Origin of the sequence: Rhizobium sp. CFBP 8752 (assembly GCF_014842035.1) — a bacterium.
GTDB classification, from domain to species: Bacteria; Pseudomonadota; Alphaproteobacteria; order Rhizobiales; family Rhizobiaceae; genus Neorhizobium; species Neorhizobium soli.
The window spans coordinates 114,775-171,513 of sequence record NZ_JACYUZ010000006.1; the positions used below are offsets into that span (position 1 = coordinate 114,775).

The 56,739-nt window shown below is 62.0% G+C and carries 53 protein-coding genes, 1 tRNA gene and 2 riboswitches (2 of these 56 cut by a window edge); of the genes, 16 read left to right on the forward strand and 38 right to left on the reverse strand.

All coding sequences use genetic code 11. The features are described 5' to 3' along the window. The 9 genes from rsfS to rplU all read right to left on the reverse strand — a co-directional run. Positions 1 to 292 carry the 5' portion of a ribosome silencing factor gene (gene rsfS, locus IFT59_RS22585; RefSeq protein ID WP_062577032.1) on the reverse strand. Its footprint begins 125 nt before the window's first position, so only the first 292 of its 417 coding nucleotides appear in the window; it begins with the start codon at positions 290 to 292; its stop codon lies beyond the left edge, outside the window. A 121-nt stretch (positions 293 to 413) separates the two neighbouring features. Continuing rightward, positions 414 to 1,010: a nicotinate-nucleotide adenylyltransferase gene (locus tag IFT59_RS22590; protein ID WP_192088390.1), complete on the reverse strand. Its 597-nt coding sequence runs from the start codon at positions 1,008 to 1,010 to the stop codon at positions 414 to 416. A gap of 37 nt (positions 1,011 to 1,047) precedes the next feature. Next, complete coding sequence (locus tag IFT59_RS22595) at positions 1,048 to 2,328, reverse strand: glutamate-5-semialdehyde dehydrogenase (protein WP_192088346.1); 1,281 nt, start codon at positions 2,326 to 2,328, stop codon at positions 1,048 to 1,050. Beyond that, entirely contained in the window at positions 2,318 to 3,535 is a 1,218-nt protein-coding gene (gene proB, locus IFT59_RS22600; RefSeq protein WP_062577026.1) for a glutamate 5-kinase, read from the reverse strand. Before proB ends, IFT59_RS22595 begins: the two co-directional genes overlap by 11 nt. Continuing rightward, on the reverse strand, positions 3,532 to 4,593 hold the full coding sequence (gene obgE / locus IFT59_RS22605; RefSeq protein ID WP_192088347.1) for a GTPase ObgE: 1,062 nt from the start codon (positions 4,591 to 4,593) through the stop codon (positions 3,532 to 3,534). Before obgE ends, proB begins: the two co-directional genes overlap by 4 nt. A 165-nt stretch (positions 4,594 to 4,758) precedes the next feature. Further along, entirely contained in the window at positions 4,759 to 5,364 is a 606-nt protein-coding gene (locus tag IFT59_RS22610) for a GNAT family N-acetyltransferase (protein WP_192088348.1), read from the reverse strand. Then, positions 5,361 to 6,008: a GNAT family N-acetyltransferase gene (locus IFT59_RS22615; protein WP_184655591.1), complete on the reverse strand. Its 648-nt coding sequence runs from the start codon at positions 6,006 to 6,008 to the stop codon at positions 5,361 to 5,363. The genes IFT59_RS22610 and IFT59_RS22615 overlap by 4 nt, the downstream gene beginning before the upstream one ends. A 130-nt stretch (positions 6,009 to 6,138) precedes the next feature. Next, complete coding sequence (gene rpmA / locus IFT59_RS22620) at positions 6,139 to 6,414, reverse strand: 50S ribosomal protein L27 (RefSeq protein ID WP_192088349.1); 276 nt, start codon at positions 6,412 to 6,414, stop codon at positions 6,139 to 6,141. Between the two features lie 32 nt (positions 6,415 to 6,446). Next, entirely contained in the window at positions 6,447 to 6,758 is a 312-nt protein-coding gene (rplU, locus tag IFT59_RS22625; protein ID WP_062462732.1) for a 50S ribosomal protein L21, read from the reverse strand. 304 nt (positions 6,759 to 7,062) lie between these two features. Here rplU and IFT59_RS22630 point away from each other — a divergent pair. After that, a tRNA-Ser gene (locus IFT59_RS22630) sits at positions 7,063 to 7,152 on the forward strand. A 458-nt stretch (positions 7,153 to 7,610) separates the two neighbouring features. Further along, positions 7,611 to 8,801: a formaldehyde dehydrogenase, glutathione-independent gene (gene fdhA / locus IFT59_RS22635; protein WP_192088350.1), complete on the forward strand. Its 1,191-nt coding sequence runs from the start codon at positions 7,611 to 7,613 to the stop codon at positions 8,799 to 8,801. 89 nt (positions 8,802 to 8,890) lie between these two features. Here the strand turns inward: fdhA and IFT59_RS22640 are convergent, their stop codons facing one another. Next, positions 8,891 to 10,294, reverse strand: coding sequence for a DUF6880 family protein (locus IFT59_RS22640; RefSeq protein WP_192088351.1), 1,404 nt, complete (start codon positions 10,292 to 10,294; stop codon positions 8,891 to 8,893). 156 nt (positions 10,295 to 10,450) lie between these two features. Between IFT59_RS22640 and IFT59_RS22645 the strand changes: the two genes are divergently transcribed. The 3 genes from IFT59_RS22645 to IFT59_RS22655 all read left to right on the forward strand — a co-directional run bounded on the left by IFT59_RS22645 (position 10,451) and on the right by IFT59_RS22655 (position 12,755). Continuing rightward, complete coding sequence (locus IFT59_RS22645) at positions 10,451 to 11,119, forward strand: pseudouridine synthase (protein WP_192088352.1); 669 nt, start codon at positions 10,451 to 10,453, stop codon at positions 11,117 to 11,119. 9 nt (positions 11,120 to 11,128) lie between these two features. Continuing rightward, positions 11,129 to 11,752, forward strand: coding sequence for a class I SAM-dependent methyltransferase (locus IFT59_RS22650; protein WP_113165451.1), 624 nt, complete (start codon positions 11,129 to 11,131; stop codon positions 11,750 to 11,752). 79 nt (positions 11,753 to 11,831) lie between these two features. Then, positions 11,832 to 12,755 (forward strand): alpha/beta hydrolase, encoded by a 924-nt coding sequence (locus IFT59_RS22655; RefSeq protein WP_192088353.1) that lies wholly within the window; start codon positions 11,832 to 11,834, stop codon positions 12,753 to 12,755. Between the two features lies 1 nt (position 12,756). Here the strand turns inward: IFT59_RS22655 and msrA are convergent, their stop codons facing one another. From msrA to cobA, 8 genes are all read right to left on the reverse strand, one after another. Next, positions 12,757 to 13,458, reverse strand: coding sequence for a peptide-methionine (S)-S-oxide reductase MsrA (msrA, locus tag IFT59_RS22660; protein ID WP_192088354.1), 702 nt, complete (start codon positions 13,456 to 13,458; stop codon positions 12,757 to 12,759). 92 nt (positions 13,459 to 13,550) lie between these two features. Further along, entirely contained in the window at positions 13,551 to 15,557 is a 2,007-nt protein-coding gene (locus IFT59_RS22665) for a CocE/NonD family hydrolase (protein ID WP_192088355.1), read from the reverse strand. A gap of 20 nt (positions 15,558 to 15,577) precedes the next feature. Beyond that, positions 15,578 to 17,221, reverse strand: coding sequence for an ABC transporter ATP-binding protein (locus IFT59_RS22670; RefSeq protein ID WP_192088356.1), 1,644 nt, complete (start codon positions 17,219 to 17,221; stop codon positions 15,578 to 15,580). Then, complete coding sequence (locus IFT59_RS22675) at positions 17,214 to 18,041, reverse strand: ABC transporter permease (RefSeq protein WP_113165455.1); 828 nt, start codon at positions 18,039 to 18,041, stop codon at positions 17,214 to 17,216. The genes IFT59_RS22670 and IFT59_RS22675 overlap by 8 nt, the downstream gene beginning before the upstream one ends. Beyond that, positions 18,038 to 19,045, reverse strand: a complete 1,008-nt coding sequence (locus IFT59_RS22680) for an ABC transporter permease (RefSeq protein WP_192088357.1) — start codon at positions 19,043 to 19,045, stop codon at positions 18,038 to 18,040. Before IFT59_RS22680 ends, IFT59_RS22675 begins: the two co-directional genes overlap by 4 nt. A gap of 95 nt (positions 19,046 to 19,140) precedes the next feature. Continuing rightward, positions 19,141 to 20,730, reverse strand: coding sequence for an ABC transporter substrate-binding protein (locus IFT59_RS22685; RefSeq protein WP_062463547.1), 1,590 nt, complete (start codon positions 20,728 to 20,730; stop codon positions 19,141 to 19,143). 356 nt (positions 20,731 to 21,086) lie between these two features. Next, positions 21,087 to 22,400, reverse strand: a complete 1,314-nt coding sequence (locus tag IFT59_RS22690) for a cobyrinate a,c-diamide synthase (protein WP_192088358.1) — start codon at positions 22,398 to 22,400, stop codon at positions 21,087 to 21,089. Continuing rightward, entirely contained in the window at positions 22,397 to 23,182 is a 786-nt protein-coding gene (gene cobA / locus IFT59_RS22695; protein ID WP_174197269.1) for a uroporphyrinogen-III C-methyltransferase, read from the reverse strand. Before cobA ends, IFT59_RS22690 begins: the two co-directional genes overlap by 4 nt. A gap of 62 nt (positions 23,183 to 23,244) precedes the next feature. On the opposite strand from cobA, the gene IFT59_RS22700 reads away from it, so the two are divergent. Continuing rightward, entirely contained in the window at positions 23,245 to 24,360 is a 1,116-nt protein-coding gene (locus IFT59_RS22700) for a cobalt-precorrin-5B (C(1))-methyltransferase (protein WP_192088391.1), read from the forward strand. On the opposite strand, the gene cobM is transcribed toward IFT59_RS22700, so the two are convergent. The 3 genes from cobM to cbiE are packed head-to-tail and all read right to left on the reverse strand — an operon-like array spanning position 24,330 to position 26,748. After that, the gene (gene cobM / locus IFT59_RS22705; protein ID WP_192088359.1) at positions 24,330 to 25,118 is read right to left on the reverse strand and encodes a precorrin-4 C(11)-methyltransferase; all 789 of its coding nucleotides are present in this window, start codon (positions 25,116 to 25,118) and stop codon (positions 24,330 to 24,332) included. The genes IFT59_RS22700 and cobM overlap by 31 nt on opposite strands. Continuing rightward, a complete protein-coding gene (locus IFT59_RS22710; protein ID WP_192088360.1) occupies positions 25,115 to 25,501 on the reverse strand; it encodes a cobalamin biosynthesis protein in 387 nt (128 codons plus the stop codon). Before IFT59_RS22710 ends, cobM begins: the two co-directional genes overlap by 4 nt. Beyond that, positions 25,498 to 26,748 (reverse strand): precorrin-6y C5,15-methyltransferase (decarboxylating) subunit CbiE, encoded by a 1,251-nt coding sequence (cbiE, locus tag IFT59_RS22715; RefSeq protein ID WP_192088361.1) that lies wholly within the window; start codon positions 26,746 to 26,748, stop codon positions 25,498 to 25,500. Before cbiE ends, IFT59_RS22710 begins: the two co-directional genes overlap by 4 nt. A gap of 1 nt (position 26,749) precedes the next feature. Between cbiE and IFT59_RS22720 the strand changes: the two genes are divergently transcribed. Next, a complete protein-coding gene (locus IFT59_RS22720; protein WP_249407713.1) occupies positions 26,750 to 27,517 on the forward strand; it encodes a cobalt-precorrin-6A reductase in 768 nt (255 codons plus the stop codon). On the opposite strand, the gene IFT59_RS22725 is transcribed toward IFT59_RS22720, so the two are convergent. Genes IFT59_RS22725 through IFT59_RS22755 form a run of 7 tightly spaced genes read right to left on the reverse strand, consistent with a single transcriptional unit; the run spans position 27,481 to position 35,722 of the window. Next, a complete protein-coding gene (locus tag IFT59_RS22725) occupies positions 27,481 to 28,245 on the reverse strand; it encodes a precorrin-3B C(17)-methyltransferase (RefSeq protein ID WP_192088363.1) in 765 nt (254 codons plus the stop codon). The genes IFT59_RS22720 and IFT59_RS22725 overlap by 37 nt on opposite strands. Next, complete coding sequence (locus IFT59_RS22730; protein WP_192088364.1) at positions 28,242 to 29,006, reverse strand: precorrin-2 C(20)-methyltransferase; 765 nt, start codon at positions 29,004 to 29,006, stop codon at positions 28,242 to 28,244. Before IFT59_RS22730 ends, IFT59_RS22725 begins: the two co-directional genes overlap by 4 nt. Next, positions 29,003 to 29,632, reverse strand: coding sequence for a precorrin-8X methylmutase (locus tag IFT59_RS22735; protein WP_192088392.1), 630 nt, complete (start codon positions 29,630 to 29,632; stop codon positions 29,003 to 29,005). The genes IFT59_RS22730 and IFT59_RS22735 overlap by 4 nt, the downstream gene beginning before the upstream one ends. A gap of 2 nt (positions 29,633 to 29,634) precedes the next feature. Further along, positions 29,635 to 30,942 carry a precorrin-3B synthase gene (cobG, locus tag IFT59_RS22740; protein ID WP_192088365.1) on the reverse strand — a complete coding sequence of 436 codons (1,308 nt, stop codon included), beginning with the start codon at positions 30,940 to 30,942 and terminating at the stop codon, positions 29,635 to 29,637. After that, a complete protein-coding gene (cobN, locus tag IFT59_RS22745) occupies positions 30,939 to 34,241 on the reverse strand; it encodes a cobaltochelatase subunit CobN (protein ID WP_192088366.1) in 3,303 nt (1,100 codons plus the stop codon). The genes cobG and cobN overlap by 4 nt, the downstream gene beginning before the upstream one ends. A gap of 21 nt (positions 34,242 to 34,262) precedes the next feature. Then, the gene (gene cobW, locus IFT59_RS22750; RefSeq protein WP_192088367.1) at positions 34,263 to 35,300 is read right to left on the reverse strand and encodes a cobalamin biosynthesis protein CobW; all 1,038 of its coding nucleotides are present in this window, start codon (positions 35,298 to 35,300) and stop codon (positions 34,263 to 34,265) included. Beyond that, on the reverse strand, positions 35,297 to 35,722 hold the full coding sequence (locus tag IFT59_RS22755; protein ID WP_342366140.1) for a DUF1636 family protein: 426 nt from the start codon (positions 35,720 to 35,722) through the stop codon (positions 35,297 to 35,299). The genes cobW and IFT59_RS22755 overlap by 4 nt, the downstream gene beginning before the upstream one ends. Before the next feature lie 105 nt (positions 35,723 to 35,827). After that, positions 35,828 to 36,054: riboswitch (cobalamin riboswitch) on the reverse strand. 57 nt (positions 36,055 to 36,111) lie between these two features. Further along, positions 36,112 to 36,312: riboswitch (cobalamin riboswitch) on the forward strand. A gap of 37 nt (positions 36,313 to 36,349) precedes the next feature. Here IFT59_RS22755 and IFT59_RS22760 point away from each other — a divergent pair. Genes IFT59_RS22760 through IFT59_RS22775 form a run of 4 tightly spaced genes read left to right on the forward strand, consistent with a single transcriptional unit; the run spans position 36,350 to position 39,356 of the window. Further along, positions 36,350 to 36,526 carry a CbtB domain-containing protein gene (locus IFT59_RS22760; RefSeq protein ID WP_062576923.1) on the forward strand — a complete coding sequence of 59 codons (177 nt, stop codon included), beginning with the start codon at positions 36,350 to 36,352 and terminating at the stop codon, positions 36,524 to 36,526. A 14-nt stretch (positions 36,527 to 36,540) separates the two neighbouring features. Beyond that, positions 36,541 to 37,284, forward strand: a complete 744-nt coding sequence (locus tag IFT59_RS22765; protein WP_192088369.1) for a CbtA family protein — start codon at positions 36,541 to 36,543, stop codon at positions 37,282 to 37,284. Further along, a complete protein-coding gene (gene cobO, locus IFT59_RS22770; RefSeq protein ID WP_113112114.1) occupies positions 37,281 to 37,895 on the forward strand; it encodes a cob(I)yrinic acid a,c-diamide adenosyltransferase in 615 nt (204 codons plus the stop codon). The genes IFT59_RS22765 and cobO overlap by 4 nt, the downstream gene beginning before the upstream one ends. A gap of 3 nt (positions 37,896 to 37,898) precedes the next feature. Next, positions 37,899 to 39,356, forward strand: coding sequence for a cobyric acid synthase (locus tag IFT59_RS22775; protein WP_192088370.1), 1,458 nt, complete (start codon positions 37,899 to 37,901; stop codon positions 39,354 to 39,356). Here IFT59_RS22775 and cbiB read toward each other — a convergent pair. Beyond that, positions 39,340 to 40,305, reverse strand: coding sequence for an adenosylcobinamide-phosphate synthase CbiB (gene cbiB / locus IFT59_RS22780; protein WP_192088371.1), 966 nt, complete (start codon positions 40,303 to 40,305; stop codon positions 39,340 to 39,342). The two genes, IFT59_RS22775 and cbiB, sit on opposite strands and share 17 nt — an antisense overlap. Here cbiB and cobD point away from each other — a divergent pair. Further along, positions 40,304 to 41,320: a threonine-phosphate decarboxylase CobD gene (gene cobD / locus IFT59_RS22785; RefSeq protein WP_192088372.1), complete on the forward strand. Its 1,017-nt coding sequence runs from the start codon at positions 40,304 to 40,306 to the stop codon at positions 41,318 to 41,320. The genes cbiB and cobD overlap by 2 nt on opposite strands. Here the strand turns inward: cobD and IFT59_RS22790 are convergent. From IFT59_RS22790 to IFT59_RS22800, 3 genes are all read right to left on the reverse strand, one after another. Next, positions 41,317 to 42,315 (reverse strand): P1 family peptidase, encoded by a 999-nt coding sequence (locus IFT59_RS22790; protein WP_192088373.1) that lies wholly within the window; start codon positions 42,313 to 42,315, stop codon positions 41,317 to 41,319. The genes cobD and IFT59_RS22790 overlap by 4 nt on opposite strands. Positions 42,316 to 42,322: 7 nt before the next feature. After that, entirely contained in the window at positions 42,323 to 43,864 is a 1,542-nt protein-coding gene (gene amaB / locus IFT59_RS22795; RefSeq protein ID WP_192088374.1) for an L-piperidine-6-carboxylate dehydrogenase, read from the reverse strand. An 83-nt stretch (positions 43,865 to 43,947) separates the two neighbouring features. Then, positions 43,948 to 45,231 (reverse strand): NAD(P)/FAD-dependent oxidoreductase, encoded by a 1,284-nt coding sequence (locus tag IFT59_RS22800; RefSeq protein ID WP_174197254.1) that lies wholly within the window; start codon positions 45,229 to 45,231, stop codon positions 43,948 to 43,950. 92 nt (positions 45,232 to 45,323) lie between these two features. On the opposite strand from IFT59_RS22800, the gene IFT59_RS22805 reads away from it, so the two are divergent. Further along, the gene (locus tag IFT59_RS22805; protein ID WP_192088375.1) at positions 45,324 to 46,262 is read left to right on the forward strand and encodes a LysR family transcriptional regulator; all 939 of its coding nucleotides are present in this window, start codon (positions 45,324 to 45,326) and stop codon (positions 46,260 to 46,262) included. A 46-nt stretch (positions 46,263 to 46,308) separates the two neighbouring features. Then, positions 46,309 to 46,545: an Lrp/AsnC ligand binding domain-containing protein gene (locus IFT59_RS22810; RefSeq protein WP_062463623.1), complete on the forward strand. Its 237-nt coding sequence runs from the start codon at positions 46,309 to 46,311 to the stop codon at positions 46,543 to 46,545. A gap of 66 nt (positions 46,546 to 46,611) precedes the next feature. On the opposite strand, the gene IFT59_RS22815 is transcribed toward IFT59_RS22810, so the two are convergent. Together IFT59_RS22815 and purU are read right to left on the reverse strand one after the other, a co-directional pair. Next, entirely contained in the window at positions 46,612 to 46,809 is a 198-nt protein-coding gene (locus IFT59_RS22815; RefSeq protein ID WP_192088376.1) for a hypothetical protein, read from the reverse strand. 486 nt (positions 46,810 to 47,295) lie between these two features. After that, on the reverse strand, positions 47,296 to 48,180 hold the full coding sequence (gene purU / locus IFT59_RS22820) for a formyltetrahydrofolate deformylase (protein ID WP_092665310.1): 885 nt from the start codon (positions 48,178 to 48,180) through the stop codon (positions 47,296 to 47,298). A gap of 298 nt (positions 48,181 to 48,478) precedes the next feature. On the opposite strand from purU, the gene IFT59_RS22825 reads away from it, so the two are divergent. Continuing rightward, the gene (locus IFT59_RS22825; RefSeq protein WP_342366141.1) at positions 48,479 to 49,558 is read left to right on the forward strand and encodes a glycoside hydrolase family 5 protein; all 1,080 of its coding nucleotides are present in this window, start codon (positions 48,479 to 48,481) and stop codon (positions 49,556 to 49,558) included. Between the two features lie 41 nt (positions 49,559 to 49,599). On the opposite strand, the gene IFT59_RS22830 is transcribed toward IFT59_RS22825, so the two are convergent. Beyond that, the gene (locus IFT59_RS22830; RefSeq protein WP_197978218.1) at positions 49,600 to 50,628 is read right to left on the reverse strand and encodes a lysine-2,3-aminomutase-like protein; all 1,029 of its coding nucleotides are present in this window, start codon (positions 50,626 to 50,628) and stop codon (positions 49,600 to 49,602) included. Between the two features lie 14 nt (positions 50,629 to 50,642). Then, a complete protein-coding gene (epmA, locus tag IFT59_RS22835; protein ID WP_192088379.1) occupies positions 50,643 to 51,713 on the reverse strand; it encodes an EF-P lysine aminoacylase EpmA in 1,071 nt (356 codons plus the stop codon). A 162-nt stretch (positions 51,714 to 51,875) separates the two neighbouring features. Between epmA and efp the strand changes: the two genes are divergently transcribed. Continuing rightward, positions 51,876 to 52,445: an elongation factor P gene (gene efp / locus IFT59_RS22840; protein ID WP_062463637.1), complete on the forward strand. Its 570-nt coding sequence runs from the start codon at positions 51,876 to 51,878 to the stop codon at positions 52,443 to 52,445. Positions 52,446 to 52,575: 130 nt separating this feature from the next. Here efp and IFT59_RS22845 read toward each other — a convergent pair whose 3' ends face one another. Both IFT59_RS22845 and IFT59_RS22850 read right to left on the reverse strand, forming a co-directional pair. Beyond that, positions 52,576 to 54,024: an efflux transporter outer membrane subunit gene (locus IFT59_RS22845; RefSeq protein WP_192088380.1), complete on the reverse strand. Its 1,449-nt coding sequence runs from the start codon at positions 54,022 to 54,024 to the stop codon at positions 52,576 to 52,578. 112 nt (positions 54,025 to 54,136) lie between these two features. Then, a protein-coding gene (locus IFT59_RS22850; RefSeq protein ID WP_192088381.1) for an efflux RND transporter permease subunit crosses the window boundary here: on the reverse strand, positions 54,137 to 56,739 show its 3' portion. 508 nt of this gene lie beyond the right edge of the window; only the last 2,603 of its 3,111 coding nucleotides appear in the window; the start codon falls outside the window, past its right edge; its stop codon occupies positions 54,137 to 54,139.

The window sequence follows — 56,739 nt, forward strand, 5'->3', positions numbered from 1 at the left end:
CACCCGTCTCCATGCCTTCGACACGGGCCCCGCCGAGGCCCTCTGCTTTCAGGTCGGTGATGAGGTGATCGCAGATCGCCATGACATGCCGGCTCGATCGTCCGGAGACGACGACCATGTAATCTCCGAGAGCGGATTTTCCGGCAATATTGATGGTGACGATATCTTCTGCTTTGGAGTCCTCGAGGCTCGTGAGGACCTGATCGAGGGCATGGGCGGCGGCATCATCGCCACGTTCCAGGCTCTGCGGAATGACGGAGGCCGTCCTTCCCTTGGCGTGTACTGTTGTCAGGGTCGTTCCTTTCGTCCGGTAACAGCAACATCCTCTTCGCGCGAATCCCGTCTGATGACCGGCCGCATAAGGAAGGTGGCATTGAATGCTTTATCTTTCAAGTGATCGGAATGTTCCAGTTTTAGGAATCGGAAGTCTTTCCCGATGCCCGGATTGCCGTCGAACTCAGGGCCGATCGCGGACCGTGAATAAAGGTCCAGGCGGGCGGGCGGCGCTTCCACAGCGTGCCGGCATCCGTCTCGTCAACACGGGCATGCTGGAATGTCCGGGCCATCTTTGATGACAGGAAGGAAAGGGTGGCACCCGGCCGGTCTATCACGGCGATCGGGAAGGTAGAGACGATCTCCTGCCACTTCTGCCAATGGTGAAAGGTCCTGAGGCTGTCTGCACCCATGATCCAGATGAAATGGATATGCGGATTGCGCGCCTTGACGAAGGAGAGCGTATCGGCGGTATAGGCGCCGCCGAGCGCTTTTTCGAACGCGGTGACCTTAATGCGCGGATCCTGGATCAGCCGCTCGCTCATGGCGATGCGATCAGGAAGCGACGCGAGCTCTGTCCGGCTTTTCAGCGGATTGCCAGGTGTCACCATCCACCACAGCTGATCGAGCCCAAGGCGCCGAAGCGCAATCTCGGCGACCAGAAGGTGGCCTTCATGCGGTGGGTTGAACGAACCGCCGAAAAGACCGACGGCCATGCCCCGTTCCACATGCGGCATGGCGAGATGGCGTCTTTCGATCCGCTCTATCGTCACGTCAGGGCCGGATCTGGCCGGTGCCGTGCACCCTGTATTTGAACGAGGTCAGCTGTTCGACGCCAACAGGGCCGCGCGCATGCATCTTGCCCGTGGAAATGCCGATCTCGCCGCCCATGCCGAATTCGCCGCCATCGGCAAACTGGGTAGACGCGTTGTGCAGGAGGATCGCCGAATCGATCTCGTTGAAGAAGCGCGCGACCACTGCCGGATCTTCCGCAATCACCGCTTCGGTGTGGCTGGACGAATAGGTGTTGATGTGGCGGATCGCACCGGAAATGCCATCGACGATCGCCACCGAAATCACGGCATCGAGATATTCCGTATGCCAGTCATCCTCGTTCGCCGGCTTGAAGCCCGGGTGAACCTTGAGCACCGCCGCCGAAGCGCGGATTTCGCAGCCGGCTTGCGTCAGCGCTTCCAGCACCGGCATCAGGTGGGTCCCGATCGCGGCGCTGTCGACCAGCAGTGTTTCGGCCGCACCGCAGACGCCGGTGCGGCGCATCTTGGCGTTGACGACGATCGCCTTTGCCATTTCCAGATCCGCGGAGGCGTCGACATAGATGTGGCAAAGGCCTTCCAGATGCGCAAAGACCGGCACGCGGGCTTCGGACTGGACGCGGGCGACCAGGCTTTTTCCGCCGCGGGGAACGATGACGTCGATAGCGCCTGACAGGCCCGACAGCATGGCGCCGACGGCCGCCCGATCGGTCGTCGGCACGAGCTGGATCGCATGTTCGGGTAGACCCGCCTGCTTGAGGCCCGCCACCAGGCAGTGATGGATTGCCTGCGATGAATGGATCGAATCCGAGCCGCCGCGCAGGATCACCGCATTGCCGGCCTTGAGGCAGAGCGCGCCGGCGTCGGCCGTCACGTTCGGGCGGCTCTCGTAGATGACGCCGATCACGCCAAGCGGCGTGCGGACACGTTCGATATGGAGCCCGTTCGGGCGATCCCATTCGGCGATCACTTCACCGACCGGATCCTTGATCGCGGCGATTTCGCGAAGCGCCTCCGCCATGCCGGCGATCGACTTTTCGGTGAGGGTCAGCCGGTCGATGAAGGAGGGGAGGAGCCCCTTGCCCTCGATGTTGCGGAGATCCTCGGCATTGGCGCTCAGGATTGCGACGCTGTTGGCGAGAACCAGATCGGCCATGGCATTGAGCGCATCGTTTTTCTGCTCGGTCGATGCCGTTGCCAATGCACTGGCTGCAGCGTTTGCGTTGACGCCGATCGCATCCATGATTGCGGCAACGTCGGTCATCTGGACCTTATCCAACATGAACGGCATCCTCCTTGCGGGTGGTCGTGCGCCTGATCGCGCCTGTCATAACAAGGTCGTCGCGATGGACCATGGCGGCACGGCCGGCATAGCCCAGAATGGCTTCAATTTCCGCCGATTTGCGGCCGGTGATCTGGCGTGCCTCGTCGGCATCGTAGCTGACAAGACCGCGGGCAATCTCGCGGCCTTCCGCGCCGATGATCGCGACCGTATCACCCCGGTGGAAATTGCCCTCGATGCGGCGCACGCCGGCGGGCAGCAGACTTTTGCCCGAACCCAACGCCTGTTCGGCGCCTTCGTCGACGACGAGTTCGCCAGCCGCCTGCAACTGTCCGGCAATCCAGGTCTTTCTTGCCGTCACCGGTGTGCCAGATGGGGCAAACCAGGAGGATCGCGCGCCGTGTTCGATGGCGCGCAGCGGATGATCCGGCTTGCCCGATGCGATGATCATGGCGCAGCCCGCAGTCGTCGCGATCTTGCCGGCGTCGATCTTGGTGCGCATGCCGCCGCGCGACAGTTCAGATGCCGCACCGCCGGCCATCGCCTCGATCTCGGGTGTGATGACATTGATGATATCCAGAAACTGCGCATCCGGATCGAGATGCGGCGGTGCCGTGTAAAGACCGTCGATATCCGACAGCAGAACCAGAAGGTCGGCGCCAGTCATGGTGGCGACGCGCGCGGCAAGCCGGTCGTTGTCGCCGTAGCGGATTTCGGACGTTGCGACGGTGTCGTTTTCGTTGATGATCGGAACCGCGCCGATCTTCAGAAGCTGGTTGATCGTGGCACGGGCGTTGAGATAGCGGCGACGCTCTTCCGTATCGCCCAGCGTCAGCAGGATCTGTCCCGCGACGATCCCGTCCCGCGACAGGCTTTCCGACCAGGCGCGGGCAAGCGCGATCTGGCCGACGGCTGCCGCTGCCTGGCTTTCCTCCAGTTTGAGGGCGCCGTGGGGAAGGTTCAGCACGGTACGGCCGAGGGCGATCGCGCCGGAGGAGACGACGAGAACATCGATACCCTTCGCCCGAAGCGCGGCGATATCGGCGCAGATCGCGTCGAGCCACGGAGATTTCAGGCCGGTCTTGCGATCGACCAAGAGGGCCGAGCCGATCTTGATGACGATCCGGCGATGGTCGCCGAGCGGCTTGCGACCGCCGGCTTGCCCGGAAGAGACTTGCTTGTGACCGATCTCGTGGCCGGGCGTCATTCGTCGACGTCCTCGTCGAACTCCTGAACAGGAACGGAGCGGTTCGGCAGGGCCGTGTCTTCGCCGACGCTTGCCGCGACGATGACATCGCGGAGCGCGCGCAGAACATCGGTCATGCCCGTGCCGGTGATGGCGGAGATCAGGAAAGGTTTTTGGCCGCAGGCGTTCTCAAGCTCCTTGGCCTTCTTCTTCAGTTCCTTCTCGTCGAGCACATCGATCTGCGACAGCGCAACGATTTCGCGCTTGTCGGTCAGACCGCCACCATAGGCCTGAAGCTCGGTCTTGACCGTCTTGTAGGCCTTGCCGACTTCTTCCTCGATGGAAGACACGAGGTGCAGCAGAACGCGGGTGCGTTCCACATGGCCAAGAAAGCGATCGCCGATGCCGACGCCTTCATGGGCGCCTTCGATCAGGCCCGGAATATCGGCGAGAACGAACTCGCGGCCATCGATCGTGGCGACACCGAGGTTCGGGTGCAGCGTGGTGAAGGGATAGTTGGCGATCTTCGGGCGGGCGCGGGTAACCGAGGCCAGGAAGGTGGATTTTCCGGCATTCGGAAGGCCGACAAGTCCTGCATCGGCAATCAGCTTCAGCCGCAGCCAGATGGTGCTTTCCTCGCCCTCAAGGCCAGGGTTTGCCCAGTTCGGTGCCTGGTTGGTGGCGTTCTTGAAATGCGTGTTGCCGAAGCCGCCATTGCCGCCCTTGGCAAGCCGGAAACGCTGACCCTCCTTGGTCATGTCGATGATCAGCGTTTCGTTGTCTTCCTCGAAGATCTGCGTGCCGACCGGAACCTTGAGCGTGACACTGTCGCCATTGGCGCCGGTGCGGTTGCGGCCCATGCCGTGGATGCCGACCTTTGCCTTGTAATGCTGCTGGAAACGGAAATCGATCAGCGTGTTGAGGCCATTGACGGCTTCGACCCACACGTCGCCACCACGGCCGCCATCGCCGCCGTCAGGTCCACCGAATTCGACGAACTTTTCCCGTCGGAACGAAACTGCGCCCGCGCCGCCGTCACCGGAGCGGATATAGACTTTTGCTTCGTCGAGAAATTTCATCGGTCTGGTAGTCCTGTTCTTGGTCGCTCCCGCTCTCCGGCGGGACGTACTTAAGGTTTTCGATACCGTCCGACAGGCTTTAGGTCAAAGCCTATCGACAGAATGCGCTGAAAACGGCCCCGGCGGACAAGGCATCCGCCGGGGCCGATCGTGATCAAGGCATGATCAGGCGCGATCATGCCGGGGAGCGGGGGCCAGAAGCCGGAAATCCTCCGGGGCAAGCTCCGTCTCGATATGCGGCACCATGACATTGCGGGCGCGGTTGAACACATCGCTTGCGCCGGTGATGCGGAAGCCGAGCTTTGTCTGCACATTGAGCGAACCGAGATTGTCGGCAAACGCGCCCGAATGGACGACAGTGTCCGGCATGCGGCGGAAGAAGCGGTCGAGGACCCCCGACGCTGCCTCGCTCATATAGCCGCGATCCCAATAGAGGCGGTTCAGCCAGTAACCGAGATGCCAGCGGCCGTGCCTGAGTTCCAGGCCGACAACGCCGATATGCACATCGTCGCCGGTGGTGATCGCCAGCTGCCAGTTCGGCAGGATGCCCGAAGTTTGCGGCACCAGCCAGTCGAGCGCATCCTGACGGTCATAGGGCTGCGGAACACGCGACAGCATGCGGCTGACCTTGAAATCGCTAAGCGTTTCGGCAATCGCTACCGCATCCGACAGGCGGTGCGGGCGAAGCGTCAGGCGCTGCGTGACGATTTCAGGGCAGGGGCCAGGCTCAGTGCGAACCGCTTTTGCCTTTTCGAGAACGACGGCACTCATCTCAGCTCTCCCCAGCTTCTCAGCGACATCCATGTCTTGCGGTCCAGCCGGAACCATTCGACGGGGACCATTCCGCCCACCGCCAGGCATTCGATCATGCCGGTGCCCTGGAACTGGAAGCCGCATTTCTGGATCACCCGCTTCGACGCGATGTTGGTGACCCGGCAACGGGCATCGATGTGCTCGATATGGCTGCGGGTGCGAAATGCCATGTCGATCAGCGCGTGCGCCGCTTCCGTGGCATAGCCCTTGTTCCAGTGGGGTTCGCCCAGCCAGTAGCCGATTTCGAGGGTTCGTTCGTCAACCTGGGGTTCGAGCGCGCAGCAGCCGAGAAACTGGCCATTGTCAGCTCGGGTCACGGCATAAACGCATTTGCCAATCTCGCCCGCATTCGTGCGTCGCACGAAATCGGCCGCGTCTTTAGACGTGTAGGGATGCGGCATGCGCGACACCATGGTCGCAATGTTCGCATTGTTGGCGAGATGGGCAAGTGCGTCAATATCGTCTTCGTGCGGTGCGCGCAGAACAAGGCTCTGCGACAGTAAGACGGGGCAATCGCTTCTCAACCGGTCCGGCCTGAGCCGTTCCTCTGGTCTTGTTTCCGGCGGCCGTAATTGGCCAGCCCTTACTAATTCGCCTTGCATGGTTCAGTCTCCTTTGAGGGATAAAAGAAAAAGGGAAGATGGGTAGCGCCCCATCTCCCCTTTTCTTTGACTGAACCTTCAAACGTTCAACCGGGTCGATGAGACGCCGGTTGCTTAACGCTTGCCGGCTTTATTCTGCGGCTTCGGCTTCGGCTTTCGGCATAACGGACACGTATACGCGGCCATTAGCGCGCGTACGGTAATTCACGTTGCCTGCCGTCAGTGCGAAGATCGTGTGGTCTGTGCCGATGCCGACATTGGCGCCCGGATGCCACTGCGTGCCGCGCTGACGCACGATAATGTTGCCCGGAATGACGACTTCGCCACCGAACTTCTTCACGCCAAGGCGCTTGGACTGAGAATCGCGACCGTTACGCGACGAGCCGCCAGCTTTTTTATGTGCCATTGGTGTTCTCCTTTAACTTTCGAAAACCTGGATTAGCCGAGGATGTCCGTGATGCGGACGACCGTGTGATGCTGGCGATGACCGCGAATTCGCTTGGAATTCTGGCGGCGACGCTTCTTGAAGGAGAGAACCTTCTTGCCACGGTTATGCTCTACAACTTCAGCCTTGACCGTCGCACCCGAAACGAAGGGGGCGCCGAACTTGGCATCGGCGCCGACGCCGATGACCAGGATTTCGTTGAATTCTACGATTGCGCCAGCTTCTGCTTCCAGCTTTTCGATGGTGAGCACGTCGTTGGCGGCCACGCGGTACTGTTTACCGCCGGTCTTGATGACTGCGAACATTGGTTATCCTTTCATGTTCGTTCCGGCTCTATCCCCAAAAGGACGGCCGTCTTTTTCTCAGTCGGGCTATAGCAGGGTTGCGAAAGACGGATCTTCCAGAACGCATCTGCCGGTGATTTTCTGCACGCCTCGGCGCGCAACGTCTGGTCTGGACATTTTTCCACACTTCGACGCGTCCGGCCTTACGCGAGGCCCTAAAAACTGTCAAGGCGAAAGGATATGAAGACTTGCATTTCACCCCTTGCCAGCCCGATTTTTCGCCGCTATGAGACAGCCGCGCATCAAATGCGCCGACCAGCAAAGCGGAGAGGTGGCTGAGTGGTCGAAAGCACCGCACTCGAAATGCGGCATACGGGCAACCGTATCGTGGGTTCGAATCCCACCCTCTCCGCCATGCCGAACCTTAGTCCGTAAGGCTACCATTGATCCGTTGGAATCTCTCGATTTTGCTCCTTTTTGCCATCGGGTGTGTTCCGCGCTCGAAGCAGCCTCTGCTTACCGTTCGTCATACAAAACAACACACCTCCATCTGCCTTGACGCGGTCACAGTGTTTCCACGTCGGAGCGGCGTTCCTGAATGACGTCTTGTCTGTTCCTCGGGCGCTCTGACCTATGCGCATTTCGGAAGTCTTCCTCGCCAAACCGCCCCTCGTCGCCATTTCATCTCCGCATGTCGTTGTCGCGGCAGTCGAATGGGAATGATGGTGGTCTGCTGTTGGGATTGAGGTACATTGTTTTGCTCGCCTGATCTTTTCGAGGAGGAAGGGGTTGGGAGTGCGGCGGAAATGCCGTTTCCGGCGAACTGCTGGCGAGCAGCTGTGGCTTTCAGTTTAACCCAGAGGAGGAATGGGCATGAGCAGGAACAGAGGTGTCGTGTATTTGCGGCCGGGCAAGGTCGAGGTGAGGGATATCTACGACGCCAAGCTTGAGGCGCCGGATGGACGCCGGATCGAGCATGGCGTTATCCTGAAAGTGATTTCGACCAATATCTGCGGATCCGACCAGCATATGGTGCGCGGGCGCACGACGGCTCTGCCGGGGCTCGTGCTTGGCCACGAAATCACCGGCGAGGTCATCGAAAAGGGCATCGATGTCGAGATGCTTGAGATCGGCGATATCGTTTCCGTGCCCTTCAACGTCGCCTGCGGCCGCTGCCGCTGCTGCAAGTCGCAGGATACCGGCGTCTGCCTCACCGTCAATCCGTCGCGCGCGGGCGGCGCCTATGGTTATGTCGATATGGGCGGCTGGATCGGCGGCCAGGCGCGTTATGTCACTGTTCCCTATGCGGATTTCAATCTTCTGAAATTTCCGGATCGCGACCGGGCGATGTCGAAGATCCGCGATCTGACGATGCTGTCCGATATCCTGCCGACGGGGTTTCACGGGGCGGTCAAGGCAGGCGTCGGGGTCGGATCGACGGTCTATGTTGCGGGTGCTGGTCCGGTCGGTCTCGCAGCGGCTGCGTCAGCGCGCATTCTTGGGGCAGCGGTCGTCATGATCGGTGATTTCAACAAGGATCGGCTTGCCCATGCCGCCAAGGTCGGCTTCGAGCCGATCGATCTGTCAAAAAGCGACCGGCTCGGGGACATGATCGCCGAGGTGGTTGGCACCGACGAGGTCGATAGCGCCATCGATGCCGTCGGTTTCGAAGCCCGTGGGCATTCGGGCGGCGAGCAGCCGGCTATCGTCTTGAACCAGATGATGGAGATCACCCGCGCGGCGGGCTCGATCGGCATTCCCGGCCTCTACGTCACTGAAGATCCCGGTGCGGTGGATGACGCCGCCAAACAGGGAAGCCTGTCGCTTCGGCTGGGTCTCGGCTGGGCGAAGGCCCAGTCCTTCCACACGGGCCAGACGCCGGTGTTGAAATACAATCGTCAGCTCATGCAAGCCATCCTTCACGACCGGCTGCCGATCGCCGACATCGTCAACGCCAAGATCATTTCGCTTGATGAAGCGGCGCAAGGCTATGAAAGCTTCGACCAGGGGGCTGCGGTCAAATACGTGCTGGATCCTCATGGAGACCTGACGAAAGCCGCGTGATCACGCCGGCCGAGTTGCAGCCCGCTACCCTTGTCCGGCGCCGTATTGGTGCCGGACAAGCAGTTCGCCGCCTCAACGCTGCCAAGTCCTCACGCCACATGCTTCCAGAAGCCGCGCTTGTTTGCGTGCAGGCGCTTCAGGGTTGCGACATAGGCGTCGTGGGATTTCAGGGTGCCTTGATCGAGGATGTGGGGTGAAAGCGCTTGCGCTGTGGCCAGGTGCCGGGCTGCGTGCTTGTAGCGGCTGGCTTTTCCATGATCGAGCGAGAAGTCGATCATGCTGCGCAGGATCAGCGTTGCGGCGAGCGGATGATGGGGGGCGAGCATCTCGGCAGCTGATGTCATCAGTTCGTAGAGATCGCCATTCAGTTCTGCCGTCCTGGTTGTCACGAGTCGTGCTGCCTGGGTGAGTGCCGGCCAGCGCAGGAAGAAGGCGAGGGCCTGGTGAACATCCGGGGAAGTCTGGGCATAGGCAAACGCTCTTTCCTCGGCGTCCATATCGTCGAAGTCCGGCAGGCGTTTCAAGAATGCGCGCAGGTGAATGTCGCTGAGCGACTGTTCGAACCATCGCCAGCGATCGGCCTGGGCTTCCTCGGTGCGTCCCAGGGTTTCCAGCGTCTCGGCGCGGGCGAGCTGCCATTCGATCTCGCGGTCTGGCGAACCGGTTATTTCGGCGCCATCGAGCGCCTGCAGCGCTTCTTCGGCGCGCCCTGCGGAGAGGAGACGGCGAGCTATTTCGGCAGCGATTGCCGGTATCCGTCGGGTTTTCTCCGGCTGTTCGCCAATGTAGGCATCCACATCTCCTGTGGCATCGGCGATTGCCTGAAGCGCGATACGCACTGTCGTCTCATCATGCCGGTCGTGCCTCGGTGAGGTGGTGCCGATGCTTTCCCGGGCGCTTTCGTCGGGCTCGTTCAACCACTGCACAAGCAGCGATTTCAGGCGGTCGAGGCCTTGAGTGCCGAGGGCCGGGGCCATGGCTGGAATGAACGGGTCGAATTGGCCGTGGCCATTGTTCTGAACCGCCGCCAGAACCCTGTCGGCAAGAATATCGGGGTCGATGCCTGATCCGCTGGCGATGATGCCAGCATCGCTGCAGGCTTGATGGAAACTTGCAAGCAGCGCGCCGCTCGCATCGTCCGTTCTGTCGAAGATCGGCTCACCGAGGGCAAGGAACTGCCAGATCAGCTCGAAGCCTTCGCCCGGATCGTCCGGTGCCACGGTCTCGACGATCGTCTTGCGCTGGGTTTCGAGGTCGGCCTTCGTCGATTTTACCCGCCGCCAGCTGATGACGGTTCGGGCGCGCGCGATGCTGCCGAGCCGCTTGCGAACTTCGCGCGCCACTTCTTCGCTGCTGTGGCTGCCGGCCAGTTCCATGCGAAGCTTGCGCTTGTTTGCGGCGCTGCCCATGCTGATCTCGATCAGCAGCTCGGCAAGTCGTTGCGTGCCGAGCGCTTCAAGGTTCTTCGCGTTGAGGGTCGTCTTCGTGGCCATGGGGATGTCGATGCGGTCTTGCGTGAGGTGTCGGAAGCGACAGTTCAGAACCGGACCGGGATTTGCAAGTGTTTCAGCCCGGTTTTCGCCACCGGCCTGCTGCCGAGCGCTGTTGTGGGTCTTTCACGCCGAGGAAATCATTGGTAGAGGGTCGCCATGAACGCGCTTTCAGATGCCGATCCGATCTATAACCCGCCGCAGAATCCCTATCTTTCGCTGCTGCACCGCGATGCGCATCTGCTTGTGTTCAACAAGCCGAGCGGTCTGCTGTCGGTGCCTGGGCGGCATCCGGCGCTGTCGGACAGTCTTTTGACGCGGGTGCAGAAAGAGTATCCGGAGGCGCTGATCGTGCACCGTCTGGACAAGGATACATCCGGTGTCGTGGTGATGTCGCTCAACCGCCGGGGGCATGCGCTTGTCGCAGCGCAGTTTGAAGGGCGCACCACGCGGAAATCCTATGTGGCCGAGGTCTGGGGAAGGGTTGAGCAGGCGGAAGGCGTGGTCAAGCTGCCGTTGGCGATCGATCCAGACAACAAGCCGCGCCACCGCGTCGACACCGATCACGGCAAGCCTGCCCAGACGCGCTGGCAGGTGATGGGATATGGCGAGAAAAGGACGCGGCTGCGGCTGTATCCGCTGACGGGCCGCACCCATCAGCTGCGCGTGCATATGAAAGCGCTCGGCCACGTCATCCTCGGCGACGCGTTCTACGCGGATGGCGATGCGCTTCTGGCTGCGAACCGTTTGCTTCTCCATGCCGAAGAACTAAGCTTCCGTCATCCTGACGGTTCGGACGTCACGTTCACCGCTCCAACGCCCTTCTGAGATCGGACATTGGCACAAAACCTCGAGAAAACGCCGCTGATCGTCGATTTTGTCGGCGGCGCAGTCGGTCACCGTTTCCGTTCCGGCGAGGGCCGCAAACAGGACCTGCCGAAGGCCGTCGGGTTTTCGAGCGGCACGATCCCTGATGTTGTCGATGCGACGGCGGGTCTTGGCCGCGATGCGTTTCTGCTGGCATCGCTCGGCGCGCGCGTCACGCTGATCGAGCGATCCGAAACGATGCATGCGCTGCTTCTGGAAGGGCTCGAACGGGCGAGGGCCGAAGGCGGGCGTCATGCGGAAACCGTGTCCCGGATGACGCTGGTGCATGGGGATTCCTGCGTTCTGCTGCCGCAGATGAAGCCGCAGGTGATCCTGATCGATCCCATGCATCCGCCACGCGACAAAACGGCTCTCGTCAAGAAAGAGATGCGGCTGATCCGGGATATCGTCGGGACCGATGCGGATTCGGTGCAGCTCATGCAGGTCGCGCTGGAGGCGGCCCAAAACCGGGTCGTGCTGAAGTGGCCGTTGCGCGCCGAGCCGATGGCGGGCGTGCGCAAACCGTCCCATCAGATATTGGGGAAAAGCACCCGCTACGACGTGTTCGTCAAGGCGAAAATCAGCGCCGAGTAGGTGGGTGATCGCACTGCCGTTGTTGCCCTGTGTCGACGGTTGCGCATAGTATCCCGCATTCCTTGGGAGTGCCTTGCCGATGTCAGACAGTGACCAGAAGTCCGGGCCGTTTCCGGAAGAGCCGGGGATCCTCGAATTTCTCGATATCTGCGATCGCTTCTACCCCGCCGATGCTGTGGATGCGCCGATTGCACAGCAGCGGGACTGGTATGATGCACTCTGCGCCCGCTTCGACCAGCCGCTGCCGCAAGGTCTGACGTTTCAGGACGAGATGCTGGTCGTGCCGATCCGGCGTTACCGACCCGCGACGATCAGCAGCGAAACCGTTCTTCTTTACCTGCATGGCGGCGGGTTCGTCGTCGGGTCGCTGGATAGCCACCACGCGATCTGTGCGGAGATTGCCGATTTCGCGCAGGCGGAACTGGTCTCGGTCGATTACCGGCTTGCGCCCGAACATCTCTGGCCGGCTCAGACGGACGATTGTTTCGGTGTGCTGAAGCAGATTTTAGGGGAGGGTCGAAAGGTCGTGCTGATCGGCGACAGCGCCGGCGGCAATCTTGCGGCGGGGCTTGCGTTACGGGCGCGGGACGAAAGACTTTCGGGGATTGCCGGCCAGGTACTGATCTATCCAGCACTTGGCGGCAATCTTGTGTCTGGCTCTTACCGTGAGATGGCCTATGCGCCGGGGCTTACCACGGCCGATGTCGCTTATTACCGGGCAGTCCTCAAGGCGCCAGAAATTGAACCCGTCGCGCATCCGCTTCTGGCCCGCGACCTATCCGGCCTGCCGCCGGCCTATATCACCGTTGCGCATTTCGATCCATTGCGAGACGATGGCGAACTCTATGCGCGACGGTTGCGAGAGGCGGGCGTCGAGGCGACGTTCCGCGAGGAGCCGCAGATGGTGCATGCCTGGCTGCGTGCCCGCCACATGAGTGCTGGCGCGCGCAGCGGTTTCGAGGCGCTTTGCGAGGCTGTGCGGCGGATGGCAGTTAGCGACTGACCTAGCTCTTAGCCTTGGACACCAGAACCGGATCGGCGCGGAAGGCAGTCGGGAAGATCGCCTTCAGATTATCGATCTTCGGCATGTCGTTATAGACGATATAGGGATAGCTGGGGTTCAGCGTCAGAAAGTCCTGGTGATACTTCTCGGCCGGATAAAAGGCGGAAAGCCTGGAGATTTTCGTGACGATAGCGGCTGGATAGAGTTTCGTCGCATCAAGCTGGGCGATATAGGCCTCGGCCACCTTCTTCTGCTCGTCGCTCGTGGTGAAGATCGCGGATCGGTACTGCGGGCCGTGGTCAGGACCCTGGTAGTTCAGCTGGGTCGGATTGTGGGCGACGGAAAAGAAGATCTGCAGCAGTTTGCCGTAGCTTACCTGCTTCGGATCGAAGGTGATCTCGACGGCCTCCGCATGGCCCGATCTGCCCGAGCTTACCGTCTCATAGGTCGCGGCTTTCTGGTCGCCGCCGGAATAGCCGGAAACGGCGTTGCTCACGCCCTTCACATGCTGGAAGACGCCCTGAACGCCCCAGAAGCAGCCGCCGGCGAAGATGGCCTTCTCGACATTGCCCTTCGCGGCTTCGTCGATCGTCGGTGCAGGAATGGCAACGGCGGCCTCCTGCGCACGCAGCGCCGATGCCGGAAACGCCATCACGACGGCGCAAAACATTGCCGCCGCCAGACGATTTGCGAAGACTGCCATGAGAACTCCTCCTGTTCGCATGGACTGTCTCAGGGATACCGGCCCGGCGTCAAATCACATCGACGTAGGCCGCCAGCCACGGCGGGCGACGCCTACATGTGATCGCGGGGAATGGCCTTTTTGAACGTCTTTTCGAAGATCTTCCTGTCGCCGTCATACGCAAGCACCGAAGCGCTGATCAGCCAGTCGGTTGCCGTGCAGGCGAGTTTTGCCGTGGAGACGGTACGGACGGACCACCGATCGCGCTTCATGTCGCAGGTCCAAACTGAAGTGCCCGTCATCGACAGCGGATCGGTCGGGTCGATCGACCACGTCTCCTCGCGCAACTGCCGTGTGGAAAGGCCGGTGCCGGGATGTTCGAACAGGCCGGTGTCTTCAGCCACCTCGTAGCGCGTCTGGTTTTTAGTGAGATCACGGGTGACGGTGCGACGTGTGGAGGACGGCGCGTGCTCGATATATTTCGGCAGCGGATCCGGGTTCGCCGGCTGCTTCATCTCGAATGTCTCGTGATCGCCGAGAAGCGGCATGGCAAGGCCAAGCGAAGCGATATCGATCGTCAGGCCGGGATCGACCGGCGGCGGCAGGATCATCGGCCAGTAGGCGGTCGAGAGCGATAGCCGGATTCGGTGACCCTCGCCGAACCGGTAGCCGCAGGCATCGAGATCAAGACGGATCTCGACCGGCTGGCCGGGAGTAAGCGGCTGCGGATCCTCGTTGCCGTCGCGATGAGCAAGGTTGATCACGCCGAAGGAGACGCGGGTCGCCGTGCCGTCGGGATGGATATCGACGATCCGGGCGCAAAGATTGGCAAGCTCGGCGTTGGCGCTGAGCGTCAAGGTGATGCTCGGGCGTCCGAGAAAGGTTTTGGCCGTGGCAAGCGGCGCGGTTTGGAAGACCAACGATCCGGCATCGTCGCTGCGCTGGTCGCCGGCGAGTTCCGCGTCGGGTTTGAGGGTAAACCATTCGCCGGCTGCGGTTCCGGTGTCGAGCGGTGACTTCAGATAGATCTCGTGCGCCGGTGCATGCGGGATCGGCATCCCCTCCAGCAGCGAGCCGAACTGGTCGACGTAGAAGCACTCGCTTTCCGGTGCGCTCCAGTGCTGCGTGGAGACCCAGAAGCCCGGATCGACATCGCGCCGCACCGCCGGTTTCGGGCCGTCGAGAATATAGGCGCGAACCTGGGGCAGGGTTTCTATGCCGTTTTCCTCACCCCGCAGCCAGCGGTTCCAGAAGGCGATTGCCTCGCCATGAAAATCGGCGCGCGGTTTCGGCCAGGCGAAATGCGGATATTTGTGCACCCAGGGCCCGAGCAGGGCCTTCGCCTTGTCACCGAGCCCTTCGACGGCCAGCAGCGGCGTGTTGCGATACCCGTCCGCCCAGCCGGCAATGACGAGCGCCGGAATTTCGATAGCCGCATAATCTTCGCGGATGGAGCCGTGTTTCCAGAAGGAGTCCCGGCGCTGGTGGGAAAGCCATTCCTCCAGGAAGAAGGGTTCATTTTCCAACCGCTCCATCCACATCTCAAGCCAGCGATCGCCGACGATGTCGGGATCGGGCGATCGCGACTGGTAGGCGAGCATGGTGGCGGCCCAGGAGAGCTGGGCCGACAGGTGGCAGCCATTCTTGTAATGGATGTCGTCATTGTAGCGGTCGGTGGTTGAGGCGATCGAGATCACGGCCTTGAGCGCCGGTGGTCGAAGCGCCGCCACCTGCAGGCAGTTGAAGCCGCCCCAGGAAATGCCCATCATGCCGACGCTGCCGTTCGACCAGGGCTGTTCTGCGATCCAGGTGATCAGCTCGCAGGCATTGGCAAGCTCCAGCTCGGTATATTCACCGTCGATGACGCCGTCGGATTCGCCGGAGCCGCGAATATCGACGCGAACGCCGGCGATGCCTGCTGCCGCAAACACCGGATAGGTGGATTCGTCGCGCGGACTGGTCCCATCCCGTTTGCGATAGGGCAGAAACTCGAACACGGCCGGCACCGGATCGGCGTCCGCATTGTCAGGCATCCAGATGCGGGCGGCAAGTCGGGTACCGTCGGCAAGCCTGATCCACTGGTTCTCGATGACGGTGAAGGAACGGTCAGTCATGGTCATGCGCTCTCAAATATCGATCTTCAATTTCCCGCACTTTCCATCCGCCGCGTCGCAAGCACTTTCTCCAGCCAGCCCAGCTGCATCTCGGGCACGGATTTGAGGAGAAGGTCGGTATAGTCGTCGAACGGTGGCGACAGCGCCTGGGATCTCGGCCCGAAGCGGACGAGCTTGCCGCGATGCATGACGGCGACCGAGTCGGCGATTGCCTTCACGATGGCGATGTCGTGGGTGATGAACAGATAAGATAGCTGCTGTTCTTCCTGCAGCTTCATCAGCAGCTTCAGGATCCCTTCCGCCACCAGCGGATCGAGCGCCGATGTGGGTTCGTCGCACAAGATGAGCTCGGGCCTTGCGGCAAGGGCGCGGGCAATTGCCACGCGCTGCTTCTGGCCGCCGGAAAGCTCAGCCGGATAGCGATCGATAAAGCCGGTGCCCATCTCGATCTGGTCGAGCAGTTCCTTGACGCGGGCGGTCTTGGCTGCCCCACGCAAGCCATCATAGAAGGTCAGTGGCCGGCCGATGATATCGCGCACCGTCTGGCGCGGGTTCATGGCCGTATCGGCCATCTGGTAGATCAGCTGGATGCGGCGCAGGTCGTCTCTCGGCCGGCTTTTCAGCAACGGCGTCAGCGGCCGGCCCTCGAAGGTGATCGCGCCGCTGCTGGGGGGCAGCAGGCCGGTGATGACACGCGCCAGGGTCGATTTGCCCGAGCCGGATTCGCCGACGACCGCGAGCGTCTGGCCCTTGCACAGATGCAGGGAAACGTCGTGCAGCACCTTGAACCCGTTGGAATACTGGGCGCTGACATGATCGACCCTGAGAACGGCTTCGGTCTGGTCTTTTGCCTCCTCGCGGGCTGCCTGGCGCACATTGACCAGAGCCCTTGTGTAATCCTGTCTCGGAGCCTCGATGATCTGCTGCACGGGACCGTATTCGACCATCTTGCCGTGGCGCAAAACCATGATGTCGTCGGAGATCTGCGCGACGACGGCCAGATCGTGGGTGATGTAGAGCGCTGCCGTATCGGTTTCCTCGATCGCGTGCTTTATCGCCGCGAGAACGTCGATCTGGGTCGTCACGTCGAGCGCGGTCGTCGGTTCGTCGAACACGATCAGGTCGGGTTTGGAGCAGAGCGCCATGGCCGTCATGGCGCGTTGCAGCTGGCCGCCGGAAACCTGGTGCGGAAAGCGGTCGCCGAAGGTTTCAGGGTTCGGCAGCCCGAGAACCTGGAACAGATAGAGGGCGCGCTTGCGGGCCTCTTCCTTGCTCATCAGGCGATGCTTGACGGTGGCCTCGATGACCTGATCGCCGAGCTTGTGGGCGGGGTTGAATGCGGCCGCCGCCGATTGTGCCACATAGCAGACACGGGCACCGCGCAGCTTGCGGATGCCGCCCTTGCCCAGTTGCAGGATGTCGGTGCCGTCAAGTTTCACTTCGCCGCCGGTGATCTCGGCACCGCCGCGGCCGTAGCCTAAAGCCGCGAGCCCAATCGTCGACTTGCCGGCACCGGATTCGCCGATCAGGCCCAGAACCTTGCCCTTGGCGAGATCGAAGGAGACGTCGTCGACGATGATGATGCGCTTGGCAGGCTCGCCCGGCGGATAGCTTGTCGCCTCGATCTTGAGGTTACGGACGGAGAGAAGATGGGATGAAGCTTCATGCATCGCCGCGGCCTCCCTTCAGGCTGGAGGTTCGCTTCAGGAGCCAGTCGACCACGAGGTTGACGCAGACGGCGAGAGCCGCAATCGCGGTTCCAGGCACAAGCGCTGCGGGAATGCCGAAAATGATGCCATCCTTGTTGTCCTTCACCATGCCGCCCCAGTCGGCTGTCGGCGGCTGGATGCCGAGACCGAGGAACGAGAGGGTGGAGAGAAACAGGATCGCAAAGGCGAAACGCAGGCCGAACTCGGCCAGGAGCGGCGACAGCGTGTTGGGCAGGATTTCCCGAAAGATGATCCAGATCTTGCCTTCGCCGCGCAGTTTTGCCGCTTCCACGAATTCCATCACGGCCACATCCAGCGCCACGGCCCGGCCAAGCCGGTAGACGCGGGTGGAATCAAGGATCGCCATCACCAGGATCAGCACGATCAGGTGTTGCGGCAGAACGGCCAGCACCACGAGCGCGAAGATCAGCGTCGGAATCGACATCATCAGGTCGTTGAAGCGGGAAAACACCGTATCGACGAGGCCACCTGAAACGGCGGCGGTAAAGCTCAGGATGATCCCGAGCGAAAAGGAAATCACGGTTGCCGCCAAAGCGACAATCAGCGTCGTGCGCGCACCGAAGATCAGGCGCGACAGGATATCGCGGCCGAGATTGTCGAGGCCGAAGAAGAATTGCGCATCGGCCTCCTGCCAGACATTGCCGACGACTTCGGTCTCGCCGTAAGGGGAAATCCAGGGCGCGAACAGGGCGCAGAAAACAGCGAGCGCGATGCCGAACAGGCCGACCCAGGCGGTGATGGGGATCTCTCTCAATCTCATCGTGGATGCCTCAGACGGGGGTTGGCGATGATCGCAAGAATGTCCGCCACCATGTTGAGTAGGATGTAGACGGCCGCGAAGATCAGGCCGCAGGCCTGGACGACCGGCATGTCGCGCACCGTCACAGCATCGACCATGTACTGACCCATGCCGGGATAGACGAACACGACCTCGACCACCACGACGCCAACGACGAGGTAGGCGAGGTTCAAGGCGACGACATTGATGATTGGGGCGAGCGCATTGGGCGCCGCATGCTTGACGATCGCGCGCCAGCCGGACAGGCCCTTGAGCTCTGCGGTTTCCATATAGGCCGAGGACATGACGGAGAGGATCGCCGCCCGCGTCATGCGCATCATGTGGGCGAGCACGACGAGAACGAGTGTCGCGGTCGGCAGGGCGATCGTCTGGAGGCGCTCCAGAAAGCCCATGCCCTGATAGACGGTGGCCGGAAAGGTAGCGATGCCGAAATTGACGGCGAAATAGAGGATCAGCAGGTAGCCGACGAAGAATTCCGGAAGCGAGATGGCGGCGAGCGAGATCACGTTGATGATTTTGTCGGGAATACGATCGCGGAAATGCACCGAGAGCATGCCGAGACAGATCGCCAGCGGCACGGCGATTATGGCCGCAAAGGCCGCGAGGAAAAGCGAATTGCCCAACCGGTTGCCGACCTGTTCCGAGACCGAATTGCGGCTTGCCCAGGATGTGCCGAAATCGCCCTGCAGGACGCCGCCCAGCCAGTCGAAATAGCGGGTGACAAGCGGCCGGTCGAGGCCGAGTTCGGCGGTGATGTTGGCGACAGCTTCCGGTGTTGCCGACTGGCCGAGATAGGTGGAGGCGAAATCGCCGGGCAGCGCTTCGACGCCGCCGAAAATCAGAGCCGACACTGCCAGAAGCAGGATCAGCGAAAGCACCATGCGCTGGGCGATAATGCTCAGCAGCGGAAAGCGCTCTCTCAAGCTGCGGGCCGGCGAACCGCCAGCCTCTGTGGAATTGGACATGTGGCGCGATCCCGTATCCGAAATGAAGGGTTCAGACCGCAGGGTTTCCTGCGGTCCATATTCATCGGCGGGGCTGGACAAGCCCCTGTCGGGTATCAGGCGTCGAGCCAGACGCGGGTCGCGACATAGCCGTTCGACATGTCGTTGCCGATGTCCTTGACGTAACCCTGAAGCTTCTTCGACGCCGCATTCACGAAGTCGTTGAACATCGGCAGGATCGTGCCGCCTTCATCGCGCACCAGCACCGCCATTTCGCGGTACATTTCACGGCGTTTGGCTTCATCCAGCTCGCCGCGCGCGGTGATCAGCAGCTTGTCGAACTTTTCGTTCTTGAAGCGGGTGTCGTTCCAGTCAGCGGAAGACAGATAGGCGCCGGAATAGAACTGGTCCTGCGTGGCGCGGCTGCCCCAATAGGAGGCCGAGAATGGCTGTACGTTCCAGACGTTCGACCAGTAGCCGTCACCCGGCTCGCGCTTGATCTCGATATCGATACCGGCCTTTTTCGCGCTCTGCTGGAAGAGAACCGACGCATCGACAGCGCCCGGGAAGGCGACTTCCGACGTGCGCAGAAGCACCGAGCCGCTATGGCCTGACTTCTTGAAGTGGAACTTCGCCTTGTCCGGATCGTAGGAGCGTTGCTCGATGCCCTCGGGGAAGAGCGCATAGGTGTCGTTGATCGGGAAGTCGTTGCCGACCTTGCCGTAGCCACCGAGGATGCGCTTGACCATTTCCTCGCGGTCGATGGACAGTTTCAGGGCCATGCGCAGATCGTTGTTGTCGAATGGCGCCTTGTCGCAATGCATGATGAAAACGTAGTGGCCGCCACCGGACGTGGTCAGAAGCTGCACCGTCGGGGCGCGCGTCAGAAGCGGCACGGTCTTTGGATCGACGCGGTTGATGAACTGCACCTGGCCGGACGACAAGGCCGCGATACGGGCGGTTGCATCGTTCATGGTGATGATTTCGACCGTTTCGACATAACCGCGGTCGGAACGCCAGTCGCTGGTGTTCTTCTCGAAGGTCATGCGAACGCCAGGCTCGAAGCTCTTCACCTTGTAGGCACCGGTGCCGATGCCGGCGTTCGGCGCGTCGACGCCGCCGTTCGGCTGGATGACGAGATGGTAGTCGGTGAAGATCGCGGGAAGGTCGGCATTGCCGCTATCCAGCGTCACGACCAGATCGCCGCTCTTGTTTTCGATCGACTTGATGGATTTCAGAACGCCGGCTGCACCGGATTCGGTCTTGCTATCGCTGTGGCGCTTCAGGGTCGCGACCACGTCGTCGGTGGTCATTTCCTTGCCGTCGTGGAACTGCACGCCCTTGCGGATCTTGAAGGTCCAGGTCTTGGCGTCGGGTGATGGCGACCAGGATTCGGCAAGCGATGGAACCGGCGCGCGGGTTTCAGGATGGGTTTCGACCAGCGTGTCGCCCCAGGTGCGGACCGCGGTGAACATCACCTGCGAGGTCGCCTTGGCGGGATCGATGCTGTCGGTGGCTGCGCCGCCCTCGAGGCCGAGCTTTAGGTTGCCGCCCTTCTTGGGGGCCTGCGCAGAGGCGCTGGTTGCGTAAAGCTGGCTTGCTGCAGCCAGTGTCACGCCCGCTGCCATGGCGCGGCCCATGAATTCGCGGCGGTTCATGCCACCTGTCGTGACACGGCCAGCGAGGTATTTCGTAATATCGTTCATTTCCCTGTTCCCTTTTATTCGATGCAGTTTTCTGCGTTCGTAGTCTGCGCTGTCTCGCCGGGTTTCCTCTTCCACAGCGGTTTGCGCATTATTCCGTCGATCGTGGGAAATGGTTCGGTTGCGGCCGACATAACTTCCTTTCTGATGCAGTCCCCGGCTCTTATCGTGCGAGCTCTATGCCTCGGGAAATAGTCTGCTTAGCGATCGAAGGCCCGTTGAGGCGTGATGGAGATTACGGTCGCGTTGCCGCGTGGGTGAGCCTTCGCTACGACATTAAGTGCCTTCGATGCGACACATTTAGCAACCCCCCATGGGTTGCGAAAATTAGGCGCCTTTCGAAAGGGATGCAAATCCTGCTAATCGCGCGCTATCGCATGGAAAAACGTGCCGGTCACCCTTCCCCGGAAACCGCCCGACGGACCTATTTCGTCGCCTCGACCATCTGCAATCATAGCGAGAGGTTGGTCGGTTCCGGCTTCGATCACTCGAGCATAATGGAATTCGTGGCCCCGCACCACGTCGCCTATTTTACCAATGGCACTTTCTCTCATCAGGCGCGCCTGGCGGTAGCCAAGGTTCATCTTACGCTTGGAAAAGCTCGTGGAATGGGAAAGCAGGCCGGTCATGGCGTGGCTGACGCCGTCGGCATCCTCCAGCCATTCGCCGAGCACCATGTAGCCACCGCATTCGCCGTGAACCGGCTTGGTCTCCGAGAAGGTCTTCAACCCCGTCTTGAACCTGTCAGCCGCTGCAAGCCGTCCTGCGTGCAGTTCGGGATAACCGCCCGGCAGCCAGCAGACGTCGCAGTCGGCCGGCGGCACTTCGTCGGCGAGCGGCGAAAAGCGGATGATCTCCGCCCCCATCGCCTGCCATTCCCGCTTGATATGCGGGTAGAGAAAGGTAAAGGCGGCGTCTTCGGCGAGCGCGATCCGCTGGCCCGGCGGGGGTAGTGCCTTTTCCGTCGTACCGGACGGGATATCGAATGGACGTGCTGCCTCGAAAATCGCGTCGAGATCCAGCGACTGTTCCATCGCATCGGCCAGCCGGTCGATATGGGCGTCCATCTGCGGATGTTCGCTTGCCTGCACGAGGCCCAGATGGCGTTCGGGCAGGGTCAGGGTCGGATCGCGCAAAATCGTGCCGACAACGGTAAGCCCGATCGCGGAGATCGCGTCGCCGGAGAGTTTCCTGTGACGCTCGCTTCCGGCACGGTTGAGCACGCAGGCCGCCATTTTCACGGTCGGATCATAATGCATGAAACCGCAGGCGACGGCCGCCGCCGTCTGGCTCTGTCCCGACACGTCGAGCACCAGCAGAACCGGCAGGCCGAACAGGCGCGCGAGATCGGACGCTGCGCCCGAGCGACCGGGTTCGCCCAGAATGCCGTCGAAAAGACCCATGGCGCTTTCGATCAGGATCAGGTCCGCATCCTCTGCCTGGCCGCGGGCGAGATGCCGAAGAAGATCGGGGGCCATGGCCCAGCTGTCGAGATTGAGCCCGGGCAGGCGGGTTGCCGCTTCGTGGAAACCGGGATCGATATAATCAGGCCCGGTCTTGATGCCGCGCACCTTGATGCCCCGCCGCTGGAAGGCACGCAACAGGCCGATGGTGACGCTGGTCTTGCCGGAGCCGGAGCGCGGTGCGCCGATGATCAGGGCGCGGGCCGTCATGATGCAGGTCCCGTAAGAACCGCCTGCATATCGACGATCCTGCCGATCACGATCAGCGCTGGCGCCTGGAAATCCTGGCGCTGCACTTCTGCTTCCACGGTCGCAAGCGTCGCAATCATCGAGCGCTCCTGGGGTGTGGTTGCCGCCATCAGAACCGCGACGGGTGTATCGCCTGCCAATCCGCCCTCCATCAGAAGCCGCGCGATCGTGCCGATCGTGCTTACACCCATATAGACGACGATCGGTTCGCCCGTCTTTGCCAAAGCTTTCCAGTCGAGATCGCCAGGCGTGCCGGCGGCATGTCCGGTTGCAAGCGTGATCGAGCGGCTGATGCCGCGCATCGTCGCCGGAATGTTGGCACAGGCGAGTGCCGCAAGGGCAGAGGTCATGCCGGGCAGAATCCGGAAGGGGATATCGGCCTTCACCAACGCCTCCGCCTCTTCGCCACCGCGACCGAAGATAAACGGGTCTCCGCCCTTCAGACGCAGCACGCGTTTGGCCGATCTGGCGAGTTCGATCAGCCGTGCGGTAATATCGTCCTGCGCCACCGAAGGCTTGCCGCCCCGCTTTCCGACAAAGATCATGTCGTGTGTCTGCGCCAATGCCAGCACGGCGTCGGAGACCAGCGCGTCATGCACGATCACGTCGGCCTTTTGCAGCGCATCGGCGACTTCCAGCGTCAGATAGCGCGGATGACCGGGGCCGGAGCCGGCCAGCCAGACATGGCCGGGCTCGAATTCCGGTGCTTCGACGATGGTTTCGATCAACTCATTCATGGGCATGGAGTGCAAACCTTTTGCCGGCCGGTGAAGGCCGGGCTATAGAAACGACCATGGAAGCCGCCATCGATATTGACAGCAAGACCCTGCGACGTGGCTGGACCACGGGAACCTGCGCTGCGGCGGCCACGAAGGCTGCCTGTCTGGCGCTGATGACAGGCGAATTTCCGGCGCTGGTGGAGGTGACCCTGCCCGGCGGCCAACGGCCGGGTTTTGCGCTGGCCATCGAAGAGGTGGGCGAGGGTTTCGCCAAGGCTGGCATCATCAAGGATGCCGGCGACGACCCAGATGTCACCCATGGCGCGCTGATCATCAGCACGGTGCGGCGCGGCGCGGCGAAAAGCGGCATCACGTTCAGGGCAGGACCTGGCGTCGGTACGGTGACGCGGCCCGGTCTGCCGCTGCCACCCGGCGAACCCTCGATCAACCCGGTGCCACGGCAGATGATTGCGCAGGCGATAACAGAGGTTGCCGGCGAGGGCGCCGATTTCGAGGTGGAGATTTCGGTGCCCGACGGTGAGAAGATCGCCGAGAAGACGCTTAACGGCCGGCTCGGCATTGTCGGCGGAATATCGATCCTCGGTACGACCGGGATCGTCATTCCGTATTCGTGCTCGGCCTGGATCCATTCCATCTGGCGCGGCATCGATGTGGCGCGCGCGGCCGGCCTCGATCATATTTCCGGCGCCACCGGCAATACGTCCGAAAAGGCGGCGCAGGCCTATCATGGCCTTTCCGACGTCGCGCTGATCGACATGGGCGATTTCGTCGGCGGCATGCTGAAATATATCCGCAGCCATCCGGTGCCGAAGGTAACCGTTGCCGGCGGCGTCGCCAAGATGACCAAGCTCGCCCAGGGCATGCTCGACGTGCATTCCAAGCGCGGGCTTGCCGATCTCGAAGCGCTTGCCAAGGTGGCGGAAGACGCTGCCGCCGATGCCGATCTCGTTGCGCGGATCATCGCTGCAAACACTGTCGCGCAGGCGTTCGAGATGGCTGGCGCGCGTGGTCTGAAGCTCGGTGACCGCATTGCCGCGCTTGCCTGGAAGACCGCCGCAAAGTCGCTCGGCGACCCTAAGATCGCGCTGGAGATCCTGGTGTTCGACCGGCACGGGCAGCTTGCCGGACGAACGGAATTCACGCCGTCCGATCATTCCGGGTCCTTAGCCGCAGAGAGCTGATCCCAGCCGGGGCGGAAACGCCGTACATAGTCTGCATTGTATAGCTGGCTCTCGACGAAATCCGTCGCTCCCAGCCCTTTGCCGACGAAGATAAGCGCGGTGCGCTCCGCCGGTTCTGCGGCAAGCTTTGCTACGATATCGGCAAGCGTGCCGGTGATGATACGCTCCTCCGGCCATGAGGCGCGCACGACGATCGCGACCGGGCATTCGGGGCCGTAAAGCGGTGTCAGTTCCTCGACGATCCTGTCCAGTGCATGGATAGCAAGATGGATAGCAAGCGTTGCACCTGTTGCGCCAAAGGCTTTCAGCGTTTCTCCCTCGGGCATTTTCGAGGCGCGACCGGAGACGCGTGTGAGGACCAGACTTTGCGCCACTTCGGGAATTGTCAGCTCCCGCCGCAACGCAGCTGCGGCGGCGGCAAACGATGGAACGCCAGGGGTCAGCGTATAGTCGATCCCGTGCTTTTCCAGCCGGCGGATCTGCTCGGCCACAGCGCTCCAGACCGAAAGATCGCCCGAATGCAGGCGGGCGACATCCTTGCCGGCCTGGTGAGCTGCAACATATTCGGCCTCAATATCATCGAGCGACAGGGAACCGGTATCAACGATCCGTGCATCGGCCGGGCAATACTCGAGCAGTTCCTTCGGCATGATCGAGCCTGCATAAAGGCAGACCGGCGAGCGGCTGAGGATATCGCGACCACGGACGGTGATGAGATCCGCGGCACCGGGGCCGGCGCCGATGAAGTGGACGGTCATGAATAGTCTTTCGTTTGCGCCAAGGCGCAGGTGGCGCCCTGGGATATCAGCCGCGGTACGATGATTTCGGACCATTCTCCCGCAGCCGCAAGCGCCGCACCTTCGGACAGGCTGGATGACGGCGTCTGGGCAAGGCTGTGGCGGGAAACGGTCTTCGTTCTCGGCTCGGCGTCGAGCAACGCCTGGTCGCTGACGATGTGAAGCGGAATGCCCAGCGTTTCGGCCAGCTGCAGAATGCCGGGTTCCTGCCGCTTGATCTCTCCGGTGGCAAGTGCCCCAATCGATCCCCTGATGATACCGGCCTCAGTGCAGGCCGCATCGAGAGCGGACAGAAGGTCTGCGCGTGTGGTGCCCTTGCGGCAACCCAAACCGGCGACGATCATGGTTCTGTTCCTTTTGTCCAAGTCCACTGCGTGACCGGCATGGCCGGCTTCCAGCCCTGCATCGACCCGACGGGTGAGGCCCGCGAGACATCCATGCGGATGAGGTTGCCGCCGAGCGTGGCTTTTGCGGTCAGCAGCACCGCTTCCATCTCCAGCGTCACGGCGTTGGCAACGAGCCTGCCGCCTGATTTCAGCGCTGCAGCGGCCGTCTCGAAGACACCAGGTTCGCTGCCGCCGCCGCCGATAAAGATCGCATCCGGTGGGGGGAGGCCATTGAGCGCCGACGGTGCTTCGCCCTCGACCACGACGAGGCCCGGCACGCCGAAGCGTGCGGCATTGCGCTTGATGCGAGCGGCGCGCTCGGGATGGGCTTCAACGCCGATCGCCTTCATCGACGGATCGGCCAGCATCCATTCGATGCCGATCGAACCGGAGCCGGCTCCGATATCCCAGAGCAGCTCGCCGCGCCGGGGCGACAGAGCCGACAGCGTCAAGGCCCGGATCTCGCGTTTGGTGATCTGACCGTCATGCTCGAACAGGGCATCATCAAGGCCGAAGCCCAGCGGCAGAATGCGCGCCGGACCGTTTGCAGCAACGTCGATCGCGACGACGTTCAGCACGTTGATATCCTGCAATGCAAATCCGTCCGCCTGCACCACGCGGATTCGCTCCGCTTGGCCGCCGAGCGCTTCCAGCACGGTCAGCTGCGACTTCCCGAAACCGCTCTCCGTCACGAGAGCCGCCAGTTCCGCGGGGCCCCGCTCATCCGAGGTCAGCGCGATCACGCGCCGGCCTGGGTGCAGAAGCGGGCGGATGAGATCCAGAGGACGGCCATGCAGCGAGACCGTCTCGATCTCCTGCAGCGGCCAGCCGAGACGGGACGCTGCGAGCGAAAATGCGGACGAGGACGGATAGGAGACGAATTCGTCGGCCGGCACATGGCGTGACAGGGTTGCACCCACGCCGAAGCAGAAGGGATCGCCGGAGGCGAGTACGCAGACCCTCTTTCCACGCAGAGCGACGACATCGCGCATCGCTGGATCGAAGGGCGTCGACCATGGCCGTGATTCGCCTGTGATGAGGGATGAGGCGAGCTCCAGATGCCGCTTTCCGCCGAACACAAATGCGGCGGCGGCGATCGCGTCGCGGGCATTGTCGCCGAGACCCTTCACGCCATCCTCGCCGATGCCGACGATGGACAGCCAGCGGCTTTGGTTTAAAGCTCTCACTTCTGATTCAGGAGGCAACTTGACTTACTCCATCCTCATTCTGGGCGGTACGACCGAGGCGAAGGCCTTGGCCGGCCGGTTGGCGACCGATCCGGAATACCAGATCCTTGTTTCGCTTGCAGGCCGCACCAAAGCGCCGGCGGAACAGCCAGTGCCCGTGCGGATCGGCGGGTTCGGCGGTGCTGTCGGCCTCGATGCCTTCATCCGTGAGAAGGGCGTGGATCTGCTGATCGACGCGACGCATCCGTTCGCGGCGCAGATTTCCCGCAATGCGGCCGAGGCCGCGGCGTCCTCGGGTGTGGAGATCCTGGCTTTGCGACGGCCCGCCTGGTTGCGTCAGGACGGAGATCGGTGGCAGGAGGTCGGCAGTATCGAGGCCGCGGTTGCCGCGCTTGATATCGCCCCGCGCAAGGTTTTCCTGACGCTCGGCCGGCAGGAACTTCTGCCTTTCGAAGTGAGAAAACAGCATCGATACCTGGTGCGCAGCGTCGATCCGGTCGATCCGCCGCTGGACCTGCCGGATGTGACCTACATCACTGCCCGTGGGCCGTTTTCCGAGGGTGACGAGATCCGGCTGCTCGAGGAGCACGGCATCGACCTGATCGTCTCGAAAAACAGTGGCGGTCGCGCCAGTGTGGCCAAGATCAGCGCTGCACGGCGCCTCGGAATCGACGTCATCCTGATCGAACGGCCCGAGCTGCCGGATGTGCCGTCTTCCACAAGCGTGGACGTGCTGGTCGACCGGGTGCGTCACTGGACGCTCTCCCGCAGGAAACGCGGCGAATAGACGATCGGTCGGTTGCCGGTTCTTTCGATCAGCTTGGTCTCTGTCGTGCCGACGATCACGCAGGTCGCCATGTCGGCCATGTCGCCCTGAGCTTCCGCCAAGGGCACGATCCGGATCGCCTCGTCAGGCCGGCCGGCGGCGCGGCCGAAGATCACCGGCACCGTGCCCGGCAGGTTGGCGCGCAGGATCTCGAAGGCTTCATCCAGCTGATGCGGCCGCGCCTTGCTGATCGGATTGTAAAAGGCCATGACGAAGCCGGCCGTTGCCGCGGCGACGAGACGCTTTTCGATGATGGCCCAGGGTTTCAGGTTGTTCGACAGCGAAATCGCGCAGAAATCATGGCCGAGAGGTGCTCCAGCCTTTGCCGCAACCGCCAGCATGGCGGTGACGCCTGGCACGATGGAAAGATCGATATCGCGCCATTCTGCCGGACCTTCGTCGATCGCTTCACAGACGGCTGCCGCCATCGCGAAGACGCCGGGATCTCCACCCGAGACGACGCAGACTTTGCCGCCTCTCGCTGCCATGTCGATCGCCGCCTTGGCGCGTGCCAGCTCCTCGCGATTGTCAGAGGCATGGCGGCGCTGGTCCGGTCGCAGGTTCAGCCTGTCGATATAGGGAAAGTAGCCGAAGAAATCGGTTGCCGACGCAACCGCCGACAGTGCTTCCGGGGTGATCTGGTCCGGACTTCCGGGGCCAAGCCCGACGACCGTCAGCGATCCCGTCATTCTGCCGCTCCATGATCGGGCCCCGGACGATTGGTCCATCCGGGAACGAGCACGAGGGAGAAATAGGGCGCCGGGCTTTCGTCGCGGGTTTCCAGCCGCTCCGAGGCGCCGTTGGCCATGGTGCCGCGTTCGACATAGAGCGCGCCTGAAAGCTTGCCGACTGCGGCCAGCGCCCGGCGGATCTTCGGCAGGTTGCGCCCGACCTTCATGATCACGGCGCCATCGGTATCGGAGAGACGCTCGATCAGCTTTTCCTCAGACAACGTGCCGGGCAGCACGCTCAGGATATCGTCTCCCTGCACCAGTGGCAGGCCCGTCATCGACCAGCAGCCGGACATTGCGGTGACGCCGGCAATCACATCCACCTCGTAGCGATCCTTCAGCCGGACATGCAGATGCATGTAGGACCCGTAAAACAGCGGGTCTCCTTCGCTGAGAACAGCGACGGTCTTACCGGCATCGAGGTAAGCTGCGACTTCTTCGGCCGAACGATCGAAGAAATCGTTGATCGGCGTCTTGTAGTCGGCTTCGTCCTTGTGGGTCTCGACCGTGACCGGATAGACAAGCGGCAGCTCGATCGTGCCGGGGCGGATATGCGCGTCTACAATGGTGCGGCCGTTGCCTGATGAGCCCTTCTTGCAGAAGAAAGCGAGCACATCCGCTTCATTGATGGCACGGACGGCCTTCAGCGTCATCAGTTCCGGATCACCGGGCCCGGTGCCGACGCCGATCAGCCTGCCTTTGGTACCATAGGGGTTCAAAGGCCTGTCCTCGCCAGCGCGTTGACGGCAGCGGCCGTCATGGCCGAGCCGCCCATGCGGCCGCGCACCACGGCATAGGGAATGCCATGCGTCGATTCCATCAGGGCTTCCTTGGATTCAGCGGCACCGACGAAGCCGACCGGCATGCCGATGATTGCGGCTGGGCGCGGTGCACCGGCATCCAGCAGTTCCAGCAGGTGAAACAGGGCTGTCGGCGCATTGCCGATGGCGACGACCGAGCCTTCCATCGCGTCCCACAGATCCAGTGCCGCTGCCGATCTCGTGTTGCCGATCGTTTTGGCGAGTTCAATCGTGCGGCTGTCGCGCAACGTGCAGACCACCTCGTTGTCGGCCGGTAGCCTTGCCCGGGTTATCCCCTGCGCCACCATGAACGCGTCGCAATAGATGGGCTTGCCGTCCAGCAGCGCATTGCGGGCTGCAGAAACGAAGTCGTCGGAGAAGCGGAAATGTTCGGCCGCCTCGACCAGGCCGCAGGCGTGGATCATGCGGACCGCGACATCCGCCTGCTCTTCCGAAAAAGCGGAAAGGTCGGCTTCCTCGCGGATGATCGCAAAGGACTTCAGATAGATCGCATCGCCTTCGTGGATATAGTCGTAACTGGTCATGGTCATCCTGGTATGGCCGCCTGGCAAAGCCGGTCCGGACCGATCCGGGCAAGGCAGGCAGCGGAATTTTCCCCCGATCGCCGTTCCGATCGAACGAGAGCGGCAAGGCGGCGAAGCGTGGCGTTGGTATCGGCAAACGCGATGGAAGCAAAGGGTTGGCCGCTCGCTTTCGCAGAGGCAACCAGCGAAACGTGATCCGGCATGCCGCACAGCGTCAGTGCCGTTGCTTGCGGATGGGCGCAGCCCTTAGGGCAGCCGCTCACATGCAGCTTGATCGAGCCGTCCAGCAGATCGGCGCATTCTGTGGCAGCGCGCGTGGCGATCTCGTGGGTGGCAATGGTGCCGGAACGGCAGGCCGGGCGTCCGGTACAGGCAGCGATATGACCGCGCGGATCGGCAGCCGACGTCACGAAACCGGTGTCTGCGGCAAATGCCGTCAATGTGCGGCACGCGGTCTCGCTGCCGAAAAACAGGAGCGAGTGATCGAGTGCCGGTTTGACGGTGCGGAGGTCCAGGCGGGTGGCCTCGTTGCAGAGGGCAATCAGGTTTCCGGCATGGGTTTGGCCGAAAGCCGGGCCGATGCCGGTCGCGAACGTGCCGTCCGAAAGGCCATGCAGCGTGAAGGGCGATACGGTTGCGGCAGTGAAATCGTTGACCGGCAAGTCTGAAGCGAGGTCGCGACCGCGGGCATCGCTTCCAAGCGAGGCGAGCTTTTCGAGCAGTGCGATTGTCGCTTCGACGGCCTGTGTTTCAGTCAAAACATTGAAAACGCGCCCGGAACCTTCGGTGCCGCCAAGCAGGATCTTCCAGCGGATTTCGCCATCTGCGTCCACCGCGACCAGCCGGATATCGGCGATCAACCCGGAAAGTGTCAGGCGACCCGCACCATCGACGATAACAGACATCTTTGGCGCAAGGCCTTTGATGTCACGGGCACGGTCTCTGATCGCGTCTGCCAGCGGGCGCGGATCTACAATCTCCGTGGCTTCGTCACCGGCAAGCGGCGGCACTTCGACGGCAAGGCCATCGCGCAGCGGCAGGTCCATGGCCCGCACCTCGGCCTCGAGACGCGGCGCGGAAGTTTCGCTGAGGCCACGAATCTGCAGGTTGCCGCGGGCTGAAATGTCGATCATGCCGTTGCCGTGGCGCATTGCCAGGCGGCAAAGATCGGCCAGTTGCTCCGGCGCAATTGAAGCGGTCAGCGGCACACGCGCAAGCAGGCCGTCGCCCGTCATCATCGGCGCAGACAGGGCAGGGCAGGCGCCGCGTCTCATGTCCGGTTCGGCTGGGTCGCGTGCGAGTGCTGTCATGCGACCAGCCTTTCGCAGTCGTCTGCCAGCATTTCCAACTCGGCATCCACCGCGTTGCGGCGCGGATGCCAGAGACCGCGATCGAGCGCCGCGCGGAACCGCAGGCCCATGTAGCGGGCGCCTTCGGGGTTCTGGGACAACAGGAAGTCGCGGACTTTTTCGTCACCCAGATAGGCGTCATAGGTCGCATCAATCAGCGATTGCGGAACGGCGTGGGTGGTCTCGGCAAAGCCGATCAGCCGGTCGACGGTTTCGACCAGTTCGGCTGCACCGCGGGGACCGTGGCGCATCTGGCCGGCGATGAAGCGTGGGTTGACGGCACGGGCGCGCACGACCCGGGTCACGGCCTCGGAGATGGAGCGGGCTTTCGGCTTCTGCGGATCGGTCGTATCGAGCGCGATCACATCCGCCTTGCCGCCAAGTGCCGCGACGGCCGCCGAAAAGCCGCCGATGAAGGCAACGTCGGCGGAACCATCGAGAAGATCGCGGCCGGGATCGTCGCCGGTATGGACAAGCAGGTCGGCGCTGCCGATTCGCTCGGCAAACCCGCTGGGAACGTGGACGCCGTCGCCATCAGCGCCGCCGAACGCGTGGCTGGTGGCTTCGAGATAGAGACGGCCGAGTTCCTCGCGTTCGCCCCAGCTGCCGTCGGCAAGCTTTTCCTCGATGCCGGAACCGTAGGTACCGGGGGCCGAGCCGAAGATGCGCGGGGGCACATGGCCGAGCGTCTGCGCATCCTCTGCCAGCGGATTGTCGCCCGGTGCTTCCTCGCGCGCGGCAATCGCCCGCATGGCGGCATCAAGAAGCGCGATCAGTGCCGGAAACATGTCGCGGAACAGGCCTGAAATTCGAAGGCTCACATCGATACGCGGGCGTCCGAGTGTGGCAGGCGCCAGAACCTCGATACCGGTGACGCGGCCGGTTGCGGCGTCCTGGACGGGTCTGGCACCCATCAGCGCCAGAACCTGCGCCACTTCCTCGCCGCCGCTTCGAAGCGAAGCGCTGCCCCAGAGATCGAAGACGAGGCTTTTCGGCCAGTCGCCATGGTCCTGCAGGTATCGGCGCAATATCTCGTCGGCGGCACGCTTGCCGAGTTCGAACGCGGTCGGGGTCGGCAGGGTGCGCGGATCGCTGGCGTAAAGATTGCGGCCAGTCGGCATCACGTCGCGGCGGCCCCGTGCCGGCGCGCCCGATGGTCCGGGGCGGATATGCCGGCCATCGAGAGCATCGAGCAGCGCCTGCATTTCGGTTCCGGCACTGGCGATCCGCAGCGGATCGTCATCACCGCCTGCGATTTCGCCGAACACGTGCTGGCCATCCTTGATGGCGAAGTCCTTGAGGTCGCAGAGAAACGCATCGATGCGGCTGAGCGCGGTGTCGGGGTCGTCATCACCGGTTATGCCGGCCTCGGATGCCAGTCCGCAGTCGCCCGCGGTCTCGACGATCAGTTTCGCCAGCCGGTCGCGGCGGCGCCTGTCCAGCCCGTCCGCTTGCGCGTATTCGTCGACCAGCAGCTCGAGTTTCGTCTGCTCGTCCGAAAGGCCTGCGCCTGTCAGAACCGGCGGCAGATGGCCGATGGTAACCGCGGAAATGCGCCGCTTGGCAACCGCCGCCTCGCCGGGATTGGAGACGATGAACGGATAGATGACCGGCAGGCCACCGGTCACGAGCTCCGGGAAGCAGTCTTTCGACAGTGCCACGGTCTTTCCCGGCAGCCATTCCAGCGTGCCATGGGCGCCGACATGAACGATCGCATGGGCACCTACGGCATCGCGCATCCACTGACCGAAGGCGTTGAGGGCGTGGCGCGGCGGCAGGTCCGGGCTGTGATAGTCAGTGCGCCGGTCGGCATCGCGGCCACGGTCCGGGGCAAGCGCCACCGTGACATTGCCGAACTGCGCGGCGCGGAAACGATAGGCGCCGTCTTCGAGATCCGCGTCCATCGCGGGTTCGCCCCAGGCGGCATCGATGCCAGCTGAAGGGCTGTAGGTTGCAAGCGGAAATTGCGCCGTTCTTGCGGCCAGAAGATCCAGAAGCGCGCGCGGGGTTTGCGGAATATCCGAAATCGAATAGCCGGCTGTCGATAGCGTGCGGAGGATCGTCAGAACGCTTTGCGGCACGTCGAGGCCGACGGCATAACCGGTGCGGCCCGGCGCACTCGGATAATCCGGCATCAGGATGACGAGCTTTCGCTCGGCCCTCGAAACGGTCTTCATGGCCAGAAAGGCGGCGATCCGGTCTGCAACGTGTTCGATACGGTCCGGTTCTGGCTGGTTGACGAGATCGGCCGTCTTGTCGCCTGCCTTGAACGAGATCGCGCCGGCAAGGATGCGGCCGTCCAGTTCCGGCAGCACGACATGCATGGCGAGATCGGAAGGGTTGAGGCCGCGGCGGCCTTCCACCCATCCGTCGCGCCGTGTCGTTGCGGTGACCAGCTGGAAGACGGGAACCCCTGAGCGGTCGAAGATCGTGTCGCCGTTGTCATCGGCAGCACTTGCGAAGGCCGTCGTGGTGAGAATGGCCGTCGGATCGAGCTCTGCGATCGCCTGTTCGACAAAGCCGATGGTTTCTGCATCCTTCAGGCCGCCGACGAACATCGGCATCGGTGCGAAGCCGCGGGCGGCAAGTGCTTCATACATCGCGTCGATCGGTGCTGCATCGTTGGCAAGCAAGGTGGAGCGGTAGAACAGGATCGGCAGCCGCTGCGCATGGGGCGGGAAGCCAGCCAGAAGCTCCTCGCCGGTCGAGATGCCGTGGCCGGGCTTGTAGAAGCCCCGCTTCGGCATCGGCGTCGGGGTCGGCAAGCTTTGCGTATCGCCGTTTGCCAGCGCATCCAGCCGACGCGCCAGACGCTGCATATTGTCCGGCCCGCCTTCGCGGAAGAAGGCAAGAACGTCCGTCAGCGTCGCATCGGGCACTGTCGAGGCAGCCGCCAGGCGGTCGTCGCTGATGCTGCATTCCCCTGGCAGCATCGCGAGCGGGATCTTCTTGCGCTTCGCCAGGCGCGACAGCTGATCGGCGCCATAGGCCCAGCGATCGTAGCCGCCGAGAATGCGCACGAGGATGAAGCGCGCGTGGGAAGCGGTCTTTTCCAACCAGAGATCGACGGACATCGGATGGCGCAGGTCGGAGATATTGGTAAGGCAGAGGCTCGCCTTGCCATCGCTCCAGCCCGCTGCAATGCCGTTGAGGTCACTGCCGGAAAAAGACAGCACCACCACATCTGCCGGCGACTGGTTGAGGTCGACCGGCTCGATCAGGTCGTCGAGCGACGACGAAGTGGTGGCGAGAATATGCATCCTTTTCCTTCTAAAACCCTCTTACGCCGCCAGCATCTTTTCGATCGCCGCCCGGTCCATGCCCTTTTCGCCGATCACGACGAGGCGGCTCTGGCGGGTCTCGCCGGCACCCCAGGCGCGGTCGAAATAATGGTTCACGCGCGAACCGACCGCCTGCACCTGAAGGCGCATCGGCTTGTTCGCGACGTCGACAAAACCCTTGATGCGCAACACGTTTTCCGCTTCTGCCGTGGCGGAAATGCGGGCAGCAAGCTCGTCGGCATCGGCAACGGCTGGGATATCGATGACGAAACTGTCGAAATCGTCGTGATCGTGATCAAGCTCGTCGTCGTGATGGGTCTTGCGGTTTTCGATATCGTCCTCGACGGCAAGACCGAGACCGATCAGCACGCTCGGATCGACGGCGCCGTTTGCGGCCGGCACGATCTTGACCGCGCTCGGCAGATGCGCCTGGACGCGGCCCTTGGCGGCGGCAAGCGACGCCTGGTCGAGAAGGTCGGTCTTGGTCAGCACGATCATGTCGGCGCAGGCGATCTGGTCCTCGAACACTTCCTCGACCGGGTCGTCGTGGTCGATCGAGCTATCCTGGCTGCGCTGCGCTTCCAGCGCTTCGTGATCGTCGGCCACGCGACCTTGCGCAAGCGCCAGACCGTCCACCACGGCAATGACGGCATCTACCGTCACGCGGGCCTTCACATCCGGCCACTGGAACGCCTGGACGAGCGGCTTCGGCAGGGCAAGGCCGGAGGTTTCGATGAGGATATGATCGACGCGCGGTTCACGGGCCAGGATCTGGTCGATCGCCGGGACGAAGTCGTCGGCGACGGTGCAGCAGATGCATCCGTTGGCAAGCTCGATAATGTTGTCGTCAGGGCAGCTCTCGATGCCGCAGCCCTTCAGCACGTCGCCATCGATGCCGACATCGCCGAACTCGTTGACGATGATCGCGAGGCGCTTGCCCTTGAGGTTTTCGATCAGGTGACGGATCAGCGTGGTCTTGCCGGCACCGAGAAACCCGGTGATCACGGTGCAGGGAACGCGGTCGAATGAAACGCTCATGAAGGCAGGTCCTCGTGGTGCTGGAATGGGGGAATGCGGGCCGTCATGCCCTTGCCGCGAAGGCACATGGGGCGGCCGCGAAGGGGAAGTAAACCGCGCTCGTCGTCAGCCAGCATCATCGCGCCGACCAAGATGTCCTCGACCGTGTCGAGCGACAGATGACCAAAGACATAGGACCAGCCGGAGCGATGGTTGAAGGCAGCACTTGGGCCTTTTTCGCAGTTGGCAAGGCAGGTGACGGGTTTGACGGAAAGCGGCTTGCCGGCGGCAGCCTCGCGAAGGGCGTCCATCAGGACGATGCCCGGGCGCGCTTCGCTGTCGGATGCCTCGCGACAATTGGTGCAGACGAAAATCGTCACATCCGGCTCGCCGGCAAGGCCGTCTGCGGACGCATCGCGCTCGTCTTTTCGTTCGTCAATCACCATCGTGTCGCACTACCGCCCAAGCCAATAACATCGGGGTGCACGACAGGAAGGCAAGCCAATCCTGCAGAGTGAAAGAAGCTTTACCGGAGCACCCCGCCCGGAAAGGCGCGTTTTCGAACGGCAGGTCTCCTGGCTCGCGGGTCGTCACCATCCGCCTGCCTTCCCGGATTTCTCCAGTGGCCATAGTGGCAGGATGGCTCGCCGCTTACAGTTGCGGGGGCAGCCGCGGCATTGAACCATGGGATCTTAAAGATGATCCCGGGTTCGCACCGCATTCTCTCTTAGCCCCTACCGTTGCCGGCAAGGGACCGTATCGCAGTCACCTAAGCCTTGTCGCAGGGCAGTGTCAATGTCGCAAAGGCGATTGCCCGTGTGGGGAAACCGTCTATAGTGATCACGTCTTTGGTGCCCGAGAGGGCTCATCGAAGGGAATGCGGTGCGACGACATCTTGGCGTCAAACCCGCGGCTGCCCCCGCAACTGTAAGCGGAAAGTCTCTGCTCAACATGCCACTGGAGACATCCGGGAAGGCGGGTCAGAGGCGTTCGATCCGCGAGCCAGGAGACCTGCCGGAGACGATAGGCACAGTGAAAGTCCTCGGGTGGAGGGCAGAAAGACGACGTCCATGGTTACGAACTCTGCTGCCGGTGCAGCCAGCGTTTCCGCATCGAAAATCATCCCTCTTGGCATGACGGCCATACTCGGCCTGTTCATCGTCGGCTTTGTCGGCTTCTCGCACATCGAGGCCGTGCACAATGCGGCCCACGATACGCGCCACTCGCTGGCCTTTCCCTGCCACTAAGAGGAATTTTCCCAATGTCGCTGTTTCGTAACATCGTCCTCACGGCGGTGATCGCAGGGCTTTTGTCCGGGCTCCTGATGACCGTGATGCAAAGCTTTTCCGTCGTGCCGCTTATCCTTGCGGCAGAGACGTATGAACACGCCGGCGGCAACGGCGAAGGGCATAGCCATGCTGCTGCTCCTGATACTGCCGGGCATGATTATGCCGAAGAGGCATGGTCGCCTGCCGACGGGATCGAGCGCTTTACCTACACGGCTGCGGCCAATGCGCTTTCTGCAATCGGTTTTGCGCTGGTTGCCATCGCAATCGCCGAAGCACTCGGCGGGTTCGGCGGATGGCGCGGCGGGTTGATGTTCGGCATTGCCGGCTTCCTCACCGTCAGCCTTGCACCCGGCCTCGGCCTGCCGCCGGAACTTCCCGGCATGCCCGTCGCCGAACTCGGACCGAGGCAGATTTGGTGGATCGCGACGGCAGTCTGCACCGCCCTGGCCCTCGGGCTGCTTGCCTATACCCGTTCCGCCCTTCTTGCGGCTCTGGCGGTCGTCCTGCTGGTTGCTCCGCACATCATCGGCGCACCGCTACCCCCGACCCATGACACCGCGGTGCCGATCGAACTGCATGCGCGGTTCGTCAATGCCGTCTACGCGACGAACCTCGTCTTCTGGGCCATTCTCGGAGCGCTTTCCGGCGTCATTCGCGAGCGTTTCCGTGCCGGTGAGGCGATTTCGACCACGTCCAAGGAGCTTGCAGTCCGTTGAAGGAAATCGATCAGACCACCGAGCAGCGCCACCGCGCGAAGATGGAAAACCGCAAGGCGGTTCAGGATGCGGAAGTCGCGGAGAAGACCGTCGAGAAGGGTCTTCTTATGGTTCATACCGGCTCCGGCAAGGGCAAGTCGACGGCGGCCTTCGGGCTGGCGCTGCGCACGCTTGGCCACAACCGACGCGTCGGGATCGTGCAGTTCATCAAGGGCGCATGGTCGACCGGCGAGCAGCCGGCGCTTGCGGTATTCGGCGACCGGATCGCCTGGCACACGATGGGCGAGGGCTTTACCTGGGAAACCCAGGATCTCAAGCGTGACATCGCCGCTGCCGAGAAGGCCTGGGGCATGGCACTCGAACTGATGGCGGACGAAACGATCGGCCTCGTCATTCTCGACGAACTCAATATCGCGCTGCGTTACGATTATCTCGATCTCGAAACGGTCGTTGCCCAGTTACAGGCGCGCCGGGCGGATCTGCACGTGGTCGTCACCGGCCGTAATGCAAAACCGGCTCTGATCGAGGCGGCGGATCTGGTGACCGAGATGACGCTCGTCAAACATCACTTCAAGGCCGGCGTCAAAGCCCAGGCCGGCATCGAGTTCTGAACCGTGGTGGCTCGTGCACTCATGTTTCAGGGGACGGGCTCGGATGTGGGCAAGTCGCTGGTCGTTGCCGGGCTTGCCCGCGTCTTCACGCTGCGGGGCTTGAGTGTCCTGCCCTTCAAGCCGCAGAACATGTCCAACAATGCAGCGGTCACCGCCGATGGCGGCGAGATCGGCCGGGCGCAGGCGTTGCAGGCAAGGGCTGCCGGCGTGCCGCTCAGCGTCCATATGAACCCGGTTCTCTTGAAGCCCCAGAGCGAAGTCGGCGCCCAGGTGGTGGTGCAGGGAAGGGTCGAGGGCAATGCCAAGGCGGCCGAATACCAGCTTTTGAAGCCGAGGCTGCTTTCGCGGGTGCTTGAGAGCTTCGAGATCCTGAAAGCCAGGGCGGACCTGGTTCTGGTCGAAGGGGCTGGCAGCGCGTCCGAAATCAACCTTCGCCAGAACGACATTGCCAATATGGGTTTTGCCTGCGCTGCCGATGTGCCGGTGGTTCTGATCGGCGATATCGATCGGGGCGGCGTGATTGCCAGCCTCGCCGGCACGAAACTCGTCATCGATGACGACGACGCGGCCATGATCCACGGCTTTATCGTCAACCGCTTTCGCGGCGATCCGGCATTGTTTGCCGAGGGCATGCGGATAATCGGTGCGTTTACCGGCTGGCAATCGATCGGCCTCTTGCCGCATTTCGCCGATGCGGCTCTCCTGCCGGCAGAAGATGCGCTCGGCCTGACCCAGTCGTTTGCGCGCAAGCCCGGCGCGAAGATGCGTATCGCAGTGCCGATCCTGCCGCATATTTCCAATTTTGATGATCTCGATCCGCTGGAAGCGGAGCCGGATGTCGAGCTCATCCGTGTCAGGCGCGGCGAGGCTATCCCTGGAGACTGCGATCTCGTGCTGCTGGTCGGCTCGAAGGCGACGATCACCGATCTGGCGGCGCTCCGGGAAGCGGGCTTCGATACCGATATCGCAGCTCATTACAGGCGCGGCGGGCGGGTGCTCGGCCTCTGCGGCGGGTATCAGATGCTCGGCAGACGGATATCGGATCCAGAGGGATCGGAAGGTCCTCCCGGTTCGGCGGAAGGGCTGGGGCTTCTCGATGTCGAAACCGTTCTGTCGGCGTCGAAGCGGCTGGAGGCGGTAACAGGCGTCAGCGCAGACGGAATATCCTTCGCCGGCTACGAAATGCATACGGGTCATACCACTGGCGTCGACTGTTCACGTCCGTTTTCGAGCATTGGCGGCAATCCGGAAGGTGCGTCGTCTCGGGATGGCAGGGTGGTCGGCACCTATGTGCACGGATTGTTTTGCGACGACCGGCAGCGTTCAGCCTGGCTGTCGCGTCTCGGCGGCACAGTGTCGGGCTTGAATTACGAGGCGAATGTCGATGCCATTCTCGATCGCCTTGCCGCGCATATGGAGCAGCATCTCGATATCGACGGACTGCTCAAAATTGCCAGATGAGCAGCGCCAGGATGCCGAACAGGCTGATCAGCAGCGCATCCGCCACGCGCGCGAGCTTGAGGGCGCGGGTGATATCGTCAAAATTCAGATTGGTCCGGTTGCCATCGCCCATGTAGCGGGCTTCGATCATCTGGCCGCCATAACTTCGGGGACCAGCGAGCGCGATGCCAAGCGCACCCGCCATCGCCGCTTCCGGCCAGCCGGCGTTCGGCGAACGATGGTGTTTCGCGTCACGGCGGATTGCACGCATGGCATCGCGGGGCGAGGCGTCCTTGACGAAGACAGCGGCCACGACGAACAGCGCGGCCGTCAGTCGCGAGGCCGGCAGATTGATCAGGTCATCGAACCGGGCCGCGGCCCAGCCGAACGCTTCATGACGCGGCGACCGATGGCCGATCATGCTGTCTGCGGTATTGGCAGCCTTGTAGGCCGCGCCGCCCGCCAGACCACCGATGCCGAGCCAGAAGGCAGGTGCAACGACGCCATCGGAGAAATTCTCGGCCAGGCTTTCGATCGCAGCACGGCAAACCGCGGCGTCATCGAGCTTTTCAGGATCGCGGCCGACAATCATCGAGACGGCCTTGCGTCCAGCGTCGAGCCCGTTGTAGCGCAACGCGGTTGCGACGGCTTCCACGTGAGTCTCAAGACTCTTCTGGGCAGGCAGGCTGGCTGCTGCAAGAACGAGAAGGATCGGTCCGAAGGGCAAAAGCATGAGGATGGCCGCAATCGCCAGTGCAGCAGCGACGGTGCAGCCGATCAGGACGATGAGCGCGAGAATGCCCATGCGTTTGCGGCTGGCGAAATCATCGCCCTCTCGGTTCCATCTTCTGTCGAGTGCGGATATCAGCGCGCCGATCCAGGTGACAGGATGGCCGACGCGTTTGAACAGCCAGTCCGGATAGCCGACGATGCGCTCGGTGATCAGTGCGAAGAATGCGAGAAGGAACATGACGTTGGCGATCTCTGAGTTGGGCAGTCCGATACAGCATGGCGGCAACCTCGCCATGGCGCGTGCGCTGTTTCCTCAGGCACCCGAGCCGTGGATCGATCTATCGACCGGCATCAACCCGCATTCCTATCCGCATACGCCGATCCCCGGCAATATTTTTGCGCGCCTGCCGGAGCCCTCATCGCTCGAGAGGTTGAAGACGGTTGCAGTTGAGGCGTACCAGGCACCATCACCATCTCATATCGCGGCTGGGCCGGGAACGCAGATCCTGTTGCCGATTATCGCCGGTCTCGTCGGAGGGGACGGAAAGGCAGCGATCCTATCGCCCACCTATGCGGAACATGCGCGTGCCGCGACGATGGCAGGCTTTGAGGTTCTGGAGACGGATGATCTCGACCACCTCTCGACCGCCAGTCTCGCCGTCATCGTCAACCCGAACAATCCGACCGGCCGGATCGTGTCGACGGATGACATCCTTGCGCTGGCCGAAATCATGCGCGCGAAGGGCGGCCTGCTCGTCGTCGACGAGGCCTTCATGGATGTGTCGGAGGCGCAGAGCGTTGCCGGCGCTGTCGGCGAGGGCGGGCTGATCGTGCTGCGCTCCTTCGGCAAGTTCTATGGCATGGCCGGCCTGCGGCTGGGCTTTGCGATCGGCCATCCTGAAATCACCGTGAAGATCGAGGAGAGGCTCGGGCCCTGGGCGGTCTCCGGTCCGGCTTTGCACGTGGCTTGCGAAGCGCTGGCGGATTCCGATTGGCAGGCTGCAATGCGCGTGAGGCTCAGCGCGGATGCTGCAAGGCTGGACGAAGCTCTGAATGCTGCCGGCATTCCGGTCTTCGGCGGCACGTCCCTATTTCGTTTCATCCGTGACAGGCGTGCTCAAGGTCTGTTCCAGCATCTCGGCGAACACGGGATCATGACCCGACGCTTCCAAGAGCGTCCGGACGATCTGCGGGTGGGGCTTCCTGAAGAGAAGGACTGGTCGCGGCTGGAAGAAGCTCTCGCGGCTTTTTAGCCGTCGAACCGATCGCGCCAGGACGGTTGGGCGCTGGCGTTTGGCAGCGCAGTCGCCTCGAAGACACCCCGCGCAACTGCTCTTGCCGTGACCAGGGTCGCGAGATGGCAGAGTTCGGCGAAGGCCCCCATGTCTTCCATCGGGATTTTTCCGGTGGCTGCCGAAAAGATCGTGTCGCCATCTCCCGGCAGATGTGCTGGCAAGACGGCGCGTGCCAGTCCGTCATGCGCCATGATCGACAGCCTGTGCGCCTGCGCCTTGGTCAGAACTGCATCGGTGACGACCACGCCGATCGTCGTTGCCTTCAACGCCACGCCCTTCATCCGCAGGGCCATGTGGTCGGCTGTGAATGTCGCGGGAAGGCCAAGGCCACCGAACTCGTCATCCTGCTCGAACGGCGCCGACCAGAAGTGCTTGGTATCACCGACCGTTGCGGCGCCCATGGCATTGACGGCCATGAGGACGGCAATCGTGTGCCCCGACGAGGTCTTCGCGCTTGCCGAACCGATGCCGCCCTTGACGGTCGCGGTCGTGGCGCCGGTTCCGGCCCCGACGGTGCCGAGCGCGAATGTGCCCTTCTGCGCGGCGCAGAAGGCGTCGTAGCCCATGTCGCGGTAGGGCGAATGGAGGCCCCAGTCCTTATTCCCGCCGTTCAGAAGATCCATCAGAATCGCCTGCGGCACGATCGGCACCCTGACAGAACCGACGGGAAAACCGCGGCCGATCTGGCGCAGGCCCGCCTGCACCCCGCCGGCTGCGTCCAGCCCGAAGGCCGAGCCGCCCGAGAGAACGAAGGCATCGACTGTCTGTACCGTCATGGACGGGTCAAGAAGGGCGGTCTCGCGCCCACCCGGTGCACCGCCGAGAACCGAGCCGGAGGCGACCGCCGGCTCGTCGAAGATGATCGCGGTGACGCCCGAGCCAAGCTGCAGATCGGTCGCGTGGCCAACGGCCACGCCTTCGATATCGGTGAGAAGGTTCAATGGCGCCACCATACGAGTATCAGTCGATATCGAACTTGACGCCCTGCGCGAGCGGCAGGGTGCGGCCATAGTTCACGGTGTTGGTGGCGCGGCGCATGTAGGCGCGCCATGCGTCGGAGCCCGATTCGCGGCCGCCGCCGGTTTCCTTCTCGCCGCCGAAAGCGCCGCCGATTTCCGCGCCCGAGGGACCGATATTCACATTGGCAATGCCGCAATCGGAACCGCGCGCGGAAACGAAGGCTTCGGCTTCCCGGATGTCGTTGGTGAAGATCGACGAGGACAGGCCCTGCGGCACATCGTTGTGTAGCGCAATCGCTTCGTCGAAATCCTGATATCGGATGACGTAGAGGATTGGCGCGAAGGTTTCGTCTCTGACCGGGCCGGTCTGATCAGGCATTTCGACGATGGCCGGGCGCACGTAATAGGCATCAGCCGCTTCGCCATCCAGCACGCGTTCACCGCCAACCACCGTGCCGCCGGCGGCCTTCGCTGCCTCAAGTGCCGCCTGCATCTTGTCGAAGGCTGCCTGATCGATCAGCGGGCCGACGAGATTGCCGTCCTGCAGCGGAGAACCGATGGTGACCGACTGGTAGGCCTTGGCAAGCCGGGGCACGAGCGCGTCATAAACGCTGTCATGGACGAAGAGGCGCCGCAGCGTCGTGCAGCGCTGTCCGGCCGTGCCCATGGCGGAGAAGGCGACCCCGCGCAGGGTCAGATCGAGATCGGCCGTCGCGGTGACGATCGCGGCGTTGTTGCCGCCGAGTTCGAGAATGGAGCGGGCAAAGCGCTTGGCCAGTCGCGGACCGACTTCGCGGCCCATGCGGGTGGAGCCGGTTGCAGAAACGAGCGGCACCTTGTCGTGGTCAACGAGGATTTCGCCGATGTCGCGGCCGCCGATCAGAAGGGTCGAGAGGTTCGCAGGGGCTTTTCCGCCATCGGCGATATAGCGCGACAGCGCCTTTTCGAAGATCGCCTGGGTGGCAAGTGCAGTCAGCGGGGTCTTTTCCGAAGGCTTCCAGATGGTGGAATTGCCGCAGACGAGGGCAAGCGCTGCATTCCACGACCAGACGGCGACGGGGAAGTTGAAGGCGGAGATGATGCCGACGGGGCCGAGCGGATGCCAGGTTTCCATCATCCGGTGCTCGGAACGCTCGGTTGCGATCGTCAGGCCGTAGAGCTGGCGCGACAGGCCAACTGCGAAATCGCAGATGTCGATCATTTCCTGGACTTCGCCGAGACCTTCGGATGTGACCTTGCCGACTTCGATCGACACGAGGCGACCGAGTGACGTCTTGGCGGCACGCAGTTCCTCGCCGAGGAGACGGATCAGTTCGCCACGCTTGGGCGCCGGCACAAGGCGCCATTCGAGGAATGCCTGATGCGCTGCGTCGATCGCCTTCCTGGCATCGTCCGCTGTCACTTCCGGCAGCTTGCCGATTTCCGTGCCTGTGATCGGCGAGCGGACGGTGAGTGTCCCGCCCTTGTACTGGTCGGCTGTGACGCCGAGATCAGCAAAGATCTTGTCCACTTCGGCGACGAGGTCGAGTTTGGCGAGCGTCATGTCGGTCTCCGGATATCGAAATTTGGGGTCAATCTACAAATCGGCGCCGGTTTGACAACAGGTGCGCCGATATTCGTTCTGGGTCAGAAGCGTTCGCCCGTGAAATGAGCGATCTGAGCGCCGGCCTCGTAATAGGCTTCCTTGATGGTGCGAAAGCCTGGTTCCATGACCGTGGTCAGCGGCAGCGGCAGGTCTTCCTCGGTGATCTCGCCAAGGATATGGCGGGCAAGAACCTTACCGAAATTGGTGCCCGGCGAGATGCCGCGACCGTTATAGCCGGAAAAGCCGATGACGTTGCGGCCGAATTTGTGGAAGCGCGGCAGGGCGTTGTCGGTCATGCCGATCTTGCCATACCATTCGGCCTCGAATTCCACGTCGCCGAGCTGCGGAAACAGCCGCTTCAGCGACCGCCGCGCCCAGGATTTGTGGATGTCGAGGCCTGTTCCGCGCAATGCGCCGACGGACCCGAAGACGAGGCGGCCGGCTTGGTCCATCCGGAAGGAGGACAGGACTTCCTTCGTATCCCAGCAGCCTTCGCAATTGGGCAGAACCGATCCGCGCAGGTTGGCGGACAGCGGCTTTGTTGCCAGGTTGAAATAGGGCAGGTGCACCTGTTCGCGCCGTATCTGCGCCCACGGGCCGGTGCTGTAGGCGTCGGTCGATACGATGATCCAGTGGGCGTGAACTTCGCCGTCAGCAGTCTTGACGATCTTCTTGCCATCGGCTTCGGACGTTTCGATGACGGCGCTGCCGGTGTGAATTTTGGCCCCGGCCTTGATCGCCGCATGGGCAAGGCCGCGGGCATAGGCGAGCGGCTGGAGCGTGCCGGCGCGCATGTCGAGAAGCGCGCCTGAATAGGCGCTTGTGCCGATCCGGCGTTCGGTCTCTGCGGCATCCAGCATGGTGACCGGGGCACCGCGCTTTTGCCACTGGCGCGCGCGCTCCTCCAGTTCCCGCAGTCCCTTGTCACCAACAGCGCAGTGAAGCGTGCCGTTGGTTTCGAGCTCGCAGGCGATGGCGTGCTTCTCGATCAGTTCGCGGACGAGGTAGGGGCCGTTGCCGAGCAGGTCGAGCGCCCGCTCGCCGTAGAGATCGCCGAGTTCTTTCGGAAAATCGTCGGGCATGACCCACATGCCGGCATTAATCAGCCCGACATTGCGGCCGGCACCGCCAAAGCCGATCTCGGCGGCCTCGAGGAGAACCACGTCGACACCGCGTTCCGCCAGATGCAAGGCCGCGGAGAGACCGGTGTAACCGCCGCCGACGATCACCACGTCCGACGACGTTGATCCCCTCAGAGGAAGAGTGGAAGGAGCCGCTGGAGCAGTTCTTTCCCAGAGGCCGTGGGAGCGCTGGTCGTCGAGCATTGAAAGTTCCCGAACTTTATGTTTTGCAGACTTTACAGAACCGGTTTCGCGATGAATATCGACATAATCTCAACAGGTCATTCGCGGGAGGAATGACAATGCTCCCGCCAAGACGGTTTCTGCCATCATTTTCGCTTCTTGCCGCCTTCGAGGCGGCTGCTCGCAGTGGCAGCGTCACCGCGGCGGCAAACGAACTCGGCCTGACGCAGAGCGCCGTCAGCCGCCAGATCTCCGCGCTGGAGAAACAACTGGGCGTGGCGCTGTTCCTGCGCGAGCGGCAAACGATTCGGCTGACGCTTGCCGGCGACGCCTATGCGCGCGAGGTGCGTGAAGCGCTGCGGCGGATTTCCAATGCATCGCTGAACCTTCGGGCCAATCCGTCCGGTGGAACCCTCAATCTCGGCATCCTGCCGTTTTTTGGAGCGCGCTGGCTCACTCCAAGGATCGGCAGGTTTCTCGATCTTCACCCAGGCGTCGTCGTCAACCTGACCACCCGGCTGGAGCCGTTCGACTTCCGGTTCGATACGCTGGATGCGGCGATCCATTTCGGCTCGGCGCGCTGGCCGGGTGCTGCCCTGACATTCCTGATGGACGAGGATGTGATCCCGGCCTGCAGCCCGGATTTCCTAAGGAAGCACGCCATTCGGGCACCCGGTGATCTGGTGCATGCGCCGCTGCTTCACCTCAACAGCCGGCCGGATGCCTGGGAGACGTGGTTCCGCACAGCGACAACCGAGTTCGACGCACTGCACGGCATGCTGTTTGACCAGTTCGCGACCATGGTCGAGGCGGCCGTGGCGGGTCTCGGCACGGCGCTGCTGCCGCGCTTCCTGATCGAGCGCGAATTGCAGCAGGGGCTGCTGGTGGGGGCGGTTGCCGGGGGATCGATGGGGACGGGACAATATTATCTCGCCTATCCACCCGACCGCGCAACCTACCCGCCGCTTGCCGTCTTTCGCGACTGGATCTCGCGGGAGATCGAAGCGGATGGCGACCGGTCACTTGCGATCATGGGCGCTATCGGCCAATAGTCCGTGAGACTTGTTATTGTTTTGACCGACCGACGGGAAGACCCTGATGAAACCGATATTCGTCCAGCTTCGCTGCAAGCCCGGCAAGACCTACGAGGTCGCCGATGCGATCTATAAGACCGAGCTGGCTTCCGAACTCTATTCCACCAGCGGTGACTGGGACCTGCTTCTGAAAGTCTATATCAGCGGCGACGACGAGATCGGCCGCTTCGTCAACGAGAAGATCGCCTCGATCCCGGGTATCGAGCGGTCGCTGACGACGATGACATTCACGGCGTTCTGATCCGTGATGCGTTCCATAGAAAAGCCGCCTCACGGGCGGCTTTTCTGTCTTGATGATCCGAATTGATCAGGCAAGCGCCGTCGGCGCCTTGGCGCGTGCACGTACCAGCTCGCGAATGGCCGTTTTCACTTCGTCGGGCGAATTGAAACGCTGCTCATCGAGATCGATGACGTGAAACTTGACGGCGATGAACTTCAACCGGTCTTCATCCGGTATAACGATACCGACGGGCTCGCCGCCGAACTCTATTACTTGCTTTTGCATGGCATGCTCCCGCGTTTGCTGCCTAAAGCGCAGCACTGGCGAATGGATTTTCAGGAACGAAAGAACTGAAAGGTCTACATTCGACAGCACGGAAGGGAGCTACGCTCCGTGCCTAGCATCTTATACGCGAACCGACCGTAGGCGGCGACGTAAGCAGGTTTAATCATGTCACTCTCCCTCATGGCGTTGCGTAAAATGCCGACGGATAACGTCCGTCGATCGAAAGTGGACTTTAGGTGACTCGCAGAATGCGATCAACGAAAATCCTTTTAAAGGAAATATTTTTCTGTCTGATGACAGTATCGCGGCGGAAATGTGAAATTTCATTCGCGATGGCCTGTCCTTCGACAAGCCAGGAAATAGGTGCGGGCCTCGTCTGCGACAAGATGATACCGGCTAAAGTTATTGTGACACGTTGTTATCCGGCGCTGCGCCGACCGTCGGTAAACCGACAGTCGGATCAAAGCATTAGATGACTCGGATGGATTACCCCATACGCTCGGAGGCGTAGGAGCCGGGGCTCGGCGGGAAGACCACCGTGCGATTGCCGTTGATGAAGGTGCGGTGGTGGATATGCGCATGGATCGCGCGGGCCAGAACCTGGCTTTCCACATCACGGCCAAGCGAGACATAATCGTCGGGCGATTGCGCGTGGGTAATGCGCACCGTGTCCTGCTCGATGATCGGGCCTTCGTCGAGATCGGCGGTGACGTAATGGGCTGTCGCCCCAATCAGCTTCACGCCGCGCTGATAGGCCTGCTTGTAAGGGTTTGCACCCTTGAAGCTCGGTAGGAAGGAGTGGTGGATGTTGATGATCTTGCCCGACATTTTCTGGCACAGCTGGTCCGACAGGACCTGCATGTAGCGTGCGAGCACCACCAGTTCGGCCCCGCTTGCCTCGACGACATCAAGCAACTGGGCCTCGGCCTGCGGCTTGTTTTCCTTCGTCACCTTGATGTGGTGGAAGGGGATATCGTTGTTGACCACCTGCTTCTGGTATTCGAAGTGATTGGAGACGACGCCGACGATATCGATCGGCAGCGCGCCGATCTTCCAGCGGTAGAGAAGGTCGTTGAGGCAATGGCCGAATCGCGACACCATCAGAAGCACCTTCATGCGTTCTTCGGTATCGAAGATGTCCCATTCCATCTCGAACTTATCCGCGACGGGCTTGAGACCTTCGGAAAGTGCGGAGCGTCCGACGCCTTCTTCCGAGATGAACGATACCCGCATGAAGAAGCGTCCGGTATCCAGATCGTCGAACTGCGAGCTGTCGATGATGTTGCAGCCCTGTTCCGCCAGAAAGCCGGAAAGCGCAGCAACAATGCCGCGCGTGGAACGGCAGGTGACGGTCAGTACATAGCTTTTCATCGATAACCCCTTGGTCTGCACTTGGCGGAAATCCTTGTAGACATAACCACGCCGGCGGACCATATCCGATGGCGTAGGAAACAACAGAAATACGGAGGCGTTTTTCCGTTCCGGCTCAAAGCAATGGAACGTTCCACCCTTACAAACAGCAGCTTAGGCAAGGACGTCAAAAATTCCGGTCCTTTTGCGCCTTTCACGCGTTGATCACCGTCGCGGCGCTTGGTCCGCCGCGCATTTGTCATTCAATATTTTCGAATATTTATTTCGTCGGATTTTGTAAGATACGGGAGGAATGCTGGTGGCTAGATATGCGGGGCGGTTTCAGGGTAAGGCCTGGTTGGGTAGAAACCTCAGAAGCATTGCCTTGAGGGGTATCGCCTTGATCGGTGCGGCCAGTCTCGCGACGCAGCCGGTTTCCGCTGCCACGACCTGTATGCGGGGCATCAATCTCGCCGGTGCCGAATTCGGCAAGGTTGGCGATGCCTACGGTAAAGGCTACACTTACCCTTCCGCCGAAACGATCCGCTATTTTGCAAGCAAGGGGTTCACGGCCGTTCGGCTGCCATTTCTATGGGAAAGGTTGCAGCCCAAGCTCTATGCGTCGTTCGATCGGGCTGAGGCCAAGCGGCTTGCGGCTACTGTCGAGCTCGTACGCAAAGCCGGGATGGTCGTTATTCTCGATCCGCACAACTACGCTCGCTACAAGGGTGATCTGATCGGGACGGACAACGTTCCGCAAAGCGCGTTCGCCGACTTTTGGCGCAGGCTTTCGGTACGGTTTGGCACAGAGGCAGACATTGCGTTCGGTCTGATGAACGAACCGCATGGTATTGCAGCCGAAGACTGGGTGTCCGCCGCCAACGGTGCGATCGCGGCCATCCGGCAGGCCGGGTCCGCCAGTCTGATCCTTGTTCCCGGCACGGCCTGGACCGGCGCCCATAGCTGGTCTGCCGGCGATTACGGCACCACCAACGCTGAGGCGATGTCGGCGATCGTCGACCCGCAGAACAATTACGTTTTCGAGGTGCACCAGTATCTTGACCAGGATTTCTCCGGCAAAAATGACGAATGCTCGCGTGCCGCCGATGCGGTCAAGGCGCTCTCCGACGTCGGCACCTGGTTGAAGCAGAACAACCGGCGTGGCCTGCTGGGTGAGTTTGCCGTTCCGCGCCAGCCGGAATGCCAGTCGGCATTGGTCGATATGGTCAAGGTCGTCGAGAGCAACCCGGATGCGTGGCTGGGCTGGGCCTATTGGGCAGCCGGTGACTGGTGGCCGGAAGACGAGATCCTTAACATCCAGCCGGTTCGCCAAGCCGACAAACCCCAGATGGCAACGCTTCTGAAAGCGATGTCGGAGAATGCTTCCTGCGGGCGTTAAGCTCTCGCTATTTCACGTGAATCATCGAACGCGGAGAGAGTTCACACCGGCGGATAGGTGTGTTCGTTGCCGCGGAAATCGCTCACCGAATAGCAGCCACCTTCAGCACGCGCAGCGCTTTCGCCGATCACCGCCTTGCCGTGGCCACCTGGAATATCGAGCACGTAAGTTGGCTGGCAAAGCCCGGAAATGGTGCCGCGCAGAGCCGAAACGATCCTCTGGCCCTCGGCGATATCAAGCCGGAAATGGCCTGTGCCTGGTGCCAGGTCCGGATGGTGCAGGTAATAGGGTTTGATGCGCGTTTCGACGAAAGCCTTCATCAGGTCGCCGAGCACTTTCGGGTCGTCGTTGATGCCTTTGAGCAGGACCGTCTGGCTGACCATCGCAAAGCCGGCTTCAATCAGCCTTGCGCAGGCAGCCCGCGCGTCCTCAGTCATTTCGCGGGGATGGTTGGCGTGGAGCGCCACATAGATTGTCTTGCCGCTTTCCTTCAACGCCGCAATCATCGGCGCATCCACCCTCTCGGGCTCGACCGCCGGCACGCGCGTATGAAAGCGCACGATTTTGACATGCTCGATTTCAGCCAATCCAGCCATGATCACGGAAAGCCGGCGCGGAGACAGGACAAGCGGATCGCCGCCGGTCAGGATGACTTCCCAAATTTCCTCATGAGTGCGGATGTAGTCGAGCGCGGCCGTTAGTTCGTCCGGCGAAAGCGTTCCATCCCCCTGCGGTCCAACCATTTCACGGCGAAAGCAGAAACGGCAATAAACAGGACAGATGTGCACGGCCTTCAGAAGGACGCGGTCCGGGTAGCGGTGGACGATGCCTTTGACCGGGCTATGCGCCGCGTCGCCGATCGGGTCGGCCCGTTCGTCCGGCGTGCTGACAAGCTCGGCCGCGTCGGGCACGAACTGTCGTGCAATCGGATCGGCGTCATCGGTCGTGTCGATCAGCGAGAGGACCGCCGGCGTCAGCGCGATCGCGTAACTCCCGGCAACGGCACGGATGCCGTTGAGACGGTCGGGCGCAATCAGACCTGCATCGGCCAGTTCCTCGGGCGTTTTCAAGGTACGCGCCACGCTCACGGCAGAACCTCGGCGACGGGCGCCCACAGGACCTGGTCGATGCTGGTCGCGCCGGTTGCGAGCATGGCCAGGCGATCAAAGCCCAGTGCTGCGCCGCTCGCCTGCGGCATGATCGAAAGCGCTGACAGAAAATCCTCATCGATCGGATAGGTCTCGCCGTAGATGCGCGCTTTCTCCGCCATGTCGTGCTCGAACCGGCGGCGCTGTTCGGCCGCATCAGTCAGTTCGCCGAAAGCGTTCGCCAGTTCCACGCCGCATGCGTAGAGCTCGAAGCGTTCGGCAACGCGGGGATCGCGGGCCGAGGGTCGGGCGAGGGCTGCTTCCGAGATGGGATACTCGCAGAGGATCGTCGCCCGGCCCTGACCGAGATGCGGTTCGATCTTGTCGACGAGAACCTTGCTGAACAGATCCGCCCAGGTATCGTCATCCGAAACCCGATGGCCGGTGCGGGTCAGTTCGGCTGCGAGCGCGTCGCGATCGGTCGCGCCATCGGTTTGCACGGACGAAAGCAGATCGATCCCGGCGTAGCGGAGAAACGCATCCGCCAGCGTCACGATCTCAGGTTCGGCAAAGGGGTCGGTTTTCATGCCACGAAACGAGAATTGCTTCGTGCCCGTGGTCTCGGCGGCAAGCTTCAGCATGTCGGCGCAATCGGCCATCAGTTGCTCGTAGTTTTCGCCAACCCGGTACCATTCCAGCATGGTGAATTCCGGGTGGTGCAAGGGGCCGCGCTCCCGGTTGCGATAGACATGCGCGAAGGTGAAGATGCGCTTCTCGCCGGCTGCAAGCAGCTTCTTTGCGGCAAATTCCGGCGAGGTGTGCAGGTAAAGCGGCGCTGCGCGGCCGTCGATCGTCAGCGCTTGCGTCGCGAAAGCATGAAGGTGGGTTTCGTTGCCGGGCGATACCTGCAAGGTCGCTGTGTCGACCTCGATGAAATCCGCCTTGCCGAAGAAACCCCGCAGCGCCGTTTGAAGCGCGTTGCGGCCCATCAGGAAAGGCCGCCGGTCGGCGTGGTTTTCCGGTGTCCACCATGGGGCAGATCGGGCTTCGGATCGAAACAGGCTCATTTCGGCTTTCTTCGCGGGTTCTTGCCCGCAAGGCTTCCACTTTGCGCGTTTTTGCGGTAGTTGCCCGGAAAACAGATCATCCGTCCTTCAGGCCGGTTATCGCCCGGTCCTCTACGACGCATTCCCGGCAGTTACAAGCCGGCACGCCAACAAGGAATTCAAATGGTCAAGGTCATCGCATCTTCCGTCCGCAAGGGTAACGTCATCGACGTCGACGGCAAGCTCTATGTGGTTCTCACCGCCGAGAACTTCCACCCCGGCAAGGGCACTCCGGTGACTCAGGTCAACATGCGTCGCATCGTTGACGGCGTGAAGGTGTCGGAACGCTGGCGCACCACGGAACAGGTCGAGCGCGCCTTCGTCGAAGACGTCAACTTCCAGTTCCTCTATGAAGACGGCGAAGGCTTCCACTTCATGAACCCGGAAAACTACGATCAGATCGTCGTGGACGTGGATACGATGGGCGACCAGAAGGCGTATCTGCAGGAAGGCATGACCTGCGTCCTGTCTATGCATGAAGGCATCGCGCTCGCGCTGCAGCTGCCGCGTCACGTCACGCTTGAGATCGTCGAGACAGAGCCGGTCACGAAGGGACAGACAGCATCGTCCTCCTACAAGCCGGCGATCCTGTCGAACGGCATCCGCACGGCCGTTCCGCCGCATGTTGATACCGGCACCCGCGTCGTCATTGCCACGGAAGACAATTCCTACGTCGAGCGCGCCAAGAACTGATCGAAGCATCAGGCTTCATTCGAGCATAAAAAAAACCTCCGAGCCGCAGGCTTCGGAGGTTTTTTGTTGTCTGGCGATCCCGCGAGAAGAAAAGGGCCGGCGAACCGGCCGGTCCATCCTGTTTCGCTGTTTAGTTTTTCAGAACCAGCTTGGCAGAGGCCACCTGCGCCGTCGGTGATCCGAAGGCATAACCGCCACCGAGTGCGACGTTGAGCGAGACATAGTCCTGCGCCATCTGCTGTACGGCCTGGGCCAGGCTTGCCTGGGCGGTGGAGACTTCGCGCTGTGCGTCGAGAACGTCGAGCAGCGAGGAGGCGCCATCACGATAGCTTGCGGTTGCGAGCTGCAGAGCTTCCTCGTAGGATTTCACGGTCGCACGGAGCGCTGCCACGGTGCGGCCATCGCGGGCAACGGCGGCAAGCGCGTTCTCGACTTCCTCAACGGCATCGAGAACCGTCTGCTTCCAGGACAGATAGGCTTCGCGGGCTGACGATTCGGACGACTTGACGTTGGCACGCAGGGCGCCGCCGTCGAAGATCGGAAGAGACAAGGCCGGACCGAAGGACCAGGACAGGATGCCACTTTCGCCGCTTCCGGCAACGCGGGTGTAGGATGGCGAAATGGAGCCACCGAGCGTAATCGCCGGATAGAGCTGTGCTTCGGCAACGCCGATCTGCGCAACGGCTGCGGCAAGCTGCCGTTCGGACGCACGAATGTCAGGTCGATTGCGGATCAGGTCGGCGGGAATGCCGGTCTTGGTGCTGTAGCGGGCGACCGGCTGGCGGGCACCGCGCTGCAGTTCAGGAAGCAGTGTGGACGCCGGCATGCCGAGAAGCGTCGCGATGCGATGCGCCGCGGTGCGATACTGGGTCTCGAGACCTGGCAGCTCTGACAGTGTCGAGTTCACAAGACCTTCGGCCTGAACAACATCCAGTCTGGAGGCAGCACCGGCTTCCAGCTGAAGCTTGGTGAGATCAAGCGTTTCACGGCGAGAACCGAGGTTCTTTTTGGTGATCGCGATACGCTCCTGATAGTAGCGAACATCGATATAGGCTGCGGCAACCTGCGAAAGCAGGCTCAGGCGCGCAACGTCGACGCTTGCATAGGCGGCGTCGAGACTGGCAAGAGCCGATTCCTTGCTGCGGCGGTAAAGGCCGAACAGATCCAGGAACCAGGACGCGCTGGCTCCACCGACGGCGGATGATTGCGGAGCGGTCGATGTTGGACCGAGCCGCCCGCCGATGTCCTTCGTGCCGCTACGCTCGCCCTGCGCATCGATATCGAGCGACGGAAGACCGCCGGCGCCGGCACTGACGACGGACGCCTGGGCCTGGTTGATGCGTTCCAGGGCCTGAAGAACGCTGAGGTTCTGCGACAGGCCCGTCTGCATGTAGCCGTTCAGGCGCGTGTCGGAAAACGCCGTCCACCAAGCCTTCATGGAAACGTCGCCATTGCTCGTCTGCGCACCCTCGGCAAACTTCGAAGGAAGGGACGCTTCCGGCGCCTGATGGTTCGGTCCGACCACGCAGCCGGAAAGGAGGAGCATGACGAGAGGGGCGGCTACGCGAATGGATGTCATATCTTTGTCCCGAAACGCTTAAGAATGGGGCCCCGCGAACAGCGGAGCAAATCACTGCACAGCCTCCCGCTCAGACGAGCGGCGATTCGATGCTGGCAATCCGTTAACAGATTCACACTGTCTTCACTTGTTTTTCACGCTTTGATAACCGGCGCACAACAACAAAGAAGGACGGAACGAAGAAAATTCCGAGCAGTGTTGCAGAAAGCATACCACCCAGCACGCCGATGCCGATGGCGTTCTGAGCGGCAGAGCCGGCACCCGTTGCGATCGCAAGTGGTACCACGCCGAGAATGAATGCGAGCGACGTCATGATGATCGGACGAAGGCGCAATCTTGCGGCCTCGAGGGTCGCTTCGAGCACGCCCATACCTGTCTCCTGACGATCCTTGGCGAATTCGACGATCAGGATGGCGTTCTTCGCCGCCAATCCGATCGTCGTCAAAAGACCGACCTTGAAGTAGACGTCGTTCGACTGGCCAAGGAGATAGGCTGCAGCCAATGCGCCAAGGACACCGATCGGAACCGCAAGAATGACCGAGAACGGAATCGACCAGCTTTCATAAAGTGCCGCAAGGCAGAGGAATACGATCAGAACGGACAGGCCGTAAAGCATGGGAGCCTGGGAGCCAGACAACCGTTCCTGATAGGAGATGCCCTGCCAGGCCACGGAGTAGCCACCCGGCAATGCCGCAGTCAGCTTCTCCATCTCGTCCATGGACTGACCGGTGCTGACGCCGGCGCCGGTCGCGCCGTCAAGCGATATGGCACTGACGCCGTTGAACCGCGCAAGCTGCGGCGTGCCCGTGTTCCACTGGACGGTGCTGAAGGACGAAAACGGGACCATCTCGCCGCCGGTGTTGCGGGCAAACCAGTATTTGAGGTCCTCCGGCTGCATGCGGTAAGGCGCATCACCCTGCACATAGACGGGCTTCAGCTTGTTCTCGAGCGTGAAGTCATTGACGTCGCGACCGGCAAAGATGGTGGTCAGCATCGAATTGACCGAAGCGAGGTCGACACCCATCGCACCCAGCTTCTCCTGGTCGAGCAGGATCTGCAGCTGCGTTTCAGTTCTCTGCGAGTTGCTGCGCAGCGAGCCGATATTGCGGTTGCTGCCGGCGATCTGCATCAGCTGCTGCGATGCGCTCGTCAAAGCGGGATTGCCGTTGTTGCCGCTGTCGACAAGGTACATCGAAAAGCCGCTGGAATTGCCGAGGCCCTGGATTGCTGGTGGCAGAAGCGCAAACACCTGCGCGTCACGCAGTCCGAAGAAATGGCGCTGAGCCCGCTGCACAACGGCGGCCGCTTCCTGCTGCGGCTCGGTGCGAACGTCGAAATCCTTGAGCTTGGCAAAGATCATCGCATTGTTCTGGCCGGTGCCGTTGAAGCTGAAGCCCATCGCACCGAACACCGAAGCGACACTGTCCTTCTCGTCGTTGAGGAAGAAGGACTCGATCTGCTTGACCACTTCCTCGGTTCTGGCGGTCGTCGAACCGTTCGGAGTCTGGACGAGCACCATCAGAACGCCCTGGTCTTCCTGAGGAAGGAAGGAGCTGGGGAGCCTCGAAAACAACAGACCGCAACCGCCGACAATCAGTGCGAAAAGAAGCATGACGCGCAGCGGCCGCTTCAGTAGATACCCGATCGATCCGACATAGCCGTTTGTCGTCTTGTCGAAGCCGCGGTTGAACCAGGCGCCGATACCCCTGTTCTTCTTCTCGTGATTGACCGGCTTCAGGATCGTCGCGCAAAGCGCCGGCGTCAGCACGATCGCGACCACGGCCGAAAGCAGCATCGCGGAGACGATCGTGATCGAGAACTGGCGATAGATGATGCCCGTCGACCCACCGAAGAAGGCCATCGGAATAAACACGGCCGTCAGAACCAGCGCGATGCCGATGATGGCACCGGTAATTTCGTGCATGGACTTTTCGGTCGCCTCGAGCGGAGACAAACCTTCCTCGTCCATGATGCGCTCGACGTTTTCGACGACGACGATCGCGTCATCCACGAGAAGGCCGATCGCCAGCACCATGGCGAACATGGTGAGAGTGTTGATCGAATAGCCCGTCAGCGCCAGGATGCCGAAGGTCCCGAGCAGCACCACCGGAACGGCGACCATGGGGATCAGCGTTGCCCGCAGGTTCTGAAGGAAGACCAGAAGCACCACGAACACCAGAACGATCGCTTCGATCAGCGTGTGAATGACCTTTTCGATCGACAGCTCGACGAACGGCGTCGTGTCGTAGGGATAGGTGATGCTGACATTTTCGGGAAGCGTCGGCTCGACCCGGTTGAGGGCGGTTTTTACCCTTTCGGCGGTATCAAGCGCATTGGCGCCTGTCGCAAGGTTGACCGCAAAGCCCGCCGCCGGCTTGCCGTTAAAGCGGGAGCTGCCTCCGTAGCTTTCCTGGCCGATCTCGACACGGCCAATATCCGATATCCTAACCGTGGCGCCGTCCTGTCCGACTTTGAGGATGATCCGTTCAAAGTCGTCGACGGTGGTCAGCTGGCTCTGGGCTGTCATGGTGACGGTCAGCTGCTGACCTTCCGACACGGGCTGCGCCCCGAGCGAACCAACGGACACCTGGGTATTCTGCGCTTCGATCGCGGATGTGACGTCGGCCGACGTCAACTGGTATTTCTGCAGCTTGAAGGGATCGAGCCAGACGCGCATTGCATAGCCTGAGCCGAAGATATTGATGCTGCCGACGC

Bases quoted from the DNA above. Each gene is read 5' to 3' on its own strand.
- IFT59_RS22815 (WP_192088376.1), bottom strand. From the start codon at position 46,809: ATGCAAAAGCAAGTAATAGAGTTCGGCGGCGAGCCCGTCGGTATCGTT.
- IFT59_RS22615 (WP_184655591.1), bottom strand. From the start codon at position 6,008: ATGCAAGGCGAATTAGTAAGGGCTGGCCAATTACGGCCGCCGGAAACA.
- IFT59_RS22760 (WP_062576923.1), top strand. From the start codon at position 36,350: ATGGTTACGAACTCTGCTGCCGGTGCAGCCAGCGTTTCCGCATCGAAA.
- IFT59_RS22665 (WP_192088355.1), bottom strand. From the start codon at position 15,557: ATGACCATGACTGACCGTTCCTTCACCGTCATCGAGAACCAGTGGATC.
- IFT59_RS22640 (WP_192088351.1), bottom strand. From the start codon at position 10,294: ATGGCCACGAAGACGACCCTCAACGCGAAGAACCTTGAAGCGCTCGGC.
- cobN (WP_192088366.1), bottom strand. From the start codon at position 34,241: ATGCATATTCTCGCCACCACTTCGTCGTCGCTCGACGACCTGATCGAG.
- obgE (WP_192088347.1), bottom strand. From the start codon at position 4,593: ATGAAATTTCTCGACGAAGCAAAAGTCTATATCCGCTCCGGTGACGGC.
- purU (WP_092665310.1), bottom strand. From the start codon at position 48,180: ATGAAAAGCTATGTACTGACCGTCACCTGCCGTTCCACGCGCGGCATT.
- IFT59_RS22765 (WP_192088369.1), top strand. From the start codon at position 36,541: ATGTCGCTGTTTCGTAACATCGTCCTCACGGCGGTGATCGCAGGGCTT.
- cobG (WP_192088365.1), bottom strand. From the start codon at position 30,942: ATGACAGCACTCGCACGCGACCCAGCCGAACCGGACATGAGACGCGGC.
- IFT59_RS22845 (WP_192088380.1), bottom strand. From the start codon at position 54,024: ATGACATCCATTCGCGTAGCCGCCCCTCTCGTCATGCTCCTCCTTTCC.
- IFT59_RS22645 (WP_192088352.1), top strand. From the start codon at position 10,451: ATGAACGCGCTTTCAGATGCCGATCCGATCTATAACCCGCCGCAGAAT.
- cbiB (WP_192088371.1), bottom strand. From the start codon at position 40,305: ATGTTCCTTCTCGCATTCTTCGCACTGATCACCGAGCGCATCGTCGGC.
- rplU (WP_062462732.1), bottom strand. From the start codon at position 6,758: ATGTTCGCAGTCATCAAGACCGGCGGTAAACAGTACCGCGTGGCCGCC.
- efp (WP_062463637.1), top strand. From the start codon at position 51,876: ATGGTCAAGGTCATCGCATCTTCCGTCCGCAAGGGTAACGTCATCGAC.
- IFT59_RS22655 (WP_192088353.1), top strand. From the start codon at position 11,832: ATGTCAGACAGTGACCAGAAGTCCGGGCCGTTTCCGGAAGAGCCGGGG.
- IFT59_RS22725 (WP_192088363.1), bottom strand. From the start codon at position 28,245: ATGACGGGATCGCTGACGGTCGTCGGGCTTGGCCCCGGAAGTCCGGAC.
- msrA (WP_192088354.1), bottom strand. From the start codon at position 13,458: ATGGCAGTCTTCGCAAATCGTCTGGCGGCGGCAATGTTTTGCGCCGTC.
- IFT59_RS22735 (WP_192088392.1), bottom strand. From the start codon at position 29,632: ATGACCAGTTACGACTATATCCACGAAGGCGATGCGATCTATCTGAAG.
- fdhA (WP_192088350.1), top strand. From the start codon at position 7,611: ATGAGCAGGAACAGAGGTGTCGTGTATTTGCGGCCGGGCAAGGTCGAG.
- IFT59_RS22710 (WP_192088360.1), bottom strand. From the start codon at position 25,501: ATGATCGTCGCCGGTTTGGGTTGCCGCAAGGGCACCACACGCGCAGAC.
- proB (WP_062577026.1), bottom strand. From the start codon at position 3,535: ATGACGCCCGGCCACGAGATCGGTCACAAGCAAGTCTCTTCCGGGCAA.
- IFT59_RS22685 (WP_062463547.1), bottom strand. From the start codon at position 20,730: ATGAACGATATTACGAAATACCTCGCTGGCCGTGTCACGACAGGTGGC.
- cobA (WP_174197269.1), bottom strand. From the start codon at position 23,182: ATGCCCATGAATGAGTTGATCGAAACCATCGTCGAAGCACCGGAATTC.
- IFT59_RS22590 (WP_192088390.1), bottom strand. From the start codon at position 1,010: ATGCCGCATGTGGAACGGGGCATGGCCGTCGGTCTTTTCGGCGGTTCG.
- IFT59_RS22595 (WP_192088346.1), bottom strand. From the start codon at position 2,328: ATGTTGGATAAGGTCCAGATGACCGACGTTGCCGCAATCATGGATGCG.
- IFT59_RS22810 (WP_062463623.1), top strand. From the start codon at position 46,309: ATGAAACCGATATTCGTCCAGCTTCGCTGCAAGCCCGGCAAGACCTAC.
- cobW (WP_192088367.1), bottom strand. From the start codon at position 35,300: ATGAGCGTTTCATTCGACCGCGTTCCCTGCACCGTGATCACCGGGTTT.
- rpmA (WP_192088349.1), bottom strand. From the start codon at position 6,414: ATGGCACATAAAAAAGCTGGCGGCTCGTCGCGTAACGGTCGCGATTCT.
- IFT59_RS22680 (WP_192088357.1), bottom strand. From the start codon at position 19,045: ATGTCCAATTCCACAGAGGCTGGCGGTTCGCCGGCCCGCAGCTTGAGA.
- IFT59_RS22800 (WP_174197254.1), bottom strand. From the start codon at position 45,231: ATGCTCGACGACCAGCGCTCCCACGGCCTCTGGGAAAGAACTGCTCCA.
- IFT59_RS22790 (WP_192088373.1), bottom strand. From the start codon at position 42,315: ATGGTGGCGCCATTGAACCTTCTCACCGATATCGAAGGCGTGGCCGTT.
- IFT59_RS22675 (WP_113165455.1), bottom strand. From the start codon at position 18,041: ATGAGATTGAGAGAGATCCCCATCACCGCCTGGGTCGGCCTGTTCGGC.
- cobM (WP_192088359.1), bottom strand. From the start codon at position 25,118: ATGACCGTCCACTTCATCGGCGCCGGCCCCGGTGCCGCGGATCTCATC.
- epmA (WP_192088379.1), bottom strand. From the start codon at position 51,713: ATGAGCCTGTTTCGATCCGAAGCCCGATCTGCCCCATGGTGGACACCG.
- IFT59_RS22670 (WP_192088356.1), bottom strand. From the start codon at position 17,221: ATGCATGAAGCTTCATCCCATCTTCTCTCCGTCCGTAACCTCAAGATC.
- IFT59_RS22610 (WP_192088348.1), bottom strand. From the start codon at position 5,364: ATGAGTGCCGTCGTTCTCGAAAAGGCAAAAGCGGTTCGCACTGAGCCT.
- IFT59_RS22805 (WP_192088375.1), top strand. From the start codon at position 45,324: ATGACAATGCTCCCGCCAAGACGGTTTCTGCCATCATTTTCGCTTCTT.
- cobD (WP_192088372.1), top strand. From the start codon at position 40,304: ATGACGTTGGCGATCTCTGAGTTGGGCAGTCCGATACAGCATGGCGGC.
- amaB (WP_192088374.1), bottom strand. From the start codon at position 43,864: ATGACGCTCGCCAAACTCGACCTCGTCGCCGAAGTGGACAAGATCTTT.
- IFT59_RS22690 (WP_192088358.1), bottom strand. From the start codon at position 22,400: ATGACGGCCCGCGCCCTGATCATCGGCGCACCGCGCTCCGGCTCCGGC.